This is a genomic window from Acidovorax radicis N35 (assembly GCF_000204195.1).
Classification (GTDB): Bacteria; Pseudomonadota; Gammaproteobacteria; order Burkholderiales; family Burkholderiaceae_C; genus Acidovorax; species Acidovorax radicis.
The window spans coordinates 1-56,795 of sequence record NZ_AFBG01000025.1 but is presented as its reverse complement, the minus strand read 5'-3'; the positions used below and the strand labels follow the sequence as shown (position 1 = coordinate 56,795).

Sequence of the window (56,795 nt, the reverse complement as noted above, 5' to 3'; positions counted from 1 at the left end):
CGCCTGCGGGTGGAACAGGCGCGCGGCCGCGCGCTGGCCCGCCAGGGCAAGACCAACCAGGCACTGCAGGGCCAGGAGATCGACACCCATCTGCATCTGCAAGATGCCGCCGCCAAGTTCCTCAACACCGCCGCCGCGCGCCTGGGCTGGTCGGCACGCAGCACACACCGTGCGCTGAAGGTGGCGCGCACCATTGCCGACCTGGCCGACGCACCCACCACCGAGGTGGGCCATGTGGCCGAGGCAGTGCAATACCGCCGCGTGCTGCGCAGCCCCGCCTGAAGCGCAATGGGCTCCGCAGGTGGACCGTGTGTGGCAAGGGCCGCACACTGAATACTATTATTTTTATAGCAACAAACAGCCATCAAATAAGCGCTAACGGCTGATTTGAATCAAATTTTTCGCGAACTGCTGCCAACCCGCGCCCACCCCCGCCACAATCGCCCCATGTCCAGCGTTCGCCCCACCAAAAAGACCACGGCCTCCATGGCCCCAACCACCCCAGCCCCTGCCTCCGAGTCCGTGGACACCGGCTTTCTGCGCACGCTGGTGGGCTACAACGCGCGGCGCGCGTCGCTCGCCGTGATCGAAGTGTTCATGGAACGCATGGCGGTTTACCGCCTGAAGGTGGTGGATTTTTCGGTGCTGTCGCTGGTCGCGCACAACCCCGGCATCACGTCGCGCCAGCTGTGCGCCACGCTCAACGTATTGCCACCCAATCTGGTGGGCCTGATTGCAGCGCTGGAGCGGCGCGGGCTGATCGAGCGCCGCCCGCACCCCAGCGACGGCCGCGCCATGGGCCTGCACCTGACGCCTGCTGGTGTGGAGTTGACCGCACAGGCCGAGCAGACGGCTGCGCAGCTGGAGGTGGACGCCACGGCCGGCCTTACGGGCGCCGAGCGCAAGACGCTGATCCGCCTGCTGCAGAAGGTCTACACGCAGAGCGCGTCGTAGCGCACGGGCTGGGGCTCGCTGCAGCCACCAGCGGCAAAAAAAAGCCAGCGCACCCCTCGGGCTCGCTGGCTTTTTTTCGAGCTGGCGCTTGCTGGCCTTACGCCGCCGACCGGGGCCAGCGGCTACCAGCAGCCCTTCAAGCCTGCGCGGCCTTCGCCGCCATGGCCTGCGCCAGGCCGCCCCACTGCGCGCGGAACAGGCCCGGGTCCATGGTCTTCACGTTGCGCATGATGGGCTTGAAGCCCATGTGCGCCAGTACGTCGCGTTCCAGGTCGATGCCGGGCGCGATCTCGGTCAGCTCCAGGCCTTCGGTGGTCAGGTGGAACACCGCACGCTCGGTGACGAACAGCACGTTCTGCTCGCGCTTGGCGGCGTCCAGCCCGTTGAAGGTGATCTGCTCGACCTTCTCGATGAACTTGCGCGAACGGCCTTCCTTGACGATGGTGAGCGTCCCATCAGCCACCTTCACCTCCAGCCCGCCCGCGGTGAAGGTGCCGCAGAACACCAGGTGCTTGGTAGACCGCGTGATGTTCACAAAACCGCCGCAGCCCACGGGCCGGCCGTTGAACTTGCTCACGTTCACGTTGCCGTGGTTGTCGGCCTGCGCCAGGCCCAGGAAGCTCGCGTCCAGACCGCCGCCGTCATAGAAGTCGAACTGCAGCGACTGCTCGATGATCGCGTCGGCGTTGTAGGCGGTGCCGAAGTCGCCCAGCTGCGCCGGGATGCCGCCGGTGATGCCGCTTTCCACGCTCAGCGTGAACTGGTCGGACACGCCCTCTTCCGCCGCCACCGACGGCACGCCCGCGGGGATGCCGATACCCAGGTTGGTGATGGCGCCGGGCGTGAGCTCCAGCGCCGTGCGGCGCGCGATGACCTTGCGCTCGTCCAGCGGCATGGGCGCCAGCGAATTGAGCGGCACACGCACATCGCCGCACAGCGCGGGGTTGAACTGCGTGGTGATGGTCTGCATGTGGTTCTCGGGCTGGCTGACCACCACATAGTCCACCGACACGCCCGGCACCTTGACCGACTTGGGGTGCAGGCTGCCGGCCTTCACGATGCGCTCCACCTGCACGATCACGATGCCGCCGCTGGCCTTGGCCGCGTGGGCGATGTTGATCTGCTCGAGCAGCACGCCTTCCTTGTCCAGCGTGATGTTGCCGTTCTCGTCGGCCAGCGTGCCGCGGATGATGGCCACATCGACCTTGGGCGCGGGGTAGAACAACCACTCCTCGCCGTTGAACTCGACGAGCTTGACCAGGTCTTCGGTGGACTTGCTGTTGAGCTTGCCGCCTTCGATGCGCGGGTCCACAAACGTGCCCAGCCCGACCTTGGTCAGTAGCCCGGGGCTGCGGCTGGCAATGTGGCGTGTGAGGTGCGACAGGCTGCCCTGCGGGAAGTTGTAGGCCTCGACCTCGCCGTCGAAGACCATCTTCATCATCTCGGCGCCCGTCTGGCCGAAGTGGCCGGCCACGGTGCGCTTGATCATGCCGGGGTGGGCAAAGTGCACCATGCCCGCGTCCTTGCTGTTGCCAATGGCGCCGCAGGCCCAGGTGGTCACGTTCTTCGGGTGGCCGGTATCGAGGAAGTTCTTTTCCACGCCCTTGAGCACTTCTTCGGGCAGGCTGGAGACGGCCAGGCCGCCCAGGAAGATGGTGGCGTTGTCGGGGATCAGGGCCCCGGCCTGGGCGGCAGTGATGATTTTCATGGTGACCTTCAATTGAAAACTATTACTTCGATAGCTGCTCGCGCTTATCCCATAAGCGCTTGAGCCCTGTTCTCTCAAATTTCAAGCATCCGGGTTCTCGATGAGCAAGGCAATGCCTTGCCCGCCGCCCACGCACGCGCCGGAGATACCGTAGCGCAGCCCGCGGCGGCGCAGCTCGCGCGCCAGCGTCACCGTCAGGCGCACGCCGGTGGCGGCCAGCGGGTGGCCCAGGGCGATGGCGCCGCCGTTCACGTTGAGCTTGTTCAGATCCAGGCCCAGTTCACGCCCCACGGCCAAGGTCTGCGCGCCTTGCGCTTCGTTGATTTCAAAAAGGCCGATGTCCGCGAGCGTGAGCCCCGTGCGCGCCAGCAGCGCACGGATGGCCGGCGCCGGGCCGATGCCCATGTACTCCGGTGCCACGCCCACGGCCGCGGCACCCCGCAGGCGCGCCAGGGGCTTCAGGCCGCGCCGCTGCACATAGGCGTCGCTCGCCACGACGGCGCCCGCGGCGCCATCGACCAGGGCCGAGCTGTTGCCCGCCGTCTGCACGCCACCGGGGTACACCGTGCGCAGGCCCGCCAGCGTCTCGACGGGTGAGGGGCGCGGGTGCGTGTCGCGGTCGAGCTGCGCCACCTTGCGCGGCAGGGTGATGCCGCGCGTGGCATAGCCTGCAAGCTCAAACTTCTCGCTCGTGACCGGCACGATTTCGCCCGCCAGAAAACCGTCTGCCTGCGCCTTGAGCGCGCGGTCGAACGACTGAGAGGCGAAGGCGTCCACCTCCTCGCGCGTGATACCGTATTGCTTGGCCAGGTTCTCGGCGGTCTCGATCATCGTGACCGGGCCGGCGGTGTCGATCAGCGCTTCGACCAGGAAGTCCTTGAACTCCACCGGCGCGCCCAGCTTGAAGCCGGTGCGGTGCGTGTAGGCGGCAATGGGGTTGCGCGTCATGGACTCGGTGCCCACCACCAGCGCCACGTCGGCATAGCCCAGGGCAATCTGGTCGGCCGCCTGGCGGAACAGCTCAAAGCCTGTGCCGCAGATTCGCGATACCAGAATGGCCGGCACGCTCTGCGGCACGCCGGCATACAGGCCGATGTGGCGCGGCAGCACGAAGGCGTCGAAGTCGGCCTGCGCCATCGACCCGGTGATGACCGAGTTCACATCGGCAGCGGGAACACCGCTGCGCTCCAGCGCGGCGCGCGCCACCTTGATGCCCATGTCGGTGGGCGATACATGCCCGAGCGGCCCGCAGTAGTCGACCATGGGCGTGCGCACGCCGTCGACCAGCCAGGCGTTCAGCGGGGCAGAAAAGGAATGTTCGGTGCTTGTTGTCATGGTCAGACCTTGGTGGTTGTGCTGGTTCTGCTGTCGGTCACGCGCAGCACGGTGGCGTAGCCGGTGTCGCCTGCGGCGCAGCCGGTGAACAGGCCCACGCCGCCGCCGCGCAGCACCAGCTCTTCAATCAGTTCGATGATGGCGCGCATACCCGTGGGCGCCTGGGGGTGGCCCCAGATGATGGAGCTGCCGTAGTTGTTCATGCGCTCCCACGCAAAGCCGGTGTCGCGCGCCAGGGCGATGTCGTTCACCGCAAACGGGTTGTGCGTCTTGATCGCGTGCACGTCGGCGATGGACAGGCCTGCGAGCTTGAGGGCGTTGAAGGCCGCCGGCGACGGCGCCATGGGCATGAAGCCGACCTCCACCCGCGACATGCCGAATCCCAGGATCTCGACCTCGATGCCAGGGTCGATGGACGCGGCCCGTGCGCGGTCACGCGTGGTGACGATGGCGCCCGCATTGCCGTCGGCCGGGTGCGTCTGGCCGCCGAAGGTCACGGTGCCGCCTTCTTTCACCGGCTTGAGCTTGGCCAGGCCTTCTGCGGTGGTGGGGAAGATGCCTTCGTCGGCGCTGAGCGTGCCGGTCTGCTTGCGGAACTTGGAGTCAGTGATCGGCACATCGGCGATGTAGCGCTTTTGAAAGGCGCGGTCGTCGGCCAGCGCCGCCTGGTACTGGGTGTAGCGGTGCAGCTTGAGCGCGTGCTGCTCTTCGGTGGTGATGCCATAACGCGCAGCCACGTTCTCGCCGGTCTGCAGCATGGGGTTCTTGGCGTAGGGGTCGTGGCCCATGTTGTCGGGCACCCAGTGCTCGGTGATGCCGTAGCCGCCAGTGCCGCTGGAGTCGGGGTAGTACACCACCGGGCCGTTGGACTGGCGGTCGGCCATCACCAGCAGGGCGCTGGTGGCGGTGCCGCAGGCCACCTCTTGCGCGGCCATCTGCAGCGCGCGCACACTGGTGGCGCAGGCCTGCTGCACCGTGGGGCCGGCCACGCGGTCGATGCCCATCATGCCGGTGACCCAGGGCAGGCCGTAGAAGCTGCCCTTTTGCGGGTTGGTGATGCCGAGGATTGCCAGGTCCACCGCCGCCAGGTCGTACCCGCGCGCGGCCAGCGCCTGCTTGCCCACGGTGGCCGCCAGCGGCAGGGCATTGAGGTTGGCCAGCGAGCCCTGCCACTTGGCAAACGGGGACGACCAGTAGATACCGTAGGGGATGAAGGCGTTCATGGCGGGTCCTTGCGATGAGTCGGTGTCATTTTAGTTATTTATCATAACCATATGGCGACCCCGGAAAGCTAGGGAAACCACCTAGCAAAGAGCAGCATTGCGGCCTTGTTTTAGTTATTTTTGATAACCATAATTTCCCTAACTCATACACACCACCATGACCAAGCATTCCGACATCTCCCTTGAAATCCGTGGCGAACACGAGGAAATCGCGGTCATCCGCCTCACCCGCCCCGCCAAGCGCAATGCCTTGAACGACGGCCTGATCCTGGCGCTGCGGGACCTGATGGAGACGCTGCCCGCCTCCGTGGGCGCGGCGGTGATCGATGGCGAAGGCGACCATTTCTGCTCCGGCCTGGACCTGTCCGAGCTCAAGGAGCGCGATGCCGGCCAGGGCCTGCACCACTCGCGCATGTGGCACGCGGCGCTGGACCGCGTGCAGTTCGGCCCCGTGCCCGTGGTGGCGGCGCTGCACGGCGCGGTGGTGGGCGGCGGCCTGGAGCTGGCCAGCGCCTGCCACATCCGCGTGGCCGACGAGTCGACCTTCTACGCGCTGCCCGAAGGCTCGCGCGGCATCTTCGTGGGCGGCGGCGGCGCGGTGCGCATTCCGCGCCTGATCGGCACGGCGCGCATGACCGACATGATGATGACCGGCCGCGTCTACAACGCGGTGGACGGCGAGCGCGTGGGCTTCGCGCAGTACCTCGTGCCCACCGGCACGGCGTTCGACAAGGCCTTCGAGCTGGCCCAGCGCATTGCGCAGAACGCGCCGCTGACCAACTACGCGCTGATGCACGCGCTGCCGCGCATCGCCGAGCAGCCGTCGGACCAGGGCCTGATGACCGAAGCCATGATGGCCGCCATCGCCCAGAGCGCTCCCGAAGCCAAGGCGCGCGTGCGGGCTTTCCTCGACGGCAAGGCCGCCAAGGTCAAGAAGGACTGAGAAAGCGGTATCGCGCCCGCGAAAAGCCTCGAAAGCACCTATGACGGCAACCAACCCCTCCCCCCGCTACCGGCCGCTGCGCTTTGGCGTGACCGAAGTCAGCACCCGGCAGGCCGACGACGGCGTGGTCTACGTGCGGGCCACGCAAGACCTGGAGGCCTACCCGCTGCGCCTGACCGACCGGCTCGCGCACTGGGCCCAGACCGCGCCCGGGCGCACCTGGATGGCCCAGCGTGTGAAGAACGCCGACGGCAGCCTGGGCGAGTGGCGCCACATCACCTACGGCCAGGCCTGGCAGGCCGCACGCAGCATTGCCCAGGCCCTGCTCGACATGCACCTGAGCGCCGAGCGCCCCGTGGCCATCCTGAGCGAGAACGACCTGGACCACGCGCTGCTGTCGCTGGGCTGCCTGGTGGCCGGCGTGCCGCAGTGCACCGTGTCCACCGCGTACTCCACCATCAGCCAGGACTTCGACAAGCTGCGCCACGTGCTGGACACGCTGACCCCCGGCCTGGTGTTCGCCAGCGACGCCACGCGCTTTGCGCGCGCCATCGAGGCCACCGTGGCCGACGACGTCAAGGTGGTGCTGGGCACCGGCAGCATCCCGGGCCGCAGCACCGTGGCCTTCAGCGACCTGCTGGCCACCCCTGCCACGCCCGCCGTGGATGCGGCGCACAGCGCCATCACGGCCGACAGCATCGCCAAGTTCATGTTCACCTCGGGCTCCACCAAGCTGCCCAAGGCCGTGATCGTGACGCACGGCATGTGGGCCGCCAACCTGCAGCAGATGAACCAATCCATGCCCGTGCTGGCCGAAGAGCCCCTGGTGCTGGTGGACTGGCTGCCGTGGAACCACACCTTCGGCGGCAACCACAACTTCGGCATCGTCATCTACAACGGCGGCACGCTCTACCTGGACGAAGGCAAGCCCACGCCCAAGGGCATGGCCGAGACCATCCGCAACCTGCGCGAGATCGCGCCCACGGTGTACTTCAACGTGCCCACGGGTTTCGAGGTGATCGCGCAGACCATGAAGACCGACGCGCAGCTGCGCAAGAACCTGCTCAGCCGCGTGAAGATGTTCTTCTTTGCCGCCGCCGCGCTCTCGCAGCCCATCTGGGACTCGCTGTTCGAGAGCGCCGAGCGCGAGGTGGGCGAGCGCATCGTGATGAACACGGGCCTGGGCATGACCGAAGGCTGCCCGTTTTGCGTGGCCGTGAACAGCCCCGACGTGCAGGCCGGCGACATCGGCGTGCCCACGCCGGGGCTCGAACTCAAGCTGGTGCCCGTGGACGGCAAGGTCGAGGTGCGCTACCGCGGCCCCAACATCACGCCCGGCTACTGGCGCAATGCCGAAGCCACGCGCGACGCCTTCGATGAAGAGGGTTTCTACTGCTCGGGCGACGCCGTGAAGTGGATCGACGAGAACGACCTGAACAAGGGCCTGAAGTTCGACGGCCGCATTGCCGAGGACTTCAAGCTCAGTACCGGCACCTTCGTGAGCGTGGGGCCCATGCGCGCCAAGATCATCGCCGCCTGCGCGCCCTACGTGCAGGACGCGGTCATCACCGGCATCAACCTGAAAGAGATCGGCGCGCTGCTGGTGCCCACGGCCACCATCCGCACGCTCAGCGACCTGCCCGAGAGCGCCAGCCTGCACGAGGTGCTGGCCAGCGCGCCGGTGCAGCAGCACTTCCAGCAGGTGCTGGACAAGCTCGCGGCCGAGTCCACCGGCAGCGCCACCCGCGTGGCCCGCGCGCACCTGATGGCCGAGCCGCCCTCGCTCGACAAGGGCGAGGTCACCGACAAGGGCTCCATCAACCAGCGCGCCGTGCTGCAACACCGCGCGGACGTGGTGGACGCACTGCACGGCGGCACGCTGCCCGGCACGCTGGTGCCGCGCCACTGAACGCCAAAGACACACACCCACCATTTTTCTCAAGGACACACAGCATGGACATCCAAGGACAAGCCGCCATCGTGACCGGCGGCGCATCGGGCCTCGGTGAAGCCACCGCCCGCGAACTCGCCCGTCTGGGCGCCAAGGTCGCCGTGCTCGACCGCAATGCCGAGCTGGCCGAGAAGGTCGCGGCCGATATTGGTGGCGTGGCGTGCGCCTGCGACATCACCGACGCAGCCAGCGTCACCGCTGCGCTGGAGAAGGCCGCTGCCGCCCACGGCCCCGCGCGCATCCTCATGAACGTGGCTGGCATCGGCAGCGCCAAGCGCATCGTGCAGCGCGACGGCAGCGCCGCGCCGCTGGAGGACTTCACGCGCGTGGTGACCATCAACCTGATCGGCAGCTACAACGTGAGCCGCCTGTTCGCCGCCGCCTGCGCCAAGCTGGATGCATTGCAGAGCGGCGAGCGCGGCGTGATGATGTTCACCGCCTCGGCCGCTGCCTTCGACGGCCAGGTGGGCCAGCAGGCCTACAGCGCCTCCAAGGGCGGCCTGGTGGGCATGACGCTGCCCATGGCGCGCGACCTGGCGCAGCACGGCATCCGCGTATGCACCGTGGCGCCGGGCCTGTTCGCCACGCCGCTGATGAAAGAGCTGCCCGAGGCCGTGCAGCAGTCGCTGGCCGCGAGCATCCCCTTCCCGCCGCGCCTGGGCAAGCCCGAAGAGTTTGCCGAGCTGGCCTGCCACATCGTGACCAACGGGCACCTCAACGGCGAAGTCATTCGCCTGGATGGCGCCCTGCGCATGGCACCACGATGAGAAGCCCCCTGCGCCGCTTCGCGTCATCCCCCCGGGGGGACGCCACCGGTGGCCTGGCCAAGCCAGTTCCACGGTGGCGCTGGCGTGCGCAGCGCCAGTTTTGTGCGCCACGGGAGGCGCAGCACAGCCGATAACAAGAGGGTGTGCAAACACCCCAGTTGCTTTTTGAGATTTCCGTCAGATACACACCAGGAGACAAACCATGACCACCACACGCCGTCAATTCGTTCAGGCCCTTGGCGCCAGCGCCGCGCTGGGCGCCCTGCATCCCTTCGCCGCCCATGCGCAGGTCGAGCAGGTCAAGGTCTACTTCGGCTTTCCGGCCGGCAGCTCGGGCGACACCGTCGCGCGCCGCGTGGCCGAGAAGTGGGGCGGCACCGCGTTCAGCAAGAACGCCGGCGTGGTGGAGAACAAGCCCGGCGCAGGCGGCCGCATTGCACTTGAGACACTGAAGGCAGCGCCTGCCGACGGCTCGGTGCTGGCCGTGGCGCAGGTGTCGGCCCTGGCCAACTACCCGCACATCTACAGCAAGATGAACTACACCGACAAGGACTTCGCGCCCGTGTCGATCGCCGCGGTGATGCACCACGGCCTGGCCGTGGGCCCCATGGTGCCGGCCAGCGTGAAGACGGTGAAGGATTTCCTGGCCTGGGCCAAGGCCAACCCCAAGGACGCCAGCTACGGCTCGCCCGGCGCGGGCTCCACGCCCCACTTCCTGGGCGCGCTCTTGGGCATCAACAGCGGCGTGGACCTGCGCCACGTGCCCTACCGTGGCTCCATCCCCGGTGTGACGGACGTGGTGGGCGGGCAGGTCGCCGCCATGGTCACGCCGCATGGCGACTTCATTGCCAACTACAAGGCCGGCAAGATCCGCATCCTGGCCACTTCGGGCCCGAAGCGCTCCATCTACGTGCCGGATGTGCCGACGTTTGCCGAACAGGGCTTCCCTGAGCTGACCACCGAAGAATGGTTTGGCTTCTATGCGCCTGCTGCGACACCCAAGCCCGTGATCGCCGCCGCCAACGCCGCCATCAACGCGGCGCTGAAGGAAAAGTCGGTCATCGACAGCCTGGCCATCGTGGGCCTGATGCCCCACGGCTCCACCCCCGAAGAGCAAGCCCGCTGGCAAAAGGCCGAGTACGACACCTGGGGTCCGCTGATCAAGAAGATCGGCTTCACCGCGGATTCTTGAGTTCCCCCTGAGCGGCTTCGCCGCTTCCCCCTGAGGGAGACGCCACCCGTGGCCTGGCAAAGCCAGTTCCACGGTGGCGCTCGCCTGGGCCGCGCCCGTTTTCAAGGTTTCCAGCAAAAAGAGCCGCCAGCGCTTATCCATAGAGCGCAACAAGCTATCAAATAGTGAGCAAACCATGCCAGCACGCCAGGCCCTTGCCGACATCCAGCATCTGCTGACCCATGTGCTGCAGGCGCCCAGCCGCTGGCAGGCACTGCCACCGTTTTCCGACATCGACGGCGAGCTGGCCGCGCAGGTGCTCGACGAAGCCGCCAAGTTTGTCGACAACGCCGTGGCCCCGCTGCAGCGCATGGGCGACGAGGAGGGTTGCCGCTTCGACGCAGGCCAGGTGCACACGCCCGCAGGGTTCCGCGATGCGTACCAGGCCTTCTGGCAGGCGGGCTGGCCCTCGCTCTCGTGTGCGCCTGAGGATGGCGGCCAGGGCCTGCCGGCGGTGCTCGAATGTGTGCTGTTTGAGTGGCTGGCCGGTGCCAACCACGGCTGGACCATGGCGCCGGGCCTGCTGCATGGCGCCTATGAGTGCATCAAACACCACGCCAGCGACGCACTCAAGGCGCAGTATCTGGAAAAGATCGCCACCGGCGAATGGCTGGCCACCATGTGCCTCACCGAAGCCCACGCGGGCAGCGACCTGGGGCTGGTGCGCACACGCGGCGTGCCGCAGCCCGACGGCAGTGCACGCGTGAACGGCAGCAAGATTTTTATCTCCGGCGGCGAACACGACCTGACCGACAACATCGTGCACCTGGTGCTGGCGCGCTTGCCCGACGCACCGGCGGGCCCCAAGGGGCTGTCGCTGTTCCTGGTGCCCAAGGTCTTGCCGGACGGAAAGCGCAATGCCGTGGTGTGCGAGCGCATCGAAGAAAAGATGGGCCTGCACGGCAGCCCCACCTGCGTGATGCGCTTTGACGACGCCACCGGCTGGCTGGTGGGCGAGCCGAACAAGGGCCTCAACGCCATGTTCGTGATGATGAATGCGGCGCGCCTGCACGTGGGCCTGCAGGGCATCGGCCTGCTCGAAGCCGCCTGGCAAAAGGCCAGCGCCTATGCGGCCGAGCGCCGCCAGATGCGCGCGCCCGGCGCCGCCGACACCAGCCTCATCCAGGACCACCCGGCCATCCGCCGCATCCTGCACACGCAGCGCGCCTGGATCGACGGCGGGCGCGTGCTGGCCTACCACACGGCATTGCAGCTTGACGTGGCCAAACACCACCCCGATGCGGGCGAGCGCGCCGCGGCCCAGCGCTGGTGCGCGCTGGTCACGCCCGTTCTCAAGGCGGCACTCACCGACCAAGGCTTCCACGGCGCCAGCGCCTGCCTGCAGGTGTTTGGCGGCCACGGCTACGTGCGCGAATGGGGCATCGAGCAGATCGTGCGCGACGCGCGCGTGGCCATGATCTACGAGGGCACGAACGAGATCCAGGCCATCGACCTGCTGGTGCGCAAGGTGCTGGCCGACGGTGGCCAGGGCCTGACGGCGCTGTTGGCATCGCTGCCCGGCCCCACACCCTCCCCCGCCGCTGGTGCGCGCCGCCACGCGCTGATCGAGATCACGCAGACGCTGGCAATTGCCGCGCAGTCCGAGCCCGAGCTGCCCTACTGGGTGGCCGACGATTACCTGCGCGCCGTGGCGCTGGTGCTGCTGGACTGGGCCTGGGGCCAGATCCGCGCGGCCAGCCAAGGCGAGCGTGGGAGCGAGCCCACCGGTTCCTCCGAGCGCGGGAACGAGCCAGCGCACAACCCCGAACGCTGGAGCGCACCCGCCCAGGCCCTCACCCAGTGGGTGCTGCCCGAGTTCGACATGCGCGCCGCCATCCTGCGCCAGCGCATCGCGCAGTCCCTCGAAATCAAGACCAAATTGGCCGCCATCGCTTGATGGAAGAGCGTTAACAGCTACTCAATTTGTAGCAATCGCTTCTCTTGCCACACCAATCCCTGCTGCGCGTTGAGGCCGCGCTGCGGGTTTCCTTGGGCCTCAGATCACGGAGACAACAGCATGAATATCAAGAAAAGAAGAATGCGCATCCACCCCCTCGCCCTGTCGGTCCTGCCAGCAGCTCTGCTGATCGGATGCGGAGGGGGATCGTCGGACGCGGGGTTGCCGCAACTAAGCGCGGCCACACCGGGCACGCTGGCCACTTGCGCGGACCTGGCCAGCAAGTTCACCCACCCCAACACACTGATCAGCCTGGCTGAACCGGTGGCTGCGGGTGCGCTGACGCGGGGCGATGCCCCCATGCCCGCCCACTGCCTGGTGCGCGGCGAGATGTTCGCCAGAACCAGCCCCCAGGACGGCCAGCGCTATGCCATCGGTTTTGAGATGCGCATGCCGCTGGCCTGGAATGGCCGGTTCTTCTATCAGGCCAACGGCGGCTCCGACGGCGTGCTTTGGCCTGCGATCGGCTCCCAGACCGGGCCGCAGCCCACCGTGGCGCTGCAGCAGGGCTTCGCCGTGATCAGCTCCGACGCCGGCCACACCGGGCAGGGCAACATGGCTTTCGGCATTGATGCCCAGGCACGGCTGGACTATGGCTACCAGACGGTGGCCAAGCTGACCCCCATGGCCAAGGACCTGATTGCATCGGCCTACGGACGCAAACCCGACCGCTCCTATATCGGTGGCTGCTCCAATGCCGGCCGCCACACCTTTGTAGCCATGACCCGCATGCCGGGTGAATACGACGGCTACCTGGCCGGTGCCCCTGGCTACCGCCTCCCGCTGGCCGCCATCGCCAACCAGTTCGGCGCCAAGCAGTACGCGACCATCGCAACCGACCCGGCGGACCTGTCCACCGCGTTCACGAGCACCGAGCGGGCCATGGTCTCTGCCAAGGTGCTTGAAAAGTGCGATGCGCTGGACGGGGTGAAAGACGGCATCGTGCAAGACACCGCCGCCTGCCAGGCCAGCTTTGACTTCCAGCGCGATATCCCGTCGTGCTCCGGCGCGCGGGACGGCAGCTGCCTGACGCCCGCCCAGAAGACGGCGATTGCGCCCATCTTCTCGGGTGCCGTGGACAGCAAGGGCAACAAGTTCTACGCGAGCTTCCCGTTCGACACCGGCCACAACGCCGCGGACTCGGCATTCTGGGAGTTCTTTGTTTCCACCAACATCGACCCCGCAATGACGGCCATGACCTGGGGCTCGCCGCCGGTGTCCCCCACGGGCTTCAGCGCCCCGGCGTTTGCATTGGGCACGCCCATCGACACCATGCTCGCATCGGTCAACGCCACCAGCGGCGTGTACACCGAGTCGGGGCTGAGCTTCATGCAGCCTGTGAACCCGACCCAGCTGTCCACGCTCAAGCAACGCGGCGCCAAGGTGATGGTCTACCACGGCGTGAGCGACCCGATCTTCTCGGCCAACGACACGGCCAGCTGGTATGACGGCCTGCGCAACAACAACAGCGGCGACGCATCGAACTTCGCGCGGTACTACCCCGTCCCCGGCATGTCGCACTGCGGCATGGGCCCAGCCACCGACCAGTTCGATATGCTGACCTCGCTGGTCAACTGGGTGGAAAAAGGCCAGGCTCCCGAGAGTGTGGTCGCCGGGGTGAGAGCCGCAGGCAATGTGGCTGGCGCCAACCCCGACCTGCCCGCAAGCTGGTCTGCCACCCGCACCCGCCCGCTGTGCGCCTACCCCAAGGTCGCGCGCTACAACGGCACGGGTGACATCGAAAGCGCCAGCAGCTTCAGCTGCAAATAGGGCAAGTGCGGGAAGGGCCATGGCCACCGTTCGGCCAGGGCCCTTCCCTCCCGGTCGCCCCCGTGCCACCATGGCGCGGCAGCCCCCACAACCCCCAGGAGACCACCGCATGAACACCCGCCTCCCCATGCGCCCCCGCGCTCTGGCCCCCTCTTTCACATCTTCCGCCTCTGCAGCCACGGCAGCCCTGGCCGCCGCCGCCGCGCTGCTGGCGGGCTGCAGCACCGCGCCCCGCGCCAACGTACCGCAACTGGCCGCCGCAACGCCCGCCAGCTTGCAGTCCTGCACCACGCTGGCCACCAGCCTGGCCCTGGCCGACACACGCATCACCTCCGCCGAGCAGGTGCCGGAAGGCCCCCTGACCCTGCAGGGCGTGGCCACCCAGGCCCCCGCGCACTGCCTCGTCAAGGGCAAGATGAAAGAGCGCACCGGCCCCGTGGATGGCGCGGCCTACGCCATCGGTTTCGAGATGCGCCTGCCCGTGGCGTGGAACGGCCGCTTTCTGCACCAGGCCAATGGCGGGCTGGACGGCAGCGTGGTGACCGCGCTGGGCTCGGTGAGCGGGGCCGCGCCAGTAGCCCCTGGCCTGGTGCAAGGCTTTGCGGTGCTCAGCTCGGACGCAGGCCATGGCGCCCCCACCCCGTTCTTCGGCCTGGACCCGCAGGCCCGGCTGGACTACGGCTACCAAGCCGTCGGCACCCTCACGCCCATGGCCAAGAACCTGATCAAGGGCGCCTACGGAAAGGCCCCGGACCGTTCGTACATCGCGGGCTGCTCCAACGGCGGGCGCCATGCCATGGTGGCCGCATCACGTTACGCCGACCAGTACGACGGCGTGCTGGCGGGCAACCCCGGCTTCAGCCTGCCCAAGGCCGCCACGGCCCAGCTGTGGAAGGCCCAGCAGTACGCCAAGGTGGCCACCAAAGATGCGAACGGCCAGCCCGACCTGACCAAGGCCGTGAGCCCCGCCGAATTCCAGCTCATCGGCCGCAAGATCGTGGAGCGCTGCGACGCACTGGACGGCGCTACCGACGGCCAGGTGAACGACGTGCAAGCCTGCCAGGCTGCCTTCAACCTGCAGCGCGATGTGCCCACCTGCACCGCAGCCAACACTGCGCGGGATGGATCGTGCATCTCTGCCGAACAAAAGAACGTGCTGGCCAGCGTCTTTGCCGGGCCCAAGAACAGCAAGGGCGAAGCCGTGTACACCGGCACCTGGTTCGACCCCGGCGTGGCAGGCAGCAACTTTGCGTTCTGGCACTTCAACGCACCCACCACGCGCGACGCGGGTGCCGTGGCCTTCCTGTTCACCACACCACCCTCCACGATGGACGCCTTCAAGGCCACCACCGGCCTGCAGTACGCGCTGAACTTCAGCCTGGAGACGGACTACCCCAAGATGTTCGCCACCACGCCGGTCTACACCGAGTCTTCATGGTCGTACATGACGCCCCCCAAAGCTGCCGACCTGGATACATTGCGCAACCGGGGCGCCAAGATGATGGTCTACCACGGCGTTGCCGACGGCGTGTTCTCGCCCATGGACACTGCCCACTGGATGGACCGCCTGCAGGCGAATTACGGCGGCAAGGCCGACGACTTTGCCCGCCTGTACCTGGTGCCCGGCATGAACCACTGCTCCGGCGGCCCCGCCACCGACCAGTTCGACATGCTGGCCCCGCTGGTGGCCTGGGTGGAACAAGGCAAGGCGCCCGACAGCGTGACGGCGAACGCGCGCGGCGCGGGGGCCAAGGTGGTCAACGCCGAGCTGCCTGCCAGCTGGTCGGCCAACCGCACCCGGCCGCTGTGCGCGTACCCCAAGGTGGCACGCTACAACGGAACGGGGGATGTGGAGAGTGCGGGCAGTTTTAGCTGCAAGTGAGGGGGGATTGAAAGCGGGAAGCCCGGCTTGTGCCGGGCTTTTTTGAGGAGAGAAGCCAATCAGAAGGCTTGGTTGCTGAGGCCGCAGACCCAATCGTTTTCGGCCCGCACAGCGCTGAAATATAAACCTTCGGTCAAATTGTCACGCCCCTCTAGAATCCCGCAACCGGGGGTAAGGAGAATCAATGGCGTACCGCAACAAGACCTACATTGCCTTCGACGGCGACAACGATATGCACTGGTACCGTCTAATGACGGCGTGGAAGGCGAACGACGGTTTCTCACTCAATTTTCATAACGCCCACGACCTGAACACAGCATGGGATTCAAGCCAGGAAGAGAGCATCAAGCGCCAGCTTCGCGAGCGCTTTGCGAATTCCAAGCTGCTCGTGGTGCTCATTGGGAACAACACCAAGTACCTGACGAAGTTCGTCAAGTGGGAAATGGAAGTTGCTTTGCGCCTCGGGCTGCCCATCATCGGAGTGAACTTAAACGGAAGCCGACAAAAGGACCACCTTTGCCCGCCCACGATCCGGGATCAACTCGCCGTCTACATCTCGTTCAACCACAACATCATCGAACACGCGATGAGCCACTGGCCCGTCGAGTTTCAGTCACTACGCGCCGCTGGCACCACAACCGGAAGCCGTTTCTACAACGATAACGTGTACAGGAGTCTTGGCCTGTGAGGTACTTCTTTGAGTCAATTAGAACCCGGGCCTACTGGCGCTACGCACTCTTCTCTGGGGAGGCCATCGGTAAGTTCTTCGCCGTCATGGGCATCTTGTACCTCTGCGTTGATTTGGCAGACGCGTTCAACATCTACAAGAAGGATCAGTACAGCTACTACGGCTTGCTTATCTTGGTTGCACTTGCGCTGCTATACGTGCTATCCACGCGCCGGCCGCTTTCGCGCGTCAGCTACAAGATTCCGCAGAAGGACTTTACGGTCGAAGTTCTGATCGGCGACCTCTTCAAAATTCCCGGCGAGGTCATCATTAGCACCAGCTCGACGTTCGACACGGACATGGCATCGGGGCTAATCGCCTCCTCAAGCCTGCAGGGTCAGTTGGCAACTCAATACTTCAATGGACAAACCACGGAGATTGATCGCCAAATAGAAGTGTCACTTGCTAGAGAGCAATTCAATATCAATGAGAAACGGCCTGGCAAGAAGAAGGAATATCCGATTGGTACAGTGGCTCGAGTGAGCGCGCACAGCAAAAACTTCTACCTTGTTGCCATGTCACACATGGAAGAAAACAAAAACGCCCAGTCAAACTTGAAGATGATTGACGAAGCGCTAGAAAAGCTGTGGGTAAACCTAGCGGCCAAGGCGGAGGTAGGTGACATCGTGATGCCCCTGATGGGCACAGGTCGCGGCCGGGTTTCCTATCCTCGTAAGAAGATGATCGAGCGCATCGCGCAGTCCTTCGCAGATGCAGCTAGCGAACGGGCATTTTCAAACAAGCTCATCATCGTGGTGCGGCCTGAGGATGCGTCTAAGTTCTCGCTGAATCTGTTCCAAGTGAGGGACTACCTGGGCCAGAGCTTGCACGCCTAGCAACCCTCGGCTTTGTTGCTCGATTCGTCACGGTCGTGAGTTCCGGCCTGGAGACGAAATCACAGAGTTCCCAGATGGTTCGTACCGGATGCTCTTCTAGTTCTAAGTGATACGGACAACGGGAAATGAGCACGCGGTTGGAATATTCGCGGTAGGCTAAATTGATTCAAATTTGTTCAAGGTACCTTATGGTGCACGTTGAGCACTGGGTACACGATCGGTTCGAGAGCGTTTTACAAGTAGGTAGAAGCCTGATACCTCGCAGACCATCGCCGGGAATCAACCACCTACTCCGACGCACCCGGCGAACGTTCAGTTGGAATTGGCGATCTGCTGGCTTCGTTCTTCGCCTTCTTCCCTTGGTCGTAATGCCACTTGATGGCGAAGAACATGCCGGTGCCAAACACGGCCACCTTGAACACAATGAAGACTATCGGGACCCAATCCATCTTTGAGATTTTCCTGGCTGTTGATTGGCACTGTCGGGTGTGAAGTGCAGTGCCTCAAAACGCTGCTTCAGCAGCTTCATCGTGTTCAAGCCATCGTCGAATCGCACATCGACAGCACTGGGCAAATGATCTGAAAACTTGGTGCGATGCTATCGGGCCTGCTGCGCGAGCGTAAGCATCAGTTCTGCCTAAATTTTGCGTAGCAGATGGAGACCGCTGCCGAACGCGACTGCCTGCACTCAACGCCGATCTGGGTACACAAAAAGGCTTGCATGAGGAAACCCCATGCAAGCCTCTGATTTGTGGCGTGCTACTGCCGAGTGCTCAGAACGGCAACCCCACATAGTTCTCCGCCAGCGACCCCAGCGCCTTCTCCGACGAGAACAGATACGCCAGGTCCGTGTCCTGCAGCTTCTGGTCGTACGCGATGGAATCCGGGAAGGTGTGCAGCATGGTCGTCATCCACCACGAGAAGCGCTGGGCCTTCCACACGCGGGCCAGGGCCTTTTCGGAGTATTTGTCGAGGCCGGTGCTGTCGCCATTTTGGTAGTGCGCCACCATGGCGTGGTACAGGTAGTAGATGTCGGATGCCGCGCTGTTCAGGCCCCGTGCGCCAGTGGGCGGCACGATGTGGGCGGCGTCGCCCGCCAGGAACAGGTTGCCGTAGCGCATGGGCTCGGCCACAAAGGAGCGCAGGGGGGCGATGGACTTCTCGATGGAGGCGCCGGTGATGAGCTTGGCGGCCACTTCGGCGGGCAGGCGGCGCTTCAGCTCGGCCCAGAAGGCTTCGTCAGACCAGTCTTCCACCGTGTCGGTCAGCGGCACCTGGATGTAGTAGCGGCTCAGCACCTGCGAGCGCAGCGAGCACAGCGCAAAGCCGCGTTCGTGCTTGGCGTAGATCAGCTCGGGCGAGACGGGCTTGGTGCGCGAGAGCACGCCCAGCCAGCCGAAGGGGTAGAGCTTTTCATACTCCTTGAGCACATCGCGCGGGATGGACTTGCGGCTCACGCCGTGAAAGCCGTCGGCGCCAATGACGAAGTCGCAATCGATGCGCACCACCTCGTCGCCATTGCGGTAGGTGACGTACGGGTTGGCGCTTTTGAGGTCGTGCGGCTGCACGTCTTCGGCGTTGTGGATGACGACGCCCTTCATGCGGTCGCGCGCTTCGTACAGGTCGCGCGTCAGCTCGGTCTGGCCGTAGACCACCACCGAGCTGCCGCCGCTGTACTTGTGCAAATCGACCCGGTCCATCTTGCCGTCGTGGGCGATGATGAAGCCGTCGTGGATCTCGCCTTCCTTGTCCATGCGCTCGCCGCACTGGGCCTCGCGCATGAGCGCGGCAAAGCCGTGCTCCAGCACGCCGGCGCGGATTCGGCCCAGCACGTATTCGCGGCTTTGGCGCTCCAGCACGATGGTGTCGATGCCCTTGAGGTGCAAGAGCTGCGAGAGCATGAGGCCCGAGGGGCCTCCGCCGATGATGCAAACCTGGGTTTTCATGGTGTCTCCTGGTGTGGTTGGTGCGTTCATGACATGGGTCAAACGGACCACCCAAAGATACGTGGCACAGTCGCCGCGTTGAATGGACGGATGGAGCCAGAACATGCACTTTTCGAACATCGGAACCATCCACTCGTACAGCCTGTTTGGCGAGTCGCAGCACCTGCCCGATGTGCTGCACTGCGAGACGATTGCCGAGCGTTCGGTGCTGCACGACTGGGAGCTGGCCCCGCACCGGCACACACGGCTGCACCAGGTGCTGCTGATCACCTCGGGCGGGGGCGTGGCGCACCTGGACGGCGAGCGGATCCAGCTGTTTGCGGGGGCGCTCATTAACGTGCCGCAGGGACATGTGCACGCATTCCGCTTTACGCAGCACACGCAGGGCTGGGTGGCCACGCTGGCGGATGAATTGATGGACGAGATTTTTGTGCGCGTGGGCGATGTGCGGCGCGACCTGGCGCGGCCCGCCGTGGTCACCGCCAACCCACCCATCAGCCAGGCCATGGCGCAGATCTGGCAGGAGTTCTCGGGCCGCGCCAAGGCGCGTGCGCTGGTGCTGCGGGGCCTGAGCGCCACGCTGCTGGGCTGGGTGGCCCGCGCGATGGAAGACCACAGCCCGGGCGACGCGGCAGCACCAGAGTCCAGCCTGGTGCTGCGGCTGGAGGCGCTGATCGAGGCGCATTTTCTGGAGCACTGGCAGGTGGCGGACTATGCGCGGGCGCTGGCCGTTTCGCCCACGCACCTGAGCCGTGTGGCGCGCGCTGCCACGGGCGTGTCGGCCCAGCGACTGGTGGAGGCGCGCCTGATGCGCGAGGCGCGGCGCAACCTGGCCTACACCCACCTGGGCGTGGCCACCATTGCCTACACGCTGGGCTATGCCGACCCGGCGTACTTCACACGCGCATTCACGCGCGATGCAGGCTTGTCGCCCCGCAGCTTCCGGGCGCAGGTGGCGGCGTCGAGGCCCGGCCGCAGCGCGTGACCCCGATGACACGCTGCTGACACTCCGCTGTCAGTAGCCCCCGCACACCATCGAGGCTTCTTTCTTTCACACACAAGGAGCCTCCATGAAAAACGCCATCGCCTGGTTTGAAATCCCCACCACCCAACTCGACCGCGCCCAGGCCTTCTATGAAACCGTGCTGGGCCAGCCCATGCGCCGCGAGAACATGGGCCCGAGCGAAGGCGCCGTGTTTGCCTACGACGGCGCTGCAGACGGCGTGGGCGGCGCGCTGATGATGGGCCCTACGGCACCGCAGGTATCGGGCAGCGGCACACTGGTGTACCTGGATGCCTCGCCCTCGCTCGACGCCGCGCTGGAGCGCGCCGTAGCCCAGGGCGGCCAGGTAGCCCTGCCCCGCCAGGCCCTGCCGCCGGGCATGGGGTTTTTTGCACACATCCACGACCTGGATGGCAACCGCGTGGGTTTGCACGCACTTTCTTGAAGAAGGGACAACCGCATGGAAACACAGGAACTGCACCGAGGCCGCCTGATTGACCACATCCAGCTCGTCGTGCGCGACCTAGCGGCCAGCCAGGCGTTTTACACAGCCGCGCTCGGGGCCCTGAAGGTGCCGATGGGTGGCGCGGACGAGGGCTATTTCTGGGCGGATGAGCTGTTTGTGTCGTCAGCAGACAGCCTCGCTGCGCAAGGCCACCTGACCGGCCGCACGCACCTGGCCTTCCAGGCGCAGGACCGGGCGATGGTGGATGCCTTCTACCAAGCCGCGCTGGCCCATGGCGGCACCGACAACGGCGCGCCCGGCGAACGCCCCTACCACCCTGGCTACTACGCCGCGTTTGTGCTGGACCCGGACGGGAACAACATCGAGGCCGTGTTCCACGGTGACGCGCGGCGCAGTGCTGCGTCGGTGAAGATCACGTTTTGAGGAGATCGGTCAGCCCGCTTCCGGCCGGGCCAGGCCGCGCAGCGGGATGGGCGTGGAGAACACGATGGATGTGCGCGTTTCTCCATAGCCATTGATGTCCGCCAGAAAACGCTCCAGGTCCGACAGATCCCGCGCGACCACCTGCAGCACATACGAATCGTTGCCACTGACATGGTGGCACTCCAGCACCCGCGCTGACTGGCGCAGCTTGTCGATCAGCGCCTTCTTGCCGGGCTGCGGCACGTTGATGCCCACCACGGCGCGCACGCCGTAGCCGACCTGGGCGGGGTCGATGTCGGCGTGCACGCCACGCACCACCCCGGCTTCCTGCAGACGCCGCAGGCGCTCCAGCGTGGCGGGCACCGACAGCCCTACCGTGTGCGCCAGGTCTTTGAGGGAGATACGCCCATCGGCCTGCAACGCGGTGATGAGCCGCCAAGCCTTGTCATCGACTTCCATAAAAGCCTTTATCGGTAGAAGCGGAAGAAATCGAAATCAAAATTCAACAATACCTAATTTTCTGCATTCTCCATCGCAAACCACCGCCCTAGCATTGGTGCATGGACTTCGCCTCACTCACCCTGTTTCTCCAAGCCGCCATCATTGGCGTCCTCATCGCGGCGCCCGTTGGCCCCATCGGCCTGCTGACGATGCAGCGCACCCTGGAGCGAGGCCTGGCGGCCGGGCTGGCCACGGGCCTGGGCGCCGCTGCCGCAGACGCGGTGTACGGCGCCATCGGCGCCTTCAGCATGCGCTGGCTGATCGACCTGCTCGCCAGCGCCAAGACACCGCTCGCGCTCGGCGGCGGCGCGTTGCTGCTGGTGCTGGCCTGGCGCACCTGGCATGCGCCGGTGGCCCACACCGCTGCACCGGCGCGCGATGCGCGCGGCCTGCTGGGCCTGGCTTCGGGCACCTTCGCGTTGACGCTGGCCAACCCGGCCACCATCGTTTCTTTCATCGCGGTGTTTGGGTCACTGGGCGGTGGCCAGCAAGCCATGCCGTCCCCGCTGTGGATGGTGGCGGGCGTTCTGGCGGGCTCGGCAGCGTGGTGGCTGCTGCTGACTGGCGCGATTGCGTACCAGCGGCGGCGCTTCACGCCAACCTGGCGCCAGCGCATCAACCAGGCCTCGGCACTGCTGCTGGGCGGGTTTGCGCTGTGGCAATGGGTACAGCTCGTCTAAGAGCGTGTTTACGATCTCGCAGCCAACGAGGTAATGCTGCAAAGGTACTGACACTGCGCTGTCAGCAGCGCACCCGCACCATCACGGCTTCTTTCCCCTCAAGGAGCTTTCCATGACCGACGCCTTGCTTCAGCAAGCCCTGTGGCGGGACGCCGAGCCCATGTCCACGGCACTGGCCCCCTTCGTGACAGAAACCCCCGCGGCCCCACCACGCCGCAACTGGATTGCGGTGGCCAGTGCCCAGCATGCTCGCCGCGGATGTGCTGCGCCAGGCGCAGGCTACATGCAGGTGTGCCATGGCAAGGCCGCGCCGCTCAAGCGCATCCAGCCGGGAGACCGCGTGGCCTACTACTCGCCCACGGTCACCATGGGTGGCAAGGACCGGCTGCAGGCATTTGTCTCCATCGGCATTGTTCTGGCTGGCGATCCGTATGCGTTTGACATGGGCGGCGGGTTTGTGCCGTTTCGCAAGGACGTGGCCTATGTGCCTGCGCGGGAGGCTGCGATTGCGCCGCTGCTGGACGACTTCGAGTTTGTGGACGACCGCACGCATTGGGGCGGAAAGTTCCGCTTTGGGCTGTTTGCCGTCAGCGACCACGACATGCGCCTCATCGCGCAGGCGATGGGGGCAGACGCCACATTGCTCCATTGGACATAGCCGCGCGCTACCGGGCGGCAAACACTGACCGGCCTACAGAGGCGCCACATGGGGGCTGGCACCTGCCGAGGCAACACAGGCGGTACAACAAGACGGGACAACGCCGCCAGGGGAGTTTTGTGAGCCGCGCTAACACACGGCCATCAACGCATCCACAATTCTTCGTTGGGCCGCGCTCAGGGCGGCATAGCCTTCGCGCATCATGCGCAGCACGATCGCGTGGATTTCCAGTTCACCAGTAGGCATGGTCTGCTCCTTGGAGGAAAGTCTTCGGCCACCGCGCAGGCAGGCCGACGGATCACAGTGCATGTTGCAGGCCCGCAGACCCACAAGCACCCGGGCCTGCCCCGCCATGGACCAAGCCCTCACGCCACTGTGCCGAGGTAGCAGCACTGGCGGTAGCGCGATAAAAGGGGAAGTTCGCGGCTTTTTTCAGACGCCGCCCCGTGGCTGGTGCGCACCCTACATCGCCACCCGGGGGGCGCAAACACGCTCTACGGCGCAGTGGCACCCGGCACGTAAGCATCCACGATCGAGGGCTCCCGGTCTCCAGGGGCAGTGCGGGCCAGTTTGGACCATGACCAGGTTTCAACATCGGGCGCGTCGTAGGTACCGTAGGACTGGCCACCCCATGAGAAGTAAGAGCCCTTGTTCCCCGTGGAGACGGTGCGGGTGCCCACAGCCAGCGCACCATCCTTCAGCAGCGCAAGGCGAAAACCCTGGAGAACGCCCGTGCCCCCAGCATCCTTGCCCTCGGGGATGTCCTGGGGAACCACGTCGAGCATGCCGGAGGTGCAACGCGTCTGCGCGCCGCCGTAGGTGACCAGGCTCCATCGGCGAGTAAGGGAGGAGCGTATGTTGCGTGCGCGGTTGATGGTGCGCGTGCGCATGGTCATCTCCCCACCCGCCTGCTGCACCCATATCTGCATCTCGGGCCCATTGACATAAAAGGGCAGCCCGCCCTGCTCCCAGCGGCGGTTGGACGGCCTGTTGCCATGCACGCCGCTGGCATCGACTGGAGGCCAGGCGTACACCCCTTGCAGGGGCGGGCAGCCGAACCAGCTGCTCTGCACGGGGCCAAACGCCTTGGGCGGCTTGGGTGACCCCTGCAATTCAGGCCCGCAAGCCGATAGCGCCACACAACACAGTGCCAGCACAGCCACCAGGCGCGCGTGGCATACACGCGGGTGCCCGGTGCGGGGGCCACCGTACGATGGCGGAGGGAAGGCTGGGGTCATGGTCGCAGGTCTGCCGTGGTGGCCCGATTGTCGTGCCGAACGCTGCCTTTTTCGCACTCTGTTTTTGATAGCCTCCCGCGCTTATCCAGCATGCGCCAGGGCCCAAAATCTCATCAGGGATGCGTAGGCCCCGCCCGCACACGCACCAACGCCTCGGGCACATCGCGCCACGCCGGGCGGCCGGGGGCGTAGCGCTGGCGCATGTAGCCTGCCAACTCGGCGATTTGCGCATCGCTGAGCGCGTGGCCAAACGCGGGCATGAAACCGATGTCGCGCGTGGCGGGCTCGCGGATGCCGTGCACGATGACCTGCAGCAGGTTGTCGGGCCGGTCGCTGTGCAGGTTGCTGTTGAGCGCCAGGGGCACGTTCACGCCCAGCAGGCGCGGGCCGTCGCCGTCGTGGTGGCAGGCGGCGCAGGCGCCGTCGAACAGGCGCTGGGCCTGGCCGGGTTGCGGGGCCAGCGCGGCAGCCTGGGCCACGGCGGTTTGTGCCTGCATCTGGGGGTCGGCCGCTGGCTCAGTGGCGGTGAACGAGGCGAGGTAGCCCGCCATGGCGCGGATGTCGTCGTCGGGCAGGTGCGCCAGTTCGCGCACCACGGGTGCCATGGGGCCGGAGGCGCTGCCGTGCTGCGGGCTGTGGCCGTGGCGCAGGTAGCCATACAGCGCATCGGCCGTCCAGGGCACGGGCGTTTTCGCCAAGCCGGTGAGCGCAGGCGCTTCCCAGCCATCGACCATGGCGCCGGACAGGAAGGCCGCCCCGCCCAGCTCGGCCCCCAGCGCATTGCGCGGCGTGTGGCAGGCGTCGCAGTGGCCCACGCCCTGCACCAGGTAGGCGCCCCGGTTCCATTCGGGCGGGCGCGTGGGGTCGGGCTTGAACGGGGTGGCGTCGTGGAACAGCGCATTCCAGCCCGCCATCAGCGGACGCACGCTGAACGGAAAGGTCAACTCGGTCTTCGGCACCTCGGCCCGCACGGCGGGCTGCGCCATGAGGTAGGCGTACAGCGCGGTGAGGTCGTCGTCGCTCATCTTGGCGAACGACGTGTAGGGGAACGCGGGGTACAGGTGCTTGCCGTCGCGCGAAATGCCTTCGCGCATGGCGCGCTGGAAGGCGCTGAAGGACCACTGGCCGATGCCGGTCTCGGCGTCGGGCGTGAGGTTGGTGGTGATGACCTTGCCAAAGGGGGTATCCATGGCACGGCCACCCGTGTTGGGCGTGCCGCCTGGGGCGGTGTGGCACACCACACAGTCGCCTGCAGCAGCCAGCAACCGGCCCCGCTCGATGGTGGCTGCGTTGTAGACCGAGGCACCTGCCGTCTGCACCACGGGAGCGATGGACGGGCGCCAGCCCAGCAGTGCCGCGCCCATGGCCAGGCCACCGGCGGCCAAGGCCAATGCTCGTGCCCAGGGGCTGCGTTGGCGCGGCCACGTGGCGCTGGTGGGCGCGGCGGGCGCGGCAAGCTCCAATGTGGGCAACACCTCGGCGGATTCTGCGGGTTGGCTACCGCCCGCAGCAGCTTCGCCCGCACCACCGGGCAGGGGATTGAGCCCGGCGCGCACCACCTCGGGGGTGAACGGCGGCGCCCGAAACCGCACGCCCGTGGCGTCGAAGATCGCGTTGGCGATCGCCGCCGTGCCGGGCACCGACGACGACTCGCCCGAGCCCAACGGCGCCTCGTCCTGCCGTGGCATATGCATGACCTCGATGACAGGCACTTCGCGGAAGCTCAGGATCGGGTAGCTGCCCCATTCGCGGTTGTCCACGGCCTGCTTGATCGGCTCGAACGTCACCTGCTCCTTGAGAGCCCGGCTGGTGGTCTGCAACACATTGCCATGTACCTGCTGCTCCACGCCCGCGGGGTTCACCATCAGGCCCGCGTCGTGCCCCACGACCACGCGGCGCACATACACCTCGCCGGTCTTCTTGTTGACCTCCACATCGGCCACCCAAGCCGCCCAGGCTGCGCCAAAGCCGGGCCACTTGCTGTGGATGTAGCGCGCGTAGGCAAAGCCCTGGCCCTGCACCCAGTCACCGTCCAATTCCCGCTGCAGCGGGCCGGTGCGGCGCACCCAGCCGGCTTTTTCTGCCGTGGCCTGCACCAGTTCTGCGGCGCGCGGGTCGTTGAGCAGTTGCAGGCGGAAAACGACTGGGTCCACCCCGGCGGCCGTGGCCAATTCGTCCACATAGGATTCGTGCGCAAACGAATTGGGCAGCGCCGACACCCCACGCAACCACGAGGCACGCACGATGGGTGCCATATCGTTCACGGCAACGCGCAGGTTGTCGTAGCTGTACGGCGGGCGGGCGGTGCGGTCGCCCATCTCATAGGCCTGGGCCACAGGCTCGATGGTGCGCGTAAGCAGCAGGGCCAGCGTAGGGGCGCCGTTCGACGGATACGAGGTCTCGAAGTCGTACGCCGCCACCGAGCCATCGGCGTTGAGCCCGCCGCGCACCTGCATGAGCTGCGCCGTGCCCTTGGGCTCCCACAAATGCTCCTGCTCGCGCGTGAGCTGTACCCGCACCGGGGCGCCCACCGCGCGCGACAGCAGCGCGGCGTCTGCGGCCACGTCATCCGCGCCGTTGCGTCCATAACAACCGGCGGCCTCCATGCGGATCAGGTCGATGTCCACATCGGCCAGCCCCATCAGACGCGCCAGGTCGGCGCGCAGCACGTGCGGGTTCTGCGTACCGGCCCACACGGTCATGCGCGGGCGGCCTGCGTTGTCGCCGCTGCGCCACTCGGCCACCGCGCAGGACGGGCCGATGGAGGCGTGCATCTGGTACGGCCACACGTAGGTGCGCGGCATCGGCTGATCGGCAGCGGCCAGGGCGGCATCGACATCGCCCTCGTCCACCAGGCGGCGCTGGGTGGCAGGGTTGGCGCGAATGGCCTGCTCCAGCGCCTCGGTGCTGTCCTGGCGCGGGAAGCCGGGCCAGTCCTTCCATTGCACACTCAGCTCGCGCAGGGCCTGCTCGGCCTGTTCCTCGCGCTCGGCGACGATGCCGACGAAGTCGCGGATCACCACCACGGCGCGTATGCCGGGGATGTGTGCGATGGACGACCGGTCCACCGATTCCAGCGTGTTGCCGATGAAATCGCCGTGGTCGGCCCCCGCATACGGCGGGCGCACCACACGGCCATGCAGCATGCCGGGCACACGCATGTCGTGCACAAAAACCAGCTCGCCGCTGACCTTGGCGGGGATGTCCACGCGCGGCACGGACTGGCCGACGAGGCGATAGTCCGCCGCTGGCTTGGTGGGCGTGGTTTCGGCCAGCTCCAGCGTGGTGTGTGTGCCCGCGAGCAGCGGGCCATAGGCAACCTGGCGCGATGGATCGGCCGCAACCTGAACCACACCCGCACGCACCTGAAGTTCATCAACCTTCACACTCAGCCGCTCTGCGGCCCGCGCCAACAGCCAGTGACGCGCCTGCGCAGCGGCGGCGCGCAAAGGCTTGGCGTGGATCTGGATGGACGCACTCGCAATCGTGGCGCCCTGGTTGGGCGCACGCGTGGTGTCGCCCAGCACCATGTTGACCTTGTCGAGGGCCACGTCCAGCTCTTCGGCCACGATCTGCGCCAGCGCGGTGCGGATGCCAGTGCCCAGGTCCACGTGGCCGTTGAGCGCGGTCACGCTGCCGTCGTCCCACACGGCGATCAATATCTCCACGCCCTCGGCCGGGTTGCCCGCCACCAGGGCTGGCTGGCCCTTGACGGGCGGCGGCGTGGGCGGTGGGTTGCGCACGACCAGCAGCACGCCCTGGGCGGCATGGAAATCGGCGCGGGTGAGCGGGGTGTGGGCGCGCAGGGGCCGGGCGTTTTCGGGTGTCGCGCTCATGCCTGGGCCTCGCGCATCAGCACGGCCGCGCGCAGCACGGCACGGATGATTTCGACATGGGTGCCACAGCGGCACAGGTTGCCCGACAGCTCTCGACGCACGGCGGCTTCATCGGGGTCGGGGTTTCGCTCCAGCAAGGCCACGGCCATCATCACCATTCCATTCAGGCAATAGCCACACTGAGCCGCCTGCGCATCCACAAAAGCCTGCTGCACCGGGTGCAGGCCGTTGCCGTTGCCGTTGCCGTTGCCGCAGCGTGCAGGCAGGCCCTCCAGCGTGGTCACCTCGCGGCCTGCCACGCCCTGCGCCGGGATCACGCAGGCCCGCGCGGCAATCCCATCCACCAGCACCGTGCAGGCACCACACTGCCCCAGGCCGCAGCCGTATTTGGGGCCGTTGAGCGACAGGTCGTTGCGCAGCACGTGCAGCAGCGTGGCGCTGGCCGAGGTTTTCGGCGGAAGAACACAAGGCTGGCCATTGACGACCACGGTGTGAGGCGAAGCGGGCGCGTGCATGTCTCTTTGGGGTGTCCTCAGCGTCGGAGCGACCCGGTGCGCGTGTACATCTCCAGGTCCACGAAGTTGGAGCCATTGTGGTTGTTGGGCCCATATTGCAGCGGAAAGTCACCGATCTTGGTCGTGCCCATGTCTTCCATGGCCTTGATGAAACCCTCGCGCGTGAGGTTGCGGCCCACGCGTTTGAGGCCCTCCACAAAAACGCGCGCAGCGATGTAGCCCTCCAGCATGGTGTAGCTGTCGATCTTCTCGCCCGCGTCGGTGCGGTCCTTGCGGTAGTCCACCACGATGGGCAGGCGACTGGCCTGCGGCGAGGGGACGATACTGGCCGTGACCAGCCCCTCCAGGCCACCGTTCAGGCGCTGGGCCGAGCCCGGGGCGTCGGTGATGCCAACCGAAATGGTGTACAGCGGTGCAGCGCTGCCACTGGCGCGGTAGTCGCGCAGAAACACCTCCACCATCTTGCCGGCCATGATCATCACCACGGCACCGGGCTGCGCCTTGGTGAGGGCCGCCGACTGGGCTTTGGCGTCGGTGGCAGCAATCTCCATGGGCACGGTCTCCACCACCTTGACCTTCAGCCCTTGCGCAATTTGCAGGCAGGTGTCGAGGTTGGATTTGCCGAACGCGCTGTTCTGATAGATGACGGCAATGTTATTGATGCCAAGGGTGGCCAGGTGCCCCACGATTTTGCGCAGCTCGGTTTCGTAGCTGGCGCGCACATGGAACAGGTAGCGGTTGTGGTTGGTGCGAAACGAGGTGGTGCCCACCAGTGGCGCAAACATGGGCACGCCCGCCTTCTCGGCAATGGGCATGGCGGCGATCAGATTGCCCGTGGCCACATAGCCGATCAGGGCAAAAACCTTGTCTTCATCAATGAGGCGCGTGGTGTTCTCCGCGGTTTTCTTGGGGTCGTAGGCATCGTCGTGGGAGACGAGTTCCAGCGAACGCCCCTGCACACCGCCGGTCTTGTTGACCTTGTCAAAGTAGAGCGCAATGCCCGCCTTGTAGTCCACCCCGAAATCCTTGGCAGGCCCCGTGAAAACGGCCGACTGCCCCACCTTGATGCGGGTGTCCGTCACCCCGGTCTCGGCGGCGGCCGGGCCAGCCACTGCCAGAGCAGCGGCGGCCAGGGTTGTCAGCACCACCCGGCGGTCGATGCCCCTGTCATCCATCCCACGACATTTCATGAAACGCTCCTTACATCAAAGGCGCAAGTTTCCCTGCAAGCGGAGCGGGTGTGCAACCATTTCTGCGGGGTGTTGTGAATCTGTCAAACCCTGGTACCGCCGCACCAGAGCAGTGCGCCATCAGGCGATATCGATGTCGCTGGACTGAATGCGCTTGACGCCTTTGGCCTTCATGTTTTTCCAGGCAACGTCCAGCGAGCCATTGAGGTCAATGGCCCGGCAGGCATCTTCGACCACATAAGTCTCGAAGCCCAGACGTTTTGCGTCGAGCGCCGTCCAGGCCACGCAGAAGTCGGTGGCCAGGCCGGTGACAAACACCGTCTTGATGCCACGCTGCTTCAGGTAACCCGCCAGGCCTGTGGAGGTTTTGCGGTCGGCCTCTTCAAACGCCGAATAGCTGTCCACATGCTGGTGAAAGCCCTTGCGCAGAATCACCTGCGCCTGGGGCACCTTGAGGTCTTTGTGCAGGGCGGCATCGTCGGTGCCCTGCACACAATGGTCGGGCCACAGCACCTGCTGGCCGTAACTGAGCTTGGCGGTCTCGAACGGCTTCTTGCCCGCATGGGTGCTGGCAAACGAGGCGTGGCCCTGGGTGTGCCAGTCCTGTGTGACCACCACGTTTTCAAACGCCGTGGCAATGCGGTTGATGACCGGCACCACTTCGTCGCCCTTGGCCACCGGCAGGGTTCCGCCGGGGACGAAGCAGTTCTGCACATCGACCACGATGAGCGCCGCTCGCTCACCGGGCTTGATCTTGCCCGCCGCCCAGGTGGCGGGGAAACTGGCTCCGGCCACGGTGAATGCGGCCGATTGAAGAAGAAAGCGACGACGCAGGGCTGTTTGCATGGTGAACACTCCGGTTGGGAACGCACTGACACATTGGCCACGGCCCGGTAGGGCCAGGCCCGGGAACGTCTTCAAACACTGAGGTAGGCCCGCCGAACTTCCTCGTTGGCGGCCAAATCGGCCATCGTGGCCTGATAGCGGATCTGCCCCTTCTCCAGCACATAGGCGCGGTCGGACACCAGCTCCGCAAAGTGCATGTTCTGCTCGGACAGCAGAATGCTCACGCCCTGCTCTTTCAGCTCCAGGATCATGTGTGCCATCTGCTCCACGATGACGGGCGCCACGCCTTCGGAAGGCTCGTCCAGCAGCACCAGGTACGGATTGCCCATGAGCGTGCGCGCCACGGTCAGCATCTGCTGCTCACCGCCGCTCATGCGCCCGCCGGGGCGCTGAGGCATTTCGCCCAGATTGGGGAAGAGCTTGAACAGGCGCTCGGGCGTCCACACCGGGGCTGACGTGCCATCGGGCCAAGCGCGGGCAGGCTGGCGGCCCACCTCCAGGTTTTCCATCACCGTGAGGTCGGTGAACACACGGCGGTCCTCAGGCACAAAGCCCAGGCCCAGGCGCGCGGCGTCGTGCGGGTCGCTTTTGGAGATGTCCTTGCCCATGAACTGGATGCTGCCCTTGCGCTTGGCGAGCATGCCCATCAGCGTCTTGAGCGTGGTGGATTTGCCGGCGCCGTTGCGGCCCATCAGGGCCACGACTTCGCCACGGCGCACATCCAAATCCACGTCATACAGGATTTGCGCCGCGCCGTACCAGGCTTGCAGCCCCTTGGCCTGCAGCAGCAGTTCTTTGGGTTCGTTGGTCGTCATGCTCATGCGGCCTCTGCAGCAGCGGCTGCCGTTTTCTTCTCGAAGGTCTTGCCGGTGCCGAAGTAAACCTCCTGCACCTTGGGGTGGTCGCGCAGCTCCAGCGGCTTGCCCTCGGCAATGAGCCGCCCGCGCGCCAACACGATCATGCGGTCGGCATAGGCGAACACCACGTCCATGCTGTGTTCGGTGAACAGCACGGCCATGTTGCGGTCGATCACCAGTTGCTTGGTGAGCGCCATGAGCTCATTGCGCTCCTTGGGCGCCATGCCGGCGGTGGGTTCATCCATGAGCAGCAGCTTCGGGCTGTTGGCCATGGCGATGGCCAGTTCCACCCGTTTCACATCGCCATAGGCCAGCACGCTGCAGGGACGGTCGGCTTGGGACTTCATGCCCACCTGGTCCAGCAGCGCCAGGGCTTCATCGCGCTTGTGGTCCGCGGCCTTGCGCCACATCGAGAACAAACGGCTGTCGCTGGAGATCAGTGCCATCTGCACGTTCTCCACCACCGTGAGCGAAGCAAAGGTTTCGGCGATCTGGAAGGTGCGACCCACGCCCATGCGCCAGATGTCGCGAGGCTTGCGGCCCACCAGCTCCTGGCCGTTAAGCTGGATCGAGCCCACATCGGCCGACAGCTGGCCGTTGACCATGTTGAAGGTGGTGGACTTGCCCGCGCCGTTCGGGCCGATAAGCGCCAGCAGCTCACCAGCGGCCAGCTCGAAGTGGATGCCATCCACCGCCTTGACGCCACCAAAGGATTTACCCAGGCCTGTGACTTTGAGCAAGCTCATGCCTTGCCCTCCTTCGTGTTCTTGGCTTCGCGCTGGTTGTCAAAGAGCTGCTTGATGGCGCCCGCAATGCCCTGCGGGAAGAGCAGCACCAAGATCAGGATGATGGCGCCCAGCATGGCACGCCAGTAGTCGGTATTGCGCGCCACGGTATCGTGCAGCCAGGTGAAGGTGACGGCGCCCACCACGGGGCCCGCCAGCGTCTGAATGCCACCCAGCAGCACCATCACCAGGCCATCAACCGAGCGGCCCACGTGCAGCGTCTCGGGCGAGATGCTGCCTTTGGAGAACGCGAACAGCGCGCCGCCCAGGCCGGCGAACAGGCCGGCGATCACGAAGGCCGTCCACTGCATGCGTTTCACATCGATGCCAATGGCGTCTGCACGCAGCACCGAGTCACGCCCTGCGCGCAGCGCATAACCAAAGGGCGAGAACAGCACGCGGCGCAGCAGCAGCACGCCGCCCACTACCAGGGCCAGCGTGAGGTAGTAGTAATTGCGTTTGTCCGAAAGCCACTCTGCAGGCCACACGCCCGTGAGGCCATTGCTGCCGCCCGTGAATCCATCCCATTGGTAGCAGATGGCCCAGGTGATCTGGGCAAACGCCAGCGTCAGCATGGCCAGGTAGACGCCCGACAGGCGCACACAGAACCAGCCGTAAAGCAGCGCACCCGCCGCCGCCGCCAGCGGCGCCAGCACCAGCGCCAGTTCCATGGGAATGCCCGCCGAACGCACCAGCAGCGCAGCGGCATAGGCGCCCAGGCCAAAATACGCCGCATGGCCGAACGAATGCATCCCAGCCGGGCCCATGATGAAGTGCAGGCTGGCCGCAAACAGCGCGGCGATCAGCAGGTCGATCATCAGTACCGTGAGGTACGGCGAGCCCGTGGTCAGCAACGGCAGCAGTACCAGCGCCGCCACCAGCACCGCCCCGCCGATCTTGAACCAACGCTCGGGCTCACGCAGGGGCGCTTCGGGCAGGCCGGTGTTGCGGCTCACGCCCTGTGGCTTGCCCATGAGGCCCCAGGGGCGCCAGACCAGCACCACGGCCATCACCAAAAATTCAACCACCAGCGTGAGCTTGGAGAACGACACGCTGATGCCAAAAATCTCGACGACGCCCAGCCAGATGCAGATGGCCTTGATCTCGGCGATCAACAGCGCGGCCACATACGCGCCTGGAATGGAGCCCATGCCCCCCACCACGACCACAACAAAGGCGGCGCCGATGGTGTTGAGGTCCATCTCCAGCGTGGCCGGCTCGCGCGGCAATTGCAGCGCGCCGCCCAGGCCCGCCAGCAGCGCGCCCAGCGCGAACACCGCCGTGAACAGCCAGGCCTGGTTCACGCCCAGCGCGCTGACCATCTCGCGGTCTTGCGTGGCGGCGCGCACCAGCGTGCCCCACCGCGTGCGGGTGAGCAGCAGCCACAGCAAGCCCAGAACCACCGGCCCGACAACGATCAGAAACAGGTCGTAGGACGGAAACTGCCGACCCAAGATATTGACGGAGCCCGACAACCCCGGCGCGCGCGGACCCAGCAGCTCTTCAGGCCCCCAGAACCACAGCGCGGCGTCCTTGATGACCAGCACCAGCGCAAACGTGGCCAGCAGCTGGAACAGCTCGGGCGCCTTGTAGATGCGGCGCAACAGCACCACCTCCACCAAAGCGCCCAACGCCCCCACCACGACGGCCGCCAGCAGCAGCGCAGGCCAGAAACCCAGGCCCGTGCCCAGCTTGGCCACCAGCGAATAGGCAACGTAGATGCCCACCATGAAGAACGAGCCGTGCGCAAAGTTCACGATGCGCGTGACGCCGAAGATCAGCGAGAGCCCGGCCCCCACCAGGAACAGCGAGGAAGCCCCCGCCAGTCCGTTGAGCAGCTGAACGATAAAACTCGAAAAACCCATCTCTGGTCTCCACGGCGCGAACTACGCACCGCCCACAAGCGTTGAAACTGGCGCACTCCAGACCAGGGCAGCCGAGCAAGGGCCGCCCCGCAGCGAGGGCTGCGTCCCCCTTCCCGCGCGCAGCGCGAGAGAAGGGGGAAGACGCGAAGCGTCTCAGGGGGTTGTTGCTTATTCAGCAGGACGCATCTTCTTGACTTCGTCGTTCGAAGGCTGGACCTTGGCACCATCGATGTAGCGGTAGTCCACCATCACACCCTTGCCGCCTTCGTTCTTGGTGCGGCCCACATAGCCACCCATGGTGGACTGGTTGTCTTCGGGGCGGTAGGTGATGCGGCCAAACGGTGTAGGCACCTGCAGGCCCTTGAACGCTGCCACGAGTTTTTCGGTGTCGGTGGAACCGGCCTTCTTCATACCTTCGGCCAGCGACTTGATGGCGCTGTAGCCCACGATGGAGCCCAGGCGCGGGTAGTCGTTGAACTTGGCCTGGTAGGCGGTCTGGAAAGCCTTGTGCTCGGGCGTCTGGATGCCATACCAGGGGTAGCCGGTGACGATCCAGCCGTTGGGCGCTTCGTCCTTGAGCGGGTCCATGTATTCGGGCTCGCCCGTCAGCAGACTGACCACCTCACGACCCTGAAACAGGCCACGCGTATTGCCTTCGCGCACAAACTTGGACAGGTCGGCACCGAACAGCACGTTGAAGATCGCATCGGGCTTGGCGTCGGCCAGGGCCTGCACCACGCTGCCCGAATCGACCTTGCCCAACGGCGGCGCCTGCTCGGCCACGAACTCGACATCGGGCTGTGCAGCCTTGAGCAGCTGCTTGAACGTGGCCACCGCAGACTGGCCATACTCGTAGTTGGGGTACACCAGCGCCCAGCGCTTCTTCTTGAGGGCTGCCGCCTCGGGCACCATCATCGACACCTGCATATAGGTGGAGGGACGCAGGCGGTAGGTGTAGCGGTTGCCGTTCTGCCAGACGATCTTGTCGGTCAGTGGCTCGCCCGCGAGGAAGAAGAATTTCTTTTGCTTGGCAAAGTCGGTCAACGCCAGCCCGATGTGCGAGAGGAACGAGCCAGTGAGCACATCGACCTTTTCGCGCGACACCAGTTCTTCGGCCGCGCGCACGGCGTCGCCTGGGTTGGCGTTGTCGTCGCGGATGACGAGCTGGACCTTCTTGCCCAGAACACCGCCCGCAGCGTTGATCTCATCGACCGCCAGCTCCATGCCTTTCTTGTAGGGCTCCAGGAAAGCAGGTTGCGCCTTGTAGCTGTTGATCTCGCCAATCTTGATGACATCCTGGGCGTGCACCACAGGGGCCAGCGTGAGGGCCAGCGCGGCTGCGGCCGTGGCACGCATGAGGTTTTGTCGCATCGTCATGGGGAAGCTCCTGAAAGGTGGGGTTGGGAAAGGGATCGGTGAGTGTGCTCGGGATGGTAGTGCGCGCTCAACGCAGGCCATCCTCGCCTTTGATTTCGGAAACCTGAAGACCGCCGATACGCGCCAGCGGACGACCGCTGTCGGTGACAACAACGGCCACCACAATTTCGTTGGCGCGCGGCGCATCGGCCACACGGGCTTCCATCGCATCGAAATGGCTGCGCACGTAGGCGGCATCCTTGTGGCCAAGGGGAACGTCAATCGCAGCACCCAGGCCGCCGATCTTTTTGCTCGACGGCACAAGGGCTGCGCCTTTCTCGACCGCCACACGCAGTGGCGCGCCCAGCTTCGGGTGGAGGATGGCGGCAGCATGCTCCAGCTCGCCCGCCTCGCCCACGATGGCAGCCTTGCCATAGCTGTGCGACTGGCCGGGAGCGATGCCCAGGGCCGCAACGCAGCGAGCACCCAGCAGCGCGCCCAGCTCTTCGCCGATGGCCACGAGTTCATCGAGGTTCTCGACATAGCGGCCAGCGCAGGGGTTCTCGATCACGGCCATGGCCAGCGCTTTGCGCACAGGCGGCTGCACTTCTCGCCCCATTTCCACGCGGACTTCGTCAGTTTGAACAATGATCTTCCGAATCTTGGCGGGCATGTTGTGGTCTCCTTGGGTCTTGTGTTTACGCAGTAGATCAGCGCAGGCCGTTCCACTGGCTGATGTCCGCGGCCTTCAGGCCTCCGACGCGCGCATGGATGCGAGCGCCGGTGGACATGGCCAGGATGAAGACGATTTCATCCGACACGGGCGCGCCGGGCACACGCACTTCGATGGCATCGAAATGGCTGCGCACATAGCTCGCGTTGATGTGGGTCAGTGGCACATCCAGCGCCGCGCCCGGGCCTCCAACCTTTTTGGTGGAAGGCACGATGGACAGCGCGTTGGCGGGCTGCCCCGTCTTCTCTTCGGCCTGGCCCTTGGCGTAAGCGTTGCGGTCGCCCTTCCAACCCAGCAGCTCGCGCATGGCGTACCCACCGGGCACATGCCACAGCGCGCCATGCTCCAGTTCCCCAGCCGCCCCCACGATGGCGCCCTTGCCATAGGTTTCGATGCGTTCGGCAGGCACTGCCATGGCCCTGAGAAGGCGCTGGGCCATGTCCAGCCCCACGTCCTGCAAGGCGTCCATCATGGGGAGGATGTCGGGCTCGTACCGGCCCGCAAAAGGGTTGGTCAGCACCGCGCCGATGGCACCACGCAGAAGCGGCATATCGGCCACCGGCCCGAATTCGTGCCTGATTTCCTCAAGATGGGTGAAAACGCGTCGTATCTGGATCATTTTTGAAGACCTGTGCAATTCGTTAAGCAAATACTGAACCAACTTCCGATTCCGTCACCCATTCCGCCGGCCACTTTGCACCCGCAATGGCTTCTGGTGCCGCCGTTGCCACAAACTGTCCCTGGCACGCCAGGAGTGCAAACCACAGCAAGCCGCCGGACTGCAATTCTTGCGCCTTTTTCAGCCCCTGCTGCAAGGCCCGGCGCACCTGCACTTCTGGCAAAGCAGGTACGTCCACGGTGACAGGAATGGCACCGAGATCGCTGTCGTCCCGCACCAAACACGCCGGCATGCGGCCAATGCGTGCATCCTGCACATTGACAGCGTTGGCCACGATGGTCGCCGCCGCATCGGCCTGCGCTGCCGTGCGCGCCAACACCGTGACGCTGTCGGCAATGCCCAGTGACTGGCTGCGCCCGCGCCAGCCACTGGTCGCCACACCCCGCACCGGCATGGCGCTGGTGACGCGGATCTTCCCGTCGAGCACCAGGCCGCTGTGCAACTGTGCGGCACTCAGTGCTGCAATGTCAGCGTACACCCCCACCGTGACGGACCGCCCAGATGCCAGGTGCAGGGCAATATCACCCCCGTTGTTGACCCAGGCACGGTCAATGCTTGGCTGGTCATAGCCCGTCAGAATCTCCTGCGCCACGGCACCCGCCACCGCCGCCATCGACGTGATGAAGCCTGCGCGGTAAGGAGCGCACGCCTCCCACATGCGACGCGCCACCGCACCCTGCAACACACAGAGGTCACCCACGGGCGCCCTCAGGCCGGGGAGTTCGTCCACCAGCTCCTGCAGCAGCCCTTCAAAGCGGTGCCAAGCGCGCTCGTGCGCCTGCGCCACGGCGTCGCGTTCCCCTTCAGCCTGGAGGATGAGGTCCATCGGCCCATGCTGGAAATGCCAGCGGCCATCGGGCAGGAGCTTGCGACAAGCGTTCACGGCGTGTACCCACTCAGCCTAGCAAGGGCGGACGACCCAACGGCCACGGATTGGCGGCGGGCAAGGTCTGCCACACGCGCGCCTGCGGTGCTCCGTCGTTGTGCCAGGCACCACGCTCCAACACCTCGCGCAAGCTTCGGATCTGATCGGTATGCCCGCCCAGCGCTTCGTAGTCCACCCGGCGCATGCTGAACTCGATGGGCGCGACGATGGCGGGCGTGGGCACAGTGCCAAAGCTGTTGTCGGGCATGCGCAGCACATCGGCCATCACCGTGATGCCGCCCCCTGGCCACACATAGGCCGGTGCGCCGCCGCAGGTCACGTTGACCAGCGCATTCTTGATGGCGCGCGTGAGCAGCACCGGGTTTTCGGTGACCCCCGCGCGGAGGCTGCCGCCTGCGCCGCCGAGGAACAACACGGAGGCCAGCGAGGGCTCGCAGTTCTCGCCAATGCGGTCCACGATGCGGCGGATTTCGGCGGGCATCTCCGCCTCCACCGGCACCAGAGTGTCGTCGAGCACATACCAGCTGGCATGCTCACCCGTGGTGGACGTCATCAAAAGGCGCAACCCGGGCCAGGCGATAGATTCGTCCCAGCCCTCGATGATCGACAGCGGGTCGGCGATGTCGGTGCCGCCCCAGCCTGTGCCGGGGTTGGCCACCTGAAAGTAACGGCCCGGCGTGGACTTGCGCCCGCGCATCTGGATACCCGAGGACTTCATGTCCAGGCAACGACCGGCCTGGTGTTCGGTCAACACACCCGTGATGTGGTCGTCGACCACCACCACCTCGTCGGCGTGGCCATAGAACTGGCGCGCAAAGATGCCGATGGCGGCGGAGCCACAGCCCACGCGCATGCGCTGCTCTGCCACACCATTGACGATGGGTGCGCGCCCCGCCTGGATCACCAGTTGGGAGCCACCGTCGATGGTGAACTCCACAGCCTGCTTGTTGCCGAGCAATTGCATCATCTCGGCTGCGATGCGGCCTTCCTTCTTGGTGCCGCCCGTGAGGTGGTGCACGCCGCCCAGCGACAGCATCTGCGAGCCATACTCCGCCGTGGTCACGTGGCCCACCACTTCGCCTTTGCAGCGCACATTGGCCTGCTCGGAGCCAAGGAAGCGGTCGGTGTCGATCTTCACCTTGAAGCTGCAGTAGCTGAAGATGCCTTCGGTGACTACGGTCACCATGTCCACGCCGTCGGTTTGGGAGCCGACAATGAACGGCGCCGGTTTGTAGTCAGGATAGGTGGTGGACGAACCCACGCCTGTGACGAACACCTCTTCCGACAGCAGCAGATCGCCAGACCAAGGCTGCGGCGCGACCGTCGGTTCCGCCTCGGCACCCTCCTGCGCATCGCTCGCCCCCACACGGCCCGCAAACGGCACCAGTGTGGCCTCGCCTGCCTCCAGGGTCTTGCGCAGCAGCACCACAGGGTCCAGCCGCACCAGCACGCCGGCATGGTTGGCATAACGGTCACATGCACCTGCACGGCCGTCGGAAATCTGGCACAGCACCGGACACGCATTGCACTCGACCTTGGCGGCATTCATGCGCTCATTGCGAGGCCGGGCGCGCTCAAGCACCTGCGGCAGTTCTGGCGCATCCATGCCCGGTAGACCATCGGTCTTGGTGTGTTCAGTCATCGTGGCGGCCCATTCATTGCATTGTTGCAAGTGCTTGTACGCTCATTGCATTTTGTGTAGCATTCACTTAACTTAAATGTTGTGTTCACTACATTTATCGCGAATGTAGCGCAATCGTTCATGGTCCGCAATGGTGTTTTTGCGCCCCCAAAAATGGTGCACAAGGAGCCCCAAAATGACGCACGTTGTCACTGACGCCTGTATTCGGTGCAAGTACACCGACTGCGTCGATGTCTGCCCGGTGGACTGCTTCAAGGAGGGGCGGGAGTTTCTGGTCATCGACCCCGATGAATGCATCGACTGCGCCGTGTGTATTCCGGAATGCCCGGCCAACGCCATTTACGCCGATACGGACCTTCCCGCCGAGTTTGAATCTTTCCTTGAATTCAACAAAAAGCTTGCGCCTGGCCTGCCCACAATCACCAAAAGAAAGCCTCCCCTCCCAGATGCGGAACAATGGAGGGTTGTGAGCCACAAGCTTTCCGGCCTGGACATCGCGCTTTAGTGTGCTCCAGGGCCTGTACTTCAGCCAGTTTTCTTATTTGCTTCCAACTTATCCATCTAAATCACCATGAGCGCCTTTCTTGAAGAACGCGTCCTGACGGTCCACCACTGGACGGACCGCCTTTTCTCCTTCACCACCACCCGCGACACCGCCCTGCGCTTTTCCAACGGGCATTTCACGATGATCGGCCTGCGCGGCGAGAACGGCAAACCCTTGCTGCGCGCCTACAGCATCGTGAGCCCCAACTACGAAGAGCACCTGGAGTTCCTCTCCATCAAGGTGCCCGACGGCCCACTGACCTCGCGCCTGCAGCACATCAAGGTGGGCGACACCATCGTGGTGGGCAAGAAGCCCACCGGCACCCTGCTGATCGACTACCTGCTGCCCGCCAAGCGCCTGTACATGCTGTCCACCGGCACTGGGGTGGCTCCTTTCCTGAGCCTGATCCGCGACCCGGAGACCTACGAGAAGTTCGAGGAAGTCATCCTGGTGCACGGCGTGCGTGAAGTGAAGGAACTGGCTTACCACGACTACATCACGCAGGAACTGCCGCAGCACGAGTTCCTGGGCGAGATCGTCTCCAAGCAGCTCAAGTACTACCCCACGGTGACGCGCGAAGCGTTCAAGCACCAGGGCCGTGTGACCACGGTGATCGAAAACGGCCAGATGGCGCGCGACCTCGGCCTGCCCGCACTCAACCCGGAGGAAGACCGCGTGATGATCTGCGGCAGCCCCGAGATGCTGCGCGACCTCAAACACATGATGGAAGAACGTGGCTTCAAGGAAGGCAACACCACGAAGCCCGGCGACTTCGTGATCGAACGCGCGTTCGCAGAGCAGTGATCCCCGGCTGGCCCGCCCTTTGGGGGGCCAGCTTTATCCACCAGGACCCGCCATGTCTGCCACTCCCACCAAGACCCGGACAGCGCCCACCCGCTCCACCTCTGCCCGCAAAACGGGCGTGCGCGAGCAGGCCGCACAGACCACGCGCGACAACATCCTGAAGGCGGCGACCAAGGTGTTCGCACGCTACGGCTACGAAGGCGGCAGCGTGGAGAAGATCTCCAAGGCAGCCAAGTCCTTCGACCGGATGATCTATTACTACTTCGGCAGCAAGGAAGGCCTGTTCATCGAGGTGCTGGAGGAAACCTACCGGCGCATGAACGATGCCGAGTCCAAGCTCGACCTGGATACCGGCAAACCGGTCGAGGCAATGCAGGCGGTGATCCGCTTCGTGGTGGGCTACTACCGCAAGAACCCCGAATTCATCACGCTGCTCAACACCGAGAACCTGCACAAGGGCAAGCACATCTCCAAGTCCATGCGGGCCCGTGAATACTCGTCGCCCGCCATCGAGGTGATCCGCCGCGTGCTCGAAAGCGGCCAGGCGCAGGGCCTGTTCCGCAAGGACGTGTCGGCGCGCGACGTGTATCTGCTGATCGCCGCCACGGGCTACTTCTACATGTCCAACCGCCACACGCTGTCGGCCTTTCTGGGCGAAGACCTGGAGACGCCCGACGCGCTGGCGCACTGGGAGTCCTTCGTCATCGACAGCGTGCTGCGCACCGTTGCGCCAGGCCCCAGCCTGCCCAAGGGCAAATGACGGGCTGAAGGTCGCCAGTACCCACCTCGGCATTCGGCTCAGGACACGCAGGACGCACCAGACACAACGATTTTTCTGAGCGAGGGCCGCAACGAGCCCGAGCCCCCACCCCACGAGGAGAATCCATGGCAGAAGCAGCAACCGGCGGCAAGTCGGGCAAGGTCGTCATCCAAAACATCGGTCTTTTGTTGTCGGGCGACCTGGACCGCCCCATCCTGGATGCCGACACCATCGTCGTGAACGACGGCCTCATCGCCGCAGTAGGCCGTTACAAGGACTGCGACACCGAACACGCGCAGACCGTGATCGACGCGCGCCAGACCTGCGTGGCGCCGGGTTTGATCGACAGCCACGTGCACCCGGTCTTTGGCGACTGGACGCCCCGGCAAAACCAGATCGGCTGGATCGACTCCACCATGAACGGCGGCGTGACCACCATGGTCTCGGCCGGTGAAGTGCACCTGCCGGGCCGCCCCAAGGACATCGTGGGCCTGAAGGCGCTGGCCATCACCGCGCAGCGCTCGTTCGACAACTTTCGCCCCGGTGGCGTGAAGGTGATCGCAGGCGCCCCGGTCATCGAAAAAGGCATGACCGAGCAGGACTTCAAGGACCTGGCCGACGCCGGCGTGACGCTGCTGGGCGAAGTGGGCCTGGGCTCCGTCAAGGCGGGCTACGAGGCCCAGCAGATGGTGGCCTGGGCGCGCAAGCACGGCATCCAGAGCACCATCCACACGGGCGGGCCGTCCATTCCGGGCTCGGGCCTGATCGACAAGGACGTGGTGCTGGAGGCCGATGCCGACGTGATCGGCCACATCAACGGCGGCCACACCTCGCTGCCCTGGAAGCACGTGTGCGAGCTGTGCGAGAAGTCGTCCCGCGCCATCGAACTGGTGCACAACGGCAACGAGAAGATCGCCATCCAGGCCGCGCGCGCCGCCATCGAGCTCAAGTGCCCGCACCGCGTGATCCTGGGCACCGACGGCCCGGCTGGCTCGGGCGTGCAGCCGCTGGGCATGCTGCGCATGATCGCCTTGATATCGAGCTTTGCCGACATCCCTGCCGAGCTGGTGTTCTGTTTTGCCACGGGCAATACGGCGCGAATCCGCAACCTGAACTGCGGGCTGATCGAGCCGGGCCGCGCGGCCGACTTCGTGTTCATGGACCGCGCGCAGCACACAGCGGGCGCCACGCTGCTGGAGAGCGTTCAGCTGGGCGACATCCCGGGCATCGGCATGGTGATGATCGACGGCCTGGTGCGCTGCGGCCGCAGCCGCAACACACCGCCGGCCACCGAGATCCCAGTGGTGCTGTGACCTGCCCTCCGCCCATAAAAAAGCCCGCTAACAGCGGGCTTTTTGCAGGGAGAAGCAAGGGGGATCAATACGTGTCCGCCACACGCACCGCGCCGGGCTGTGCACGTGGATAAGACTCCTCGGCGCGCAGAGCCGCACCATCGTCCACGCGGAAACCCTTGCCCTGCAGCACCACGGGTGCGCCCACGGCCGGGGGCTGGGCGCGGGTAAAGCGCCGCACCGAACCATCTTCCATGCGCACGGCGATCTGGTAGACCGTCTGCGTGCGCGTGCGTTCTTCCACCTTGTGGCCCACATAGCCGCCGCCCACGGCGCCCAGTACGGTGGCCGCCGTGCGGCCCGAGCCCTTGCCCACCTGGTTGCCCACCACGGCCCCCAGCACACCGCCCGCTACCGCCCCCACGCCCGTGGCCGGGGCCGCCTGTTGCACCGCCTGCACCGACTCCACGCGGCCACAGGTGGCACACACGGGAGCCTGTGCAGCGGTGCGCAGGGGTGGCTGCTGTTGCTGGTACTGCTGCGGGGCCTGCCCGGCATAGCCTTGCGAAGCTGCAGGCGGCTGATTTGCTGCACTATTCATAGCAATATTTCTATTACCAGAAAGCGCTGGAGCCGGTTTTTGTTGAAAATTCTCGACTCCAGTCATTCCGGACGCAGGCTGCGCCGCCACGGCCAGGGGTTGCGCGTCGGCGGTGGACTTGCCCGCGTTCTGCACCACCAGGGTCGTGCCCAGCGCCACCACGCTCACGCCCAGCACGCCGATGGCGGCCCACAGCCATTTGAGGGAGGGACCGGCCGCGCCGCCAAAGGCGCCAGCCTGCGCCACAGGAACGGCGGAAGTATTAGTGGGGGGCGAAACGATAAGGCTCATGATTTTTCTCCGGAAGGTCCAGAAAGCTCTGGATGAATGGTCGCCAGCGTAACCAGCAAGCCCGGAAATTCGGGCATAGCGGCTGTAAAGGACGTAAGAACGTGTTTACGACCTCCGAGCCGGTTGAAGACTCAACCTATTGCGGCACATGCAGACGCCCCCGCACTGCGGGCAATGCACCCAGTTCCTGAAAGGCCCGGGCGCAGCTGGCAGAAAACAGCAGCACCGCCGACGAGAAGTAGATCCACATCAGCAGCACCACCAGGGACCCCGCTGCGCCATAGGCCGACACCACCGCCGCCGTGGCCAGGTACCAGGCCAGCAGCTGCTTGCCCACCGTGAACAACGTGGCGCCCACCACGGCCCCAGCCATGATGCAGCGTGGCGGCGGCTTGGCCCCGGCGCCAATGCGCATCAGGCCCACAAACAGCGCCACGGCAAATCCAAAGGCCACCACTTCATTGACCAGCTGCATGGCAGGTGCCAACGGCGCCAACGCCAGGCGCGAGCCTGCCCAGCCCGCCAGCAGGTGGATCAGCGTGGACAGAGCCAGCGACACCAGCAACAGAAACCCCAGCGCCAGCACATAGGCCAGCCCGCGCAAGCGCAGCGATGCCATGCGCCACCAGGCGGCCCGCTGCGGCAACGGGCCCTCGCCACGCCACAGGTGCTCCAGTGCCGACTGCAATTCGACAAACACCCCCGTGGCGCCCGAGACCAGCACCACAAACCCCACCAGCGACGCCAGCCGCCCCTCGGCCGGGGCTTGGGCACTGGCCATCGCCTGCCGCACCACGTCGGCCACCTGCTGGCCCATCACAGCCTGCACCTGCGCGACGAGGTTGCTTTCCAAATAGCTGCGGTCCATCCACCAGCCCAGCACCCCCACCAGCAACAGCAACAGGGGCGCCAGACTGAGCATGCCGTAGAACGACATGGCGGCGCTCATGCGCAGCCCATCGGCATCCAGCCAGAGCGTGGTGGCACGCCAGAAAGGCTGGAACAGGGTCCACACGGATTTGACAAGGCGCAGTGCGCGGCGCTTCAGGGAGGGTGCGGCCATATGCGGCAAGCCTAGGGCGACAGCCTGCGCGCGTCCATCCGCGTTTCGCTGCAACTGCAGTAGGCTCCATCCCACATCCGCCCCGGCCCTGCCAAAGTGCCCATGCCTGTTGCCCAGGCGACCCTCTGCCCGGCACAGGCGCGGGTATTCTGGAGACAAATCCCACCTGCCAAGAGACACCGCCCCATGCACCCCCACGCCCTTGCCAGCCTGCGCGCCGCACTCCAGACCCACGTCGACGAGGGCCTGCTGCCCGGCGCAGTGGCTCTGGTGCACCACCAGGGGCGCACGGTGCTGCACGAAGCCATTGGGGCTCAGCGGCCCGGGGCGGGCGCACCCGCCATGGCGCCCGACACCGTGTTCCGCATCTACTCCATGACCAAACCGATTGCCTCGCTGGCGGCGCTGATGCTCATGGAAGAAGGCCGACTGCTGCTGTCGCACCCCGTCTCGCACTACCTGCCCGCGTTTGCGGGCCAGCGGGTGTACGACGCAGCCACCGGCACCGCCACGCCTGCAGCGCGCGAGGCCACGGTGCACGACCTGCTGCGCCACACCGCCGGGCTGAGCTACGCGTGGGAGGCGGGCACGGTGCCCGACCAATACCGGGCGGCACGCGTCGGCTCGCGGCGCCACAACAATGCCGAGCTGGTGGCCGCGCTGGGCCCCCTGCCACTGGTGCACCAGCCCGGCAGCCGCTGGGAATACAGCCGCGCCACCGATGTACTGGGCGCGGTGCTGGAGGTGGTCGAGGGTGCCAGCCTGGGCACCCTCCTGAAACGCCGCGTGCTGGAGCCCCTGGGCATGCACGACACCGGCTTTGTGGTGCCGCCCCACCGCCTGGCCGACCTGGCCGAGCCGTTTGCCCGGGACCCGCAGACCGGGGCCGAGGTGGCGCTGATCGACGTCTCTGCACCGCCCGCGTTTGAATCCGCTGGCGGCGGGCTGGTGTCCACCGCCAGCGACTACGCGCGCTTTTTGCAGCTGATGCTGGGCCGGGGCTCCGTGCAAGGCCCGGACGGCCGCCCCGTCCGCCTGGCCAGCCGCGCCACCGTGGATTTCATGACCGCCGACCACCTGGGCAGCATCCCCACCGCGGGCGACATCCTGCCCGCAGGCTACGGCTTTGGCCTGGGCGTGGCCGTGCGCAAGGCCACCGGCCTGGCCACCAGCCCCGGTTCGGCAGGCACCTACAGCTGGAGCGGAATGGGCGGCACCTTCTTTTTGGTAGACCCCGCCGAAGACCTCTTCGCCATCCTGCTCACCCAGGCGCCCGGCCAACTGCGCACCCTCTGCGAGCTGTATCCAGCGCTGGTCTACGCCGCACTGTGAAGGCCTGAACGCTCCCCGCTGCTGCCAGGCCGCCAAGGGCCAGCGCGCACCACCCCCTTACACTCGGCGTCCAGCGGCAGCTGCAGACAAACGGACAAACAGGCGGGCCCGCACGTACACAGGACAACATCTATGCAGATTCGCTGCGCTCTGGTCGGAATGCCCGGCTCGGGAAAATCCACCATCGGCCGGCAGCTGGCCCACCGGGCAGGGGTGCCTTTCATCGACCTGGACCACCGGCTGGAACAGACCATTGGCACCACCATCCGCAGCTTCTTCGAGGCCGAAGGCGAAGCCCGCTTTCGTGACCTGGAGGCGCAGGCCCTGGTCGACGTGGCTGGGCAGCCCGGCGGCATGGTCCTGTCCACCGGAGGCGGCGCCGTGCTGCGCCCCGAAAACCGCGAAACCCTGCGCCAGTTTGGCAATGTGCTGTACCTGCGCGCATCGCCCGAAGAGATCTACCGGCGCGTCAAACACGACAAGACCCGCCCCCTGCTGCAGGGCGGCAACCCCATGGACAAGCTGCGCGACCTGTACACCCAGCGCGACGCCCTGTACCGCGAAACCGCCCACTACGTCATCGAAACCGGGCGGCCCACGGTGCACACGCTGGTCAACATGATCATGATGCAGCTGGAGATGGCGGCGGGGGCAGAGGGGGCGCCTGCAGACAGCTAATCCCCGGCGCCACTGAAGCAACTCCCATGACCGCGATTTGCAGAATTCAGTCGGACGGCGCGTCGCTGGCAGCCCTGATGGCGGGCGAGTGAACATCCGTGGTTTTTCTCCACACTGCAGTGTGCGACAAGCGCATGTGGCAGCACCAGATGAAGGCCGTGGCAGCCAGCGGCCAGCAATTGGTGGTGTACGACCGCCGGGGCATGTGATCTTCTGGGCGCCACAAGAGCGCTCCTGAGCCGACACAACCATCTACGCTTCCATCGCAGACAGAAAAAAGGGGCGCAGACATCCGTCCACGCCCCCCCGTCTTTGCGCTAACAGGCCGTCAAGCCCGGCCCAGCGCGCCACTTCACATCATCACGGCACCAAAGCAGCCATCTCCCCCGCTGGCACTACCCCGTAGTGGTCCAGCTGCATCGAATACTGCGCACGGCCCGAAGACAATGCGCGCAGGCTACCGATGTAGCCGAACATCTCTTTCAGCGGTACCTCGGCCTCGACCGTGGCGGCATTGCCGCGCTGGCCCTGGCCGCGCACCACGCCACGGCGGCGGTTCAGGTCGCCGATGCTGTCGCCCAGGTACTCGGCCGGGGTGATGACCTCCACGGCCATCACGGGCTCCAGCACCTGGGGTGCCGCTTTCGCAAAGCCTTCGCGGAAGGCGGCCATGGCCGCCAGTTCGAAGGCCAGCGTGGACGAGTCGCGCTCGTGGAAGCTGCCATCCACCAGCGTGGCGACGAAGTCCACGGCGGGGAAGCCGGCCACCACGCCTGCCAGGGCGGCGCGGCGGATGCCGGCCTCCACCGAGGGGATGAACTCGCGCGGCACGGCGCCGCCAACGATGCGGCTTTCAAAGCGGATGCCTTCGCCCCTGGGCAGGGGTTCGAGCAGCAGCCTCACCTCGGCGTACTGGCCGGGGCCGCCCGATTGCTTCTTGTGCACATGGTGTACCTCCACACTCTTCGAAATGGTTTCGCGATAAGCCACCTGGGGGCGGCCGACCGACACATTGACGCCGTGGCGTGCGCGCAGCTTCTCGATCGAGACTTCGAGCTGCAGCTCGCCCATGCCGGACAGAATGGTCTGGCCGGATTCGGCGTCGTGCTGCAGCCTGAGGCTCGGGTCCTCGCGCAGCAGGGACTGCAGGGCCTTGGACAGGCCTTGCTGGTCCGCGCTCGCCTTGGGCTCGATGGCCACGTGGATCACCGGCTCGGGCACGCTGATCTGCTCCAGCACCACGGGGTGGGCCGGGTCGCTCAGCGTATGCCCCGTGAGGGTGTCCTTGAGGCCCACGACGGCGGCGATGTCACCCGCCACCAGCTCGTCGCGCTCGATGTGCTTGTCGGCATGCACTTCGTACAGGCGCGACACGCGCTCGGTCTTGCCCGTGCTGGTGTTGAGCACCACGTCGCCCTTGCCCAGACGGCCGCTGTACACGCGCACGAACACCTTGGCGCCATGGTCGTCGGTGACGACCTTGAACGCCAGGGCCGCGAACGGGTCGGCGGCCGAAGCGGGCTTCTCGCTGCCTTCGCGCACGATGTCGTCCGGCGAGGGCAGGTAGTCCACCACGGCGTCGAGCAAAGGCTCCACGCCGCGGTTCTTGAAGGCCGAGCCGGCGAGCGCGGGCACGAAGGCGCCTGCCAGCACACCCTTACGGATGGCGGCGCGCAGCACGTCGACGGCGATCTCTTCGCCGTTCACGTAGGCCTGCAGGGCGGCTTCGTCCTGCTCCACGGCAGCCTCGACCAGGCGGGCGCGGCTGCGCACCGCTTGCTCAAGCAGCTCGGCGGGCACGTCGGCTTCGCGGTAGGGCGCACTCGCGTCGTCCTTGTCCCAGATGCGGGCGCGCAGGCTCAACAGGTCCACCACGCCGCGGAAGTCGCCTTCCGCACCGATGGGGATCTGCATCGGCACCACGCGCACGCCCAGGCGTTCTTCCATCATGGCCACCACGCGGTGGAAGTCGGCGCCCACGCGGTCGAGCTTGTTGATGAACGCGATGCGGGGCACGCGGTACTTGTCGGCCAGGCGCCAGTTGGTCTCGGTCTGCGGCTCCACGCCGGCCACGCCATCGAACACGACGACCGCACCGTCGAGCACGCGCAGCGAGCGGTTCACCTCGATGTTGAAGTCGATGTGGCCGGGCGTGTCGATCAGGTTGAGCTGCGTGCCCTTCCAGTGCACGGTGACGGCCGCGCTGTTGATGGTGATGCCGCGCTTTTGCTCCTGCGGGTCGAAGTCCATCTGCGCCGTGCCGTCGTGCACTTCGCCGATGCGGTGGCTTTCGCCTGTGTAGAACAGGATGCGTTCGGTGGTCGTGGTCTTGCCCGCATCGACGTGGGCGATGACACCGAGGTTGCGCAGATGGGCGTTGCTGGTATGGCGTGAATTCTTGGTCATGGCGAATCTTTCAATCTTTCTTGCGGCTGCACTCGGCTCTGCGAGCAGCTGCCGCCTGGTTGGCTTTGCGCCAGCCCAGGCCTGAAGGATTCGCCTGGTCGCTAGCGTCTGGGATGTGTGCTGTCGCCGGAGCCCGGGCGCACGGGGCTCATGCTCCGGCGGTCGGGAATCGTGGCGATCAACTTGTCGTAGGTACGCATGGGTTGGTGTGAAGTAAGTAAGTCGGAAAACAAAAAACCCCGGAAGGGACAAAGCCTGCCGGGGTTTTTTGGGTCCGGAAGGCGCAAGGCCCTCCGACACGCGATCAGGGGGCGCAACTAGGTGGCGAACGATGCCTTGATCACGTTGGTGAAGATTTTCATAAAGGCGAATTATCCTCCTCGCGCAGCAAGCTTGCAAGCGACCCACCTGTGCTTGCCACTCTCAGGCTTGCAGCAGCCGCGCCACCCGCGAGCAACTACCGCCTGCCGCTGCCGGAGCAGACAGTGGTCGCCGCTGCACGCATGCCGGTTCAAGGAAAGAACCGCTTCAGCGCATCTTCAAATGCGGGCACATCCGCACCCACGTGCGAGGTGCTGTACTCGGCCTTGAGCATCACCAGGCCCGGCAGGTTCTGCGAGGCCATCTGGTTGAAAAGAGGGATGCTTATCAGCTGGTGGTTGCCACCGCTTGCCCCCGCGAGCAACAAGGTCGTGGGCAAGGGCTTGCCGTCGATCTGTTTTTCAAACGCCAACACCCCCGCAGGGCTGGTGTGCTCCCCCACGCTGCACTCGGTCGAGAGGTAGTGTGAAAAGCTGGGCGGCACACCCGCACGGGCCTCCAGTATCAGCGCCGCCACCACAAAGTAGCCGCCATGGGACAAGCCCGACAACACCCGGCGTTTGGGGTCGGCACGGTACTGCCGCTCGATGGCTGGCGCCAGTTCTTTCACAAGGAAGTCGAGGTACTTGGCTGCGCCCGGCATGAGGAAGTCGGTGCCCCGCCAGGCAGTGCCGCCAATGCCGACCAGAATGGCCTGGGTCCCCCGCCGCTGCAGCACCTCCTTGAAGGTGTCGAAGCGGGAGCGATTGGGGCCGCCGTACTGGGCATCACCCTCGGTTGCATAGATGACGGGCAGGGTCGCCGTGCCCGTGGCGTATGACTCGGGCAAGAAAACCTGAACAGGGTAGGTGCTGCCATTGGAGGCCGACTTGATGGTGGAGTTGATCACCTGGCCCACCGGCGCGGGCGCTTCTCCATCGCCAGAGCCTCCGCCCCCACACGCTGCCAAAGCGGCAGCGACCGCCGCAGTGAGCGCAGCGCGGCGCGTTTGCTGGAATCCTGTGTTCATGGGTGTCCTCCTGTCGCGCCATTGTGGCAGCGCGACATTGCGTTGGCGCTGCTGGCCAGAGCACGCGCCCCCTTGTACCGCCCAAGCCGTCAAAATCACCCTTCGTCCTGCACCGCGCGGATGCAGGTGTCCATCTCAGTTTTGGAGACCCTCACCATGCCCAGCAAAAACACCATCTGCCTCTGGTTCAACGGCAGCGCCCTGGATGCCGCCACGTTCTATGCTGCCACCTTCCCTGACAGCGCCGTAGGCCGTGTGATGCACGCGCCGGGGGACTACCCTGCGGGCCAGCAGGGCGACGTATTGACGGTGGAGTTCACCGTGCTGGGCATTCCGTGCCTGGGGCTCAACGGGGGCCCGGCGTTTGTGCACAGCGAGGCGTTTTCGTTTCAGGTGGCGACGGACGACCAGGCCGAGACGGACCGGCTGTGGAGCGCCATCGTTGACAACGGTGGCCAGGAAAGCGCTTGCGGCTGGTGCAAGGACCAGTGGGGGCTGTCGTGGCAGATCACGCCACGGGTGTTGACGCAGGCCGTCACCGACCCCGACCGAGCGGCTGCCAAGCGTGCGTTCGACGCGATGATGGAGATGCGCAAGATCGACATTGCAGCCATTGAGGCGGCTTGGCGCGGGTGATTGCCATCTGGCTGGTTTCGGCCGCTTTTTTGAGGTGATGTTGAGTCCAAAATGGCCTCTATCGCTTGTCCATCAAGCGCCATCAGCTATTCATTCAATAGCACCACATCTCCACCCTGCCCCACCACCGGCGCGTGCTGCGCCATCAGCCCCACCACCCAGTCGATAAACACCCGCACCTTGGCGCTCACGCGGCGGTTGGGCGGGTAGGCCACGTACAGCGGCATGGGGTCCATCGTCCAGTCTTCAAACAGGGGCACCAGCTCGCCGCTGGCCAGGTGGGGCTGGGCCATGTAGCTGGGTAGCCAGAGCAACCCCATGCCCGCCAGGCCGGCGGCCAGGTAGGCGTTGCCATCATCCAGCGCGCACACGTAGCGGCCTTGCACCTGCACGCTTTCCGCGCCCCGGCGCATGGCGTAGGGCACAGGGCGGCCGGTGCGGGCCCACAGGAATCCAACGGTGCGGTGGTGCGTGTCGGCGTCATCCAGCACCTGCGGGTGCGTGGGTGTGCCTGCCCGATGCAGGTAGCTGGGGGCGGCGAACACGCGCAGGGGGAGGTCGCCCACGTGGCGCGCGACAAGGGACGGGTCGGTGATGGTGCCGCCGCGCACCACGCAGTCCACGTTGTCGGCCACCATGTCCACGCGGCGGTCGCTCACACCCATGTCAAGCTGGATGTCGGGGTATTGCGCGTGGAACGCAGGCAGCGCGGGGACGAGGATGAGGCGAGCCAGCGGGCTGGGCACGTCCACCCGCAGGCGGCCCCGGGGCGCGGCGGATGCGGTGGAGAGGCTGGTCTCTGCGTCGTCCAGATCGGCCAGCAGGCGCACCACGCGCTCGTAGTAGGCAGCGCCGTCGGCCGTGACCTGCACGCGGCGTGTGGTGCGGTGGAGCAGCTTCACGCGCAGGCGGGCCTCGAGCTGCTGCACCAGCTGCGTGGCGGTGGTGCGGCTCATGTGCAGGGTGTGGGCGGCTTTGGTGAAGCTGCCGGACTCCACCACGCGGGCAAAGGCCTGCATTGCGTCAAAACGGTCCATGGCGGGCCCATCGTTCAAAGATTGTTTGGATTCTAAGAACAGTGGTGGGCAGAGTTGCCTGTTTATCGGCCGGGCGCGTTTTCCTACAGTGCCTTCATCGTTAACCACGGGCCAATTTGCTGGCCCCACTGAAGGAGTTCTCTCATGCCACCACGCGATGTTGTCTTCCCAGCCGGTCGCCAAGCGCTGTACGAACGCAACCGCTATTCGCCAGCGGTGCGGTCCCACGGTTTTCTGTTCGTGTCGGGCCAGGTAGGCAGCCGCGAAGATGGCTCGCCCGAGCCCGACCTGAAGGCGCAGGTGCGACTGGCGTTCACCAACCTGAACGCAGTGCTGCAGGCGGCGGGCTGCACGTTTGACGATGTGGTGGACGTGACGATGTTTGTCGTCAACCCCGAGGCCAACTTTGAAACCGTGTGGAGTGTTGTGCCCGAGTTCTGGGGCGAGGCGCCCCACCCTACCCTGACGGGCATTGGCGTGACCTGGCTGTACGGGTTTCAGTTCGAGATCAAGGTGATTGCCCAGCTGCCGCAAGGCCAGGGCCACTGAAGGTTGTATGGAAGGGGCCGCTGCAAACTCTGAATGAAATAAGCTCTTGGCGCTTATCCATCAAGCGCCAAAAGCTACCAAATTCATAGCATTACAGGTTTGGCGCCAGCAGCCGCGCCAGCACCGCCTCGTCCATCCCCCGGCGCTGAGCCATGTCGTGCAACTGATCTTCACCGATCTTGCCGACGTTGAAATACACCGCGTCGGGGTGGCCGATGTAGAAGCCGCTCACGCTGGCGGCCGGCATCATGGCCAGGCTTTCCGTCAGGGTCATGCCAACTTCTTCGCACTGCAGCACACGGAACAGCTCGCTCTTGGCGCTGTGGTCCGGGCAGGCGGGGTAGCCGGGCGCGGGGCGGATGCCGTGGTACTTCTCGGCAATCATGTCGTCGTTGCTCAGCGCTTCGCCAGCGGCATAGCCCCACAGGTCGGTGCGCACGCGGTGGTGCAAGGCTTCGGCAAAGGCTTCGGCCAGGCGGTCGGCCAGGCTCTTGAACATGATGGCGGAGTAGTCGTCCAGCGCGTCGATAAAGGCCTTTTCCTTCTTCTCGATGCCCAGGCCCGCCGTGACCGCGAACATGCCTGCGTAGTCGGCAATGCCACTGCTCTTAGGCGCGACGAAGTCGGCCAGGCAACGGCTCGGGCGCGTCACGCCGTCGATGGTGTGTTTCTCGGCCTGCTGGCGCAGGCCGTACCAAGTCATGGCGACCTCGGTGCGGGTGTCGTCGGTGTAGAACTCGATGTCGTCGTCGTTCACGCTGTTGGCCGGGTACAGGCCCATCACGCCGCTGGCGGTCAGCCACCGGCCCTCGATGATCTTCTTGAGCATGGCCTGGGCGTCGGCGAACACGCGTGTGGCCTCCACGCCCACCACCTCGTCGGTCAGGATGGCGGGGTACGGGCCGGCCAGGTCCCAGGTCTGGAAGAACGGGCCCCAGTCGATGTACTTGGCCAGCTCGGCCAGGTCGAAGTTCTTGAACACCCGGCGGCCCAACGCACGCGGCACAGCGGGCTGGTAGGCGGCCCAGTCCACGGGTGTCTTGTTGGCGCGAATCTTGGCCAGGGGCCACAGGGGTGTGGCCTTTTTGTTGGCGTGCTGGGTGCGCACCTTGTCGTAGTCCGCGTTCAACTCATCCACGTAGTTCTGCACGCCGTCGCCCAGCAGGCTCTGCGCCACGCTCACGCTGCGCGAGGCATCGGGCACGTAGACCACGGGGCCTTCGTAGTGCGGCGCGATCTTGACGGCGGTGTGCACGCGGCTGGTGGTGGCGCCGCCGATGAGCAGCGGAATCTTCTTGATGCGGAAGTGCTCGTCCTTCTGCATCTCGCCCGCCACGTACTGCATCTCTTCGAGGCTGGGGGTGATCAGGCCCGACAGGCCCACGATGTCCGCACCCTCGACCTTGGCGCGCGCCAAAATCTCGTGGCAGGGCACCATCACGCCCATGTTCACCACCTCGAAGTTGTTGCACTGCAAAACCACGGTGACGATGTTCTTGCCGATGTCGTGCACGTCACCCTTGACGGTGGCGATGATGATCTTGCCCTTGCTGCGCACATCGCGCCCGGCCAGTTCGTCCTGGCGCTTTTCTTCTTCGATGTAGGGGATCAGGTGGGCCACGGCGCTCTTCATAACGCGGGCGCTTTTCACCACCTGGGGCAAGAACATCTTGCCCGCGCCAAACAGGTCGCCCACCACGTTCATGCCGTCCATCAGCGGGCCTTCGATCACATGCAGCGGGCGGCCGCCCTTGGCCAGGATGGCGCGGTAGGCCTCTTCGGTGTCTTCGGTGATGAAGTCGGTGATGCCGTGCACCAGGGCGTGGCTCAAGCGTTCGCCCACCGTCTTCGGGTGCTCGGGTGTGCCACGCCATTCGAGCCGCTTGCTCTCGTCCTTGGCGCCGCTCTTGGCGGTTTCGGCGATCTCGACCAGGCGCTCACCGGCGTCGGGGCGGCGGTTGAGCACCACGTCTTCCACGCGCTCGCGCAGCACGGGCTCCAGGTCGTCGTACACGCCCACCATGCCGGCGTTGACGATGCCCATGTCCATCCCGGCCTTGATGGCGTGGTACAGGAACACGGTATGGATGGCCTCGCGCACGGGGTCGTTGCCGCGAAAGCTGAACGACACATTCGACACCCCGCCCGACACCTTGGCGCCCGGCAGGTTCTGCTTGATCCAGCGCACGGCCTCAATGAAGTCCACCGCGTAGTTGTTGTGCTCTTCAATGCCGGTGGCCACGGCGAAGATGTTGGGGTCGAAAATGATGTCTTCGGGCGGGAAACCCACTTCATCGACCAGGATGCGGTAGGCGCGCTCGCAGATTTCGATCTTGCGTTCGTAGGTGTCGGCCTGGCCTTTTTCGTCAAACGCCATGACCACCGCAGCGGCGCCATAGCGGCGCACCAGGCGTGCCTCGTGCTTGAACTTGTCCACGCCCTCCTTCATCGAGATGGAGTTCACGATGCCCTTGCCCTGCACGCAACGCAGGCCAGCCTCGATCACCTCCCACTTGGAGCTGTCCACCATGATGGGCACGCGCGCGATGTCGGGCTCGGACGCGATGAGCTGCAGAAAGCGCACCATGGCCGCCTTGCTGTCGAGCATGGCCTCGTCCATGTTGATGTCGATGACCTGCGCGCCGTTCTCCACCTGCTGGCGCGCCACGGCCAGCGCCTCTTCGTACTGGCCGTTCAAAATCATGCGCGCGAACGCCTTGGAGCCGGTGACGTTGGTGCGCTCGCCGATGTTGACGAACAAGGTGCCCTCGCCAATGGAGACGGGCTCCAGGCCAGACAGTTTCATGGGGGGCAGGGATACAGCGGACATAGGACTTACTCACTCACCTGTGCAGCAGGAACAGCGGAAAAACAGGTGAGCGTCGTTGCGGTGTACGGTGGGGTGCGCGGGACCCAAGCCTGACGAATCGCCATGCACTCAACCGGGCATGGCAAGTCGCTGCAACGCTCCTTGGGCCGAGGAGCGATTGTAGTTGCCCGTCTGCGGTCAGCGCACTGGGCGGCGGCCCCGGAATGCGGCCAGCAGCATCAAGCCCACCATCAGCCACAGAGCCCACTCGGACAGCGACGTAATCGCGCTCGCGGCCACTGCGGCGATGGTGTCGGTATCGGTGGCGCTGTTGTTGCCCGGGTTGGGGTCGGTCACCCCCCCTGAGGCCGTGACCGTCGCGGTGTTGACCAGCGTCCCCGTCGCCGACGCGCTCACCGTGGCAGTGACGGTGTAGGTCACCGATCCACCCGCAGGCAGGTTGACGACATCGTTGATGCTGCCGCTGCCCGCTGCCGTGCAAGTGCCGCCGCCGGAGCCCACGCAGGTCCAGGTACCAGTGAGCACGGCAGGCAGGGTGTCTGCCACCGTCGTGCCCGGGGCGTTGGACGGGCCGGCGTTGCTGGCGATGATGGTGTAGATCACCGACCCGCCGGGGTTCGCCGTGGTCACGCCATCGGTCTTGGTAATGGCCAGATCGGCCTGCGATGCGATGGTGTCGGAATCCGTGGCACTGTTGTTGCCCGGGTTGGGGTCGGTCACTCCCGCCCGGCGCGGTCACCGTCGCGGTATTGACCAGCGTTCCGCTGGCCGCTGCGCTCACGGTGGCAGTCACCGTATAGGTCACCGATCCCCCCGCAGGCAAGTTGGCGGTGTCGTTGATGTTGCCGCTGCCTGCTGCTGTGCACGTGCCGCCGCCCGCACCCACGCAGGTCCAGGTGCCCGTCAGCGCAGCGGGGAACGTATCCGCTACCGCCGCGCCAGGGGCATTGGACGGGCCCGCGTTGCTGGCGGTGATGGTGTAGGTGACCGAGCCACCCGGGATGGCCGTGGTCACGCCGTCCGTTTTGGTGATGGACAGATCGGCCTGCGGCGTGATGGTGTCGGAGTCGGTTGCGCTGTTGTTGCCTGGGACAGGATCGGTCACCCCGCCCGGCGCTGTCACCGTCGCGGTGTTGGTCAATGTCCCTGTGGCTGCACCGCTCACCGTGGCGCTGACGGTGTACGTCACCGATCCCCCTGCGGGCAGGTTGACGGTGTCGTTGATGTTGCCGCTGCCTGCTGCCGTGCACGGT

At 65.7% G+C, this 56,795-nt stretch carries 49 protein-coding genes, 1 pseudogene and 1 riboswitch (1 of these 51 running past the window's edge); of the genes and pseudogenes, 24 read left to right on the top strand and 26 right to left on the bottom strand.

Annotated features, from left to right (window positions below; translation table 11 throughout):
- Together ARADN35_RS0124520 and ARADN35_RS0124515 are read left to right on the top strand one after the other, a co-directional pair.
- Positions 1 to 282: the final stretch of a YifB family Mg chelatase-like AAA ATPase gene (locus ARADN35_RS0124520; RefSeq protein WP_010466913.1), read on the top strand. The gene continues 1,263 nt to the left of window position 1, outside the view; only the last 282 of its 1,545 coding nucleotides appear in the window; the start codon falls outside the window, past its left edge; its stop codon occupies positions 280 to 282.
- 165 nt (positions 283 to 447) lie between these two features.
- Complete coding sequence (locus ARADN35_RS0124515) at positions 448 to 954, top strand: MarR family winged helix-turn-helix transcriptional regulator (RefSeq protein ID WP_029414380.1); 507 nt, start codon at positions 448 to 450, stop codon at positions 952 to 954.
- A 136-nt stretch (positions 955 to 1,090) separates the two neighbouring features.
- Here the strand turns inward: ARADN35_RS0124515 and ARADN35_RS0124510 are convergent, their stop codons facing one another.
- The 3 genes from ARADN35_RS0124510 to ARADN35_RS0124500 all read right to left on the bottom strand — a co-directional run bounded on the left by ARADN35_RS0124510 (position 1,091) and on the right by ARADN35_RS0124500 (position 5,220).
- Positions 1,091 to 2,662, bottom strand: coding sequence for an acyl CoA:acetate/3-ketoacid CoA transferase (locus ARADN35_RS0124510; protein ID WP_010466909.1), 1,572 nt, complete (start codon positions 2,660 to 2,662; stop codon positions 1,091 to 1,093).
- An 81-nt stretch (positions 2,663 to 2,743) separates the two neighbouring features.
- On the bottom strand, positions 2,744 to 3,997 hold the full coding sequence (locus ARADN35_RS0124505) for a thiolase family protein (protein ID WP_010466907.1): 1,254 nt from the start codon (positions 3,995 to 3,997) through the stop codon (positions 2,744 to 2,746).
- 2 nt (positions 3,998 to 3,999) lie between these two features.
- Positions 4,000 to 5,220, bottom strand: a complete 1,221-nt coding sequence (locus tag ARADN35_RS0124500; protein ID WP_010466906.1) for a thiolase family protein — start codon at positions 5,218 to 5,220, stop codon at positions 4,000 to 4,002.
- Positions 5,221 to 5,377: 157 nt separating this feature from the next.
- On the opposite strand from ARADN35_RS0124500, the gene ARADN35_RS0124495 reads away from it, so the two are divergent.
- From ARADN35_RS0124495 to ARADN35_RS0124455, 9 genes are all read left to right on the top strand, one after another.
- Positions 5,378 to 6,163 carry a crotonase/enoyl-CoA hydratase family protein gene (locus ARADN35_RS0124495; protein ID WP_010466905.1) on the top strand — a complete coding sequence of 262 codons (786 nt, stop codon included), beginning with the start codon at positions 5,378 to 5,380 and terminating at the stop codon, positions 6,161 to 6,163.
- A 40-nt stretch (positions 6,164 to 6,203) separates the two neighbouring features.
- A complete protein-coding gene (locus tag ARADN35_RS0124490; RefSeq protein WP_010466904.1) occupies positions 6,204 to 8,072 on the top strand; it encodes a feruloyl-CoA synthase in 1,869 nt (622 codons plus the stop codon).
- A 44-nt stretch (positions 8,073 to 8,116) separates the two neighbouring features.
- On the top strand, positions 8,117 to 8,881 hold the full coding sequence (locus ARADN35_RS0124485) for an SDR family NAD(P)-dependent oxidoreductase (protein ID WP_010466903.1): 765 nt from the start codon (positions 8,117 to 8,119) through the stop codon (positions 8,879 to 8,881).
- A gap of 202 nt (positions 8,882 to 9,083) precedes the next feature.
- On the top strand, positions 9,084 to 10,073 hold the full coding sequence (locus ARADN35_RS0124480) for a Bug family tripartite tricarboxylate transporter substrate binding protein (protein ID WP_010466902.1): 990 nt from the start codon (positions 9,084 to 9,086) through the stop codon (positions 10,071 to 10,073).
- Between the two features lie 175 nt (positions 10,074 to 10,248).
- Positions 10,249 to 12,009, top strand: a complete 1,761-nt coding sequence (locus ARADN35_RS0124475; RefSeq protein WP_010466901.1) for an acyl-CoA dehydrogenase family protein — start codon at positions 10,249 to 10,251, stop codon at positions 12,007 to 12,009.
- A 120-nt stretch (positions 12,010 to 12,129) separates the two neighbouring features.
- Complete coding sequence (locus ARADN35_RS0124470; protein ID WP_035198716.1) at positions 12,130 to 13,839, top strand: tannase/feruloyl esterase family alpha/beta hydrolase; 1,710 nt, start codon at positions 12,130 to 12,132, stop codon at positions 13,837 to 13,839.
- A gap of 127 nt (positions 13,840 to 13,966) precedes the next feature.
- A complete protein-coding gene (locus tag ARADN35_RS0124465) occupies positions 13,967 to 15,721 on the top strand; it encodes a tannase/feruloyl esterase family alpha/beta hydrolase (protein ID WP_373404761.1) in 1,755 nt (584 codons plus the stop codon).
- Positions 15,722 to 15,905: 184 nt separating this feature from the next.
- On the top strand, positions 15,906 to 16,409 hold the full coding sequence (locus tag ARADN35_RS0124460) for a TIR domain-containing protein (protein ID WP_010466896.1): 504 nt from the start codon (positions 15,906 to 15,908) through the stop codon (positions 16,407 to 16,409).
- An 86-nt stretch (positions 16,410 to 16,495) separates the two neighbouring features.
- Entirely contained in the window at positions 16,496 to 17,284 is a 789-nt protein-coding gene (locus ARADN35_RS0124455; RefSeq protein ID WP_208856835.1) for a macro domain-containing protein, read from the top strand.
- A 773-nt stretch (positions 17,285 to 18,057) separates the two neighbouring features.
- Here ARADN35_RS0124455 and pobA read toward each other — a convergent pair.
- Positions 18,058 to 19,230: a 4-hydroxybenzoate 3-monooxygenase gene (gene pobA / locus ARADN35_RS0124445; RefSeq protein WP_010466878.1), complete on the bottom strand. Its 1,173-nt coding sequence runs from the start codon at positions 19,228 to 19,230 to the stop codon at positions 18,058 to 18,060.
- Between the two features lie 103 nt (positions 19,231 to 19,333).
- Between pobA and ARADN35_RS0124440 the strand changes: the two genes are divergently transcribed.
- From ARADN35_RS0124440 to ARADN35_RS0124430, 3 genes are all read left to right on the top strand, one after another.
- Positions 19,334 to 20,215, top strand: a complete 882-nt coding sequence (locus ARADN35_RS0124440) for a helix-turn-helix domain-containing protein (protein WP_010466876.1) — start codon at positions 19,334 to 19,336, stop codon at positions 20,213 to 20,215.
- A gap of 85 nt (positions 20,216 to 20,300) precedes the next feature.
- Positions 20,301 to 20,678 (top strand): VOC family protein, encoded by a 378-nt coding sequence (locus ARADN35_RS0124435; protein WP_010466874.1) that lies wholly within the window; start codon positions 20,301 to 20,303, stop codon positions 20,676 to 20,678.
- A gap of 15 nt (positions 20,679 to 20,693) precedes the next feature.
- A complete protein-coding gene (locus ARADN35_RS0124430; protein ID WP_010466873.1) occupies positions 20,694 to 21,122 on the top strand; it encodes a VOC family protein in 429 nt (142 codons plus the stop codon).
- A 9-nt stretch (positions 21,123 to 21,131) separates the two neighbouring features.
- Here ARADN35_RS0124430 and ARADN35_RS0124425 read toward each other — a convergent pair whose 3' ends face one another.
- Positions 21,132 to 21,581 (bottom strand): Lrp/AsnC family transcriptional regulator, encoded by a 450-nt coding sequence (locus tag ARADN35_RS0124425; RefSeq protein ID WP_010466872.1) that lies wholly within the window; start codon positions 21,579 to 21,581, stop codon positions 21,132 to 21,134.
- 101 nt (positions 21,582 to 21,682) lie between these two features.
- On the opposite strand from ARADN35_RS0124425, the gene ARADN35_RS0124420 reads away from it, so the two are divergent.
- Positions 21,683 to 22,303 (top strand): LysE family translocator, encoded by a 621-nt coding sequence (locus ARADN35_RS0124420; protein WP_010466871.1) that lies wholly within the window; start codon positions 21,683 to 21,685, stop codon positions 22,301 to 22,303.
- 112 nt (positions 22,304 to 22,415) lie between these two features.
- Entirely contained in the window at positions 22,416 to 22,961 is a 546-nt protein-coding gene (locus tag ARADN35_RS0124415; protein WP_010466870.1) for an EVE domain-containing protein, read from the top strand.
- 494 nt (positions 22,962 to 23,455) lie between these two features.
- Here ARADN35_RS0124415 and ARADN35_RS0124405 read toward each other — a convergent pair whose 3' ends face one another.
- The 13 genes from ARADN35_RS0124405 to ARADN35_RS0124345 form a co-directional block, all read right to left on the bottom strand.
- The gene (locus ARADN35_RS0124405; protein ID WP_081474709.1) at positions 23,456 to 24,199 is read right to left on the bottom strand and encodes a hypothetical protein; all 744 of its coding nucleotides are present in this window, start codon (positions 24,197 to 24,199) and stop codon (positions 23,456 to 23,458) included.
- Between the two features lie 113 nt (positions 24,200 to 24,312).
- Positions 24,313 to 28,035 carry a molybdopterin cofactor-binding domain-containing protein gene (locus ARADN35_RS0124400; RefSeq protein ID WP_010466866.1) on the bottom strand — a complete coding sequence of 1,241 codons (3,723 nt, stop codon included), beginning with the start codon at positions 28,033 to 28,035 and terminating at the stop codon, positions 24,313 to 24,315.
- Positions 28,032 to 28,550: a (2Fe-2S)-binding protein gene (locus tag ARADN35_RS0124395; RefSeq protein ID WP_010466864.1), complete on the bottom strand. Its 519-nt coding sequence runs from the start codon at positions 28,548 to 28,550 to the stop codon at positions 28,032 to 28,034. Before ARADN35_RS0124395 ends, ARADN35_RS0124400 begins: the two co-directional genes overlap by 4 nt.
- Before the next feature lie 17 nt (positions 28,551 to 28,567).
- The gene (locus ARADN35_RS0124390; RefSeq protein WP_081474708.1) at positions 28,568 to 29,740 is read right to left on the bottom strand and encodes an ABC transporter substrate-binding protein; all 1,173 of its coding nucleotides are present in this window, start codon (positions 29,738 to 29,740) and stop codon (positions 28,568 to 28,570) included.
- Positions 29,741 to 29,860: 120 nt separating this feature from the next.
- Positions 29,861 to 30,586 carry a bifunctional nicotinamidase/pyrazinamidase gene (gene pncA, locus ARADN35_RS0124385; protein WP_010466859.1) on the bottom strand — a complete coding sequence of 242 codons (726 nt, stop codon included), beginning with the start codon at positions 30,584 to 30,586 and terminating at the stop codon, positions 29,861 to 29,863.
- A gap of 71 nt (positions 30,587 to 30,657) precedes the next feature.
- Entirely contained in the window at positions 30,658 to 31,401 is a 744-nt protein-coding gene (locus ARADN35_RS0124380; protein ID WP_029414377.1) for an ABC transporter ATP-binding protein, read from the bottom strand.
- A 2-nt stretch (positions 31,402 to 31,403) separates the two neighbouring features.
- Complete coding sequence (locus ARADN35_RS0124375) at positions 31,404 to 32,189, bottom strand: ABC transporter ATP-binding protein (protein WP_010466855.1); 786 nt, start codon at positions 32,187 to 32,189, stop codon at positions 31,404 to 31,406.
- Positions 32,186 to 34,093 carry an ABC transporter permease gene (locus ARADN35_RS0124370; protein ID WP_010466854.1) on the bottom strand — a complete coding sequence of 636 codons (1,908 nt, stop codon included), beginning with the start codon at positions 34,091 to 34,093 and terminating at the stop codon, positions 32,186 to 32,188. Before ARADN35_RS0124370 ends, ARADN35_RS0124375 begins: the two co-directional genes overlap by 4 nt.
- 168 nt (positions 34,094 to 34,261) lie before the next feature.
- Positions 34,262 to 35,470: an ABC transporter substrate-binding protein gene (locus tag ARADN35_RS0124365; RefSeq protein ID WP_010466853.1), complete on the bottom strand. Its 1,209-nt coding sequence runs from the start codon at positions 35,468 to 35,470 to the stop codon at positions 34,262 to 34,264.
- A 67-nt stretch (positions 35,471 to 35,537) separates the two neighbouring features.
- A complete protein-coding gene (locus ARADN35_RS0124360) occupies positions 35,538 to 36,122 on the bottom strand; it encodes an amino acid synthesis family protein (protein ID WP_010466852.1) in 585 nt (194 codons plus the stop codon).
- A gap of 37 nt (positions 36,123 to 36,159) precedes the next feature.
- Positions 36,160 to 36,801 carry an amino acid synthesis family protein gene (locus tag ARADN35_RS0124355; RefSeq protein ID WP_029414376.1) on the bottom strand — a complete coding sequence of 214 codons (642 nt, stop codon included), beginning with the start codon at positions 36,799 to 36,801 and terminating at the stop codon, positions 36,160 to 36,162.
- A 22-nt stretch (positions 36,802 to 36,823) separates the two neighbouring features.
- On the bottom strand, positions 36,824 to 37,744 hold the full coding sequence (locus ARADN35_RS0124350; RefSeq protein ID WP_029414375.1) for a UPF0280 family protein: 921 nt from the start codon (positions 37,742 to 37,744) through the stop codon (positions 36,824 to 36,826).
- A gap of 13 nt (positions 37,745 to 37,757) precedes the next feature.
- Positions 37,758 to 39,389, bottom strand: coding sequence for a hypothetical protein (locus ARADN35_RS0124345; RefSeq protein ID WP_010466847.1), 1,632 nt, complete (start codon positions 39,387 to 39,389; stop codon positions 37,758 to 37,760).
- A gap of 175 nt (positions 39,390 to 39,564) precedes the next feature.
- Here ARADN35_RS0124345 and fdxA point away from each other — a divergent pair, with 175 nt between their 5' ends.
- From fdxA to ARADN35_RS0124325, 4 genes are all read left to right on the top strand, one after another.
- Positions 39,565 to 39,894, top strand: coding sequence for a ferredoxin FdxA (gene fdxA, locus ARADN35_RS0124340; protein WP_010466846.1), 330 nt, complete (start codon positions 39,565 to 39,567; stop codon positions 39,892 to 39,894).
- Positions 39,895 to 39,960: 66 nt separating this feature from the next.
- Positions 39,961 to 40,737 (top strand): ferredoxin--NADP reductase, encoded by a 777-nt coding sequence (locus tag ARADN35_RS0124335; protein ID WP_010466844.1) that lies wholly within the window; start codon positions 39,961 to 39,963, stop codon positions 40,735 to 40,737.
- 52 nt (positions 40,738 to 40,789) lie between these two features.
- Positions 40,790 to 41,497: a TetR/AcrR family transcriptional regulator gene (locus ARADN35_RS0124330; RefSeq protein ID WP_010466842.1), complete on the top strand. Its 708-nt coding sequence runs from the start codon at positions 40,790 to 40,792 to the stop codon at positions 41,495 to 41,497.
- Between the two features lie 125 nt (positions 41,498 to 41,622).
- On the top strand, positions 41,623 to 42,810 hold the full coding sequence (locus ARADN35_RS0124325) for an amidohydrolase family protein (RefSeq protein ID WP_010466840.1): 1,188 nt from the start codon (positions 41,623 to 41,625) through the stop codon (positions 42,808 to 42,810).
- Between the two features lie 64 nt (positions 42,811 to 42,874).
- On the opposite strand, the gene ARADN35_RS0124320 is transcribed toward ARADN35_RS0124325, so the two are convergent.
- Entirely contained in the window at positions 42,875 to 43,681 is an 807-nt protein-coding gene (locus tag ARADN35_RS0124320; RefSeq protein ID WP_029414374.1) for an outer membrane lipoprotein, read from the bottom strand.
- Between the two features lie 136 nt (positions 43,682 to 43,817).
- Positions 43,818 to 44,744 (bottom strand): YihY/virulence factor BrkB family protein, encoded by a 927-nt coding sequence (locus tag ARADN35_RS0124315; protein WP_010466836.1) that lies wholly within the window; start codon positions 44,742 to 44,744, stop codon positions 43,818 to 43,820.
- A 186-nt stretch (positions 44,745 to 44,930) separates the two neighbouring features.
- Between ARADN35_RS0124315 and ARADN35_RS0124310 the strand changes: the two genes are divergently transcribed.
- Positions 44,931 to 46,076: a serine hydrolase domain-containing protein gene (locus ARADN35_RS0124310; protein ID WP_010466834.1), complete on the top strand. Its 1,146-nt coding sequence runs from the start codon at positions 44,931 to 44,933 to the stop codon at positions 46,074 to 46,076.
- A gap of 132 nt (positions 46,077 to 46,208) precedes the next feature.
- Positions 46,209 to 46,754 carry a shikimate kinase gene (locus tag ARADN35_RS0124305; protein WP_010466833.1) on the top strand — a complete coding sequence of 182 codons (546 nt, stop codon included), beginning with the start codon at positions 46,209 to 46,211 and terminating at the stop codon, positions 46,752 to 46,754.
- Between the two features lie 360 nt (positions 46,755 to 47,114).
- Here the strand turns inward: ARADN35_RS0124305 and fusA are convergent, their stop codons facing one another.
- Together fusA and ARADN35_RS26790 are read right to left on the bottom strand one after the other, a co-directional pair.
- The gene (gene fusA / locus ARADN35_RS0124295) at positions 47,115 to 49,160 is read right to left on the bottom strand and encodes an elongation factor G (protein ID WP_010466829.1); all 2,046 of its coding nucleotides are present in this window, start codon (positions 49,158 to 49,160) and stop codon (positions 47,115 to 47,117) included.
- Positions 49,161 to 49,671: 511 nt separating this feature from the next.
- A complete protein-coding gene (locus tag ARADN35_RS26790) occupies positions 49,672 to 50,490 on the bottom strand; it encodes an alpha/beta hydrolase (protein WP_010466826.1) in 819 nt (272 codons plus the stop codon).
- 156 nt (positions 50,491 to 50,646) lie between these two features.
- On the opposite strand from ARADN35_RS26790, the gene ARADN35_RS0124285 reads away from it, so the two are divergent.
- Positions 50,647 to 51,126 (top strand): VOC family protein, encoded by a 480-nt coding sequence (locus ARADN35_RS0124285; protein ID WP_010466824.1) that lies wholly within the window; start codon positions 50,647 to 50,649, stop codon positions 51,124 to 51,126.
- Between the two features lie 86 nt (positions 51,127 to 51,212).
- Here ARADN35_RS0124285 and ARADN35_RS0124280 read toward each other — a convergent pair whose 3' ends face one another.
- Entirely contained in the window at positions 51,213 to 52,163 is a 951-nt protein-coding gene (locus ARADN35_RS0124280; RefSeq protein ID WP_029414372.1) for a LysR family transcriptional regulator, read from the bottom strand.
- A gap of 144 nt (positions 52,164 to 52,307) precedes the next feature.
- On the opposite strand from ARADN35_RS0124280, the gene ARADN35_RS0124275 reads away from it, so the two are divergent.
- Positions 52,308 to 52,712 (top strand): RidA family protein, encoded by a 405-nt coding sequence (locus ARADN35_RS0124275; protein ID WP_010466820.1) that lies wholly within the window; start codon positions 52,308 to 52,310, stop codon positions 52,710 to 52,712.
- A gap of 91 nt (positions 52,713 to 52,803) precedes the next feature.
- On the opposite strand, the gene metH is transcribed toward ARADN35_RS0124275, so the two are convergent.
- The 3 genes and pseudogenes from metH to ARADN35_RS28835 form a co-directional block, all read right to left on the bottom strand.
- The gene (metH, locus tag ARADN35_RS26785; protein WP_100199529.1) at positions 52,804 to 55,518 is read right to left on the bottom strand and encodes a methionine synthase; all 2,715 of its coding nucleotides are present in this window, start codon (positions 55,516 to 55,518) and stop codon (positions 52,804 to 52,806) included.
- A 64-nt stretch (positions 55,519 to 55,582) separates the two neighbouring features.
- Positions 55,583 to 55,691: riboswitch (S-adenosyl-L-homocysteine riboswitch) on the bottom strand.
- Between the two features lie 28 nt (positions 55,692 to 55,719).
- Positions 55,720 to 56,262 (bottom strand): IPTL-CTERM sorting domain-containing protein, encoded by a 543-nt coding sequence (locus ARADN35_RS26780; RefSeq protein WP_010466816.1) that lies wholly within the window; start codon positions 56,260 to 56,262, stop codon positions 55,720 to 55,722.
- A 64-nt stretch (positions 56,263 to 56,326) separates the two neighbouring features.
- Positions 56,327 to 56,707: pseudogene (locus ARADN35_RS28835) on the bottom strand (hypothetical protein); the annotation flags it as partial.
- Positions 56,708 to 56,795 lie beyond the last annotated feature (88 nt).

Coding starts and splice junctions, on each gene's coding strand:
- ARADN35_RS0124495 (WP_010466905.1), top strand. CDS start 5,378: ATGACCAAGCATTCCGACATCTCCCTTGAAATCCGTGGCGAACACGAG.
- ARADN35_RS0124275 (WP_010466820.1), top strand. CDS start 52,308: ATGCCACCACGCGATGTTGTCTTCCCAGCCGGTCGCCAAGCGCTGTAC.
- ARADN35_RS0124515 (WP_029414380.1), top strand. CDS start 448: ATGTCCAGCGTTCGCCCCACCAAAAAGACCACGGCCTCCATGGCCCCA.
- pncA (WP_010466859.1), bottom strand. CDS start 30,586: ATGCAAACAGCCCTGCGTCGTCGCTTTCTTCTTCAATCGGCCGCATTC.
- ARADN35_RS0124325 (WP_010466840.1), top strand. CDS start 41,623: ATGGCAGAAGCAGCAACCGGCGGCAAGTCGGGCAAGGTCGTCATCCAA.
- ARADN35_RS0124470 (WP_035198716.1), top strand. CDS start 12,130: ATGAATATCAAGAAAAGAAGAATGCGCATCCACCCCCTCGCCCTGTCG.
- ARADN35_RS0124500 (WP_010466906.1), bottom strand. CDS start 5,220: ATGAACGCCTTCATCCCCTACGGTATCTACTGGTCGTCCCCGTTTGCC.
- ARADN35_RS0124435 (WP_010466874.1), top strand. CDS start 20,301: ATGAAAAACGCCATCGCCTGGTTTGAAATCCCCACCACCCAACTCGAC.
- ARADN35_RS0124480 (WP_010466902.1), top strand. CDS start 9,084: ATGACCACCACACGCCGTCAATTCGTTCAGGCCCTTGGCGCCAGCGCC.
- ARADN35_RS0124425 (WP_010466872.1), bottom strand. CDS start 21,581: ATGGAAGTCGATGACAAGGCTTGGCGGCTCATCACCGCGTTGCAGGCC.
- ARADN35_RS0124370 (WP_010466854.1), bottom strand. CDS start 34,093: ATGGGTTTTTCGAGTTTTATCGTTCAGCTGCTCAACGGACTGGCGGGG.
- ARADN35_RS0124335 (WP_010466844.1), top strand. CDS start 39,961: ATGAGCGCCTTTCTTGAAGAACGCGTCCTGACGGTCCACCACTGGACG.
- ARADN35_RS0124510 (WP_010466909.1), bottom strand. CDS start 2,662: ATGAAAATCATCACTGCCGCCCAGGCCGGGGCCCTGATCCCCGACAAC.
- ARADN35_RS0124320 (WP_029414374.1), bottom strand. CDS start 43,681: ATGAGCCTTATCGTTTCGCCCCCCACTAATACTTCCGCCGTTCCTGTG.
- fdxA (WP_010466846.1), top strand. CDS start 39,565: ATGACGCACGTTGTCACTGACGCCTGTATTCGGTGCAAGTACACCGAC.
- ARADN35_RS0124330 (WP_010466842.1), top strand. CDS start 40,790: ATGTCTGCCACTCCCACCAAGACCCGGACAGCGCCCACCCGCTCCACC.
- ARADN35_RS0124365 (WP_010466853.1), bottom strand. CDS start 35,470: ATGACGATGCGACAAAACCTCATGCGTGCCACGGCCGCAGCCGCGCTG.
- ARADN35_RS0124505 (WP_010466907.1), bottom strand. CDS start 3,997: ATGACAACAAGCACCGAACATTCCTTTTCTGCCCCGCTGAACGCCTGG.
- ARADN35_RS0124455 (WP_208856835.1), top strand. CDS start 16,496: ATGGGCATCTTGTACCTCTGCGTTGATTTGGCAGACGCGTTCAACATC.
- ARADN35_RS26790 (WP_010466826.1), bottom strand. CDS start 50,490: ATGAACACAGGATTCCAGCAAACGCGCCGCGCTGCGCTCACTGCGGCG.
- ARADN35_RS0124405 (WP_081474709.1), bottom strand. CDS start 24,199: ATGACCCCAGCCTTCCCTCCGCCATCGTACGGTGGCCCCCGCACCGGG.
- ARADN35_RS0124305 (WP_010466833.1), top strand. CDS start 46,209: ATGCAGATTCGCTGCGCTCTGGTCGGAATGCCCGGCTCGGGAAAATCC.
- ARADN35_RS0124475 (WP_010466901.1), top strand. CDS start 10,249: ATGCCAGCACGCCAGGCCCTTGCCGACATCCAGCATCTGCTGACCCAT.
- ARADN35_RS0124380 (WP_029414377.1), bottom strand. CDS start 31,401: ATGACGACCAACGAACCCAAAGAACTGCTGCTGCAGGCCAAGGGGCTG.
- ARADN35_RS0124390 (WP_081474708.1), bottom strand. CDS start 29,740: ATGAAATGTCGTGGGATGGATGACAGGGGCATCGACCGCCGGGTGGTG.
- ARADN35_RS0124460 (WP_010466896.1), top strand. CDS start 15,906: ATGGCGTACCGCAACAAGACCTACATTGCCTTCGACGGCGACAACGAT.
- ARADN35_RS0124360 (WP_010466852.1), bottom strand. CDS start 36,122: ATGCCCGCCAAGATTCGGAAGATCATTGTTCAAACTGACGAAGTCCGC.
- ARADN35_RS0124355 (WP_029414376.1), bottom strand. CDS start 36,801: ATGATCCAGATACGACGCGTTTTCACCCATCTTGAGGAAATCAGGCAC.
- ARADN35_RS0124430 (WP_010466873.1), top strand. CDS start 20,694: ATGGAAACACAGGAACTGCACCGAGGCCGCCTGATTGACCACATCCAG.
- pobA (WP_010466878.1), bottom strand. CDS start 19,230: ATGAAAACCCAGGTTTGCATCATCGGCGGAGGCCCCTCGGGCCTCATG.
- ARADN35_RS0124485 (WP_010466903.1), top strand. CDS start 8,117: ATGGACATCCAAGGACAAGCCGCCATCGTGACCGGCGGCGCATCGGGC.
- ARADN35_RS0124285 (WP_010466824.1), top strand. CDS start 50,647: ATGCCCAGCAAAAACACCATCTGCCTCTGGTTCAACGGCAGCGCCCTG.
- ARADN35_RS0124395 (WP_010466864.1), bottom strand. CDS start 28,550: ATGCACGCGCCCGCTTCGCCTCACACCGTGGTCGTCAATGGCCAGCCT.
- ARADN35_RS0124375 (WP_010466855.1), bottom strand. CDS start 32,189: ATGAGCTTGCTCAAAGTCACAGGCCTGGGTAAATCCTTTGGTGGCGTC.
- ARADN35_RS0124440 (WP_010466876.1), top strand. CDS start 19,334: ATGCACTTTTCGAACATCGGAACCATCCACTCGTACAGCCTGTTTGGC.
- fusA (WP_010466829.1), bottom strand. CDS start 49,160: ATGACCAAGAATTCACGCCATACCAGCAACGCCCATCTGCGCAACCTC.
- ARADN35_RS0124280 (WP_029414372.1), bottom strand. CDS start 52,163: ATGGACCGTTTTGACGCAATGCAGGCCTTTGCCCGCGTGGTGGAGTCC.
- metH (WP_100199529.1), bottom strand. CDS start 55,518: ATGAAACTGTCTGGCCTGGAGCCCGTCTCCATTGGCGAGGGCACCTTG.
- ARADN35_RS0124345 (WP_010466847.1), bottom strand. CDS start 39,389: ATGACTGAACACACCAAGACCGATGGTCTACCGGGCATGGATGCGCCA.
- ARADN35_RS0124310 (WP_010466834.1), top strand. CDS start 44,931: ATGCACCCCCACGCCCTTGCCAGCCTGCGCGCCGCACTCCAGACCCAC.
- ARADN35_RS0124315 (WP_010466836.1), bottom strand. CDS start 44,744: ATGGCCGCACCCTCCCTGAAGCGCCGCGCACTGCGCCTTGTCAAATCC.
- ARADN35_RS0124415 (WP_010466870.1), top strand. CDS start 22,416: ATGACCGACGCCTTGCTTCAGCAAGCCCTGTGGCGGGACGCCGAGCCC.
- ARADN35_RS0124420 (WP_010466871.1), top strand. CDS start 21,683: ATGGACTTCGCCTCACTCACCCTGTTTCTCCAAGCCGCCATCATTGGC.
- ARADN35_RS0124465 (WP_373404761.1), top strand. CDS start 13,967: ATGCGCCCCCGCGCTCTGGCCCCCTCTTTCACATCTTCCGCCTCTGCA.
- ARADN35_RS0124490 (WP_010466904.1), top strand. CDS start 6,204: ATGACGGCAACCAACCCCTCCCCCCGCTACCGGCCGCTGCGCTTTGGC.
- ARADN35_RS0124400 (WP_010466866.1), bottom strand. CDS start 28,035: ATGAGCGCGACACCCGAAAACGCCCGGCCCCTGCGCGCCCACACCCCG.